General features: G+C 69.8%; 10 protein-coding genes. 5 read left to right on the top strand and 5 right to left on the bottom strand.

The features are described 5' to 3' along the window. Nucleotides 1-50 precede the first annotated feature (50 nt). The 3 genes from NFW30_RS19670 to NFW30_RS19660 all read right to left on the bottom strand — a co-directional run bounded on the left by NFW30_RS19670 (nucleotide 51) and on the right by NFW30_RS19660 (nucleotide 9,208). A complete protein-coding gene (locus NFW30_RS19670; protein ID WP_295349677.1) occupies nucleotides 51-2,552 on the bottom strand; it encodes a PAS domain S-box protein in 2,502 nt (833 codons plus the stop codon). 165 nt (nucleotides 2,553-2,717) lie between these two features. Continuing rightward, entirely contained in the window at nucleotides 2,718-7,952 is a 5,235-nt protein-coding gene (locus NFW30_RS19665; protein ID WP_295372554.1) for a PAS domain S-box protein, read from the bottom strand. A gap of 83 nt (nucleotides 7,953-8,035) precedes the next feature. Beyond that, nucleotides 8,036-9,208, bottom strand: a complete 1,173-nt coding sequence (locus NFW30_RS19660; RefSeq protein WP_295349679.1) for a two-component system response regulator — start codon at nucleotides 9,206-9,208, stop codon at nucleotides 8,036-8,038. Between the two features lie 496 nt (nucleotides 9,209-9,704). On the opposite strand from NFW30_RS19660, the gene NFW30_RS19655 reads away from it, so the two are divergent. Then, a complete protein-coding gene (locus NFW30_RS19655) occupies nucleotides 9,705-13,481 on the top strand; it encodes a PAS domain S-box protein (RefSeq protein WP_295349680.1) in 3,777 nt (1,258 codons plus the stop codon). A gap of 88 nt (nucleotides 13,482-13,569) precedes the next feature. Here NFW30_RS19655 and NFW30_RS19650 read toward each other — a convergent pair whose 3' ends face one another. Together NFW30_RS19650 and NFW30_RS19645 are read right to left on the bottom strand one after the other, a co-directional pair. Then, the gene (locus NFW30_RS19650; RefSeq protein WP_295349681.1) at nucleotides 13,570-14,553 is read right to left on the bottom strand and encodes an MDR family oxidoreductase; all 984 of its coding nucleotides are present in this window, start codon (nucleotides 14,551-14,553) and stop codon (nucleotides 13,570-13,572) included. An 85-nt stretch (nucleotides 14,554-14,638) separates the two neighbouring features. Beyond that, nucleotides 14,639-15,112 carry a hypothetical protein gene (locus NFW30_RS19645; RefSeq protein ID WP_295349683.1) on the bottom strand — a complete coding sequence of 158 codons (474 nt, stop codon included), beginning with the start codon at nucleotides 15,110-15,112 and terminating at the stop codon, nucleotides 14,639-14,641. Between the two features lie 417 nt (nucleotides 15,113-15,529). Here NFW30_RS19645 and NFW30_RS19640 point away from each other — a divergent pair, with 417 nt between their 5' ends. The 4 genes from NFW30_RS19640 (at nucleotide 15,530) to NFW30_RS19625 (ending at nucleotide 47,010) form a co-directional block, all read left to right on the top strand. Next, nucleotides 15,530-45,142, top strand: a complete 29,613-nt coding sequence (locus NFW30_RS19640) for an Ig-like domain-containing protein (RefSeq protein ID WP_295349684.1) — start codon at nucleotides 15,530-15,532, stop codon at nucleotides 45,140-45,142. An 18-nt stretch (nucleotides 45,143-45,160) separates the two neighbouring features. Further along, on the top strand, nucleotides 45,161-45,475 hold the full coding sequence (locus NFW30_RS20145) for a hypothetical protein (RefSeq protein WP_363322132.1): 315 nt from the start codon (nucleotides 45,161-45,163) through the stop codon (nucleotides 45,473-45,475). A gap of 159 nt (nucleotides 45,476-45,634) precedes the next feature. Beyond that, nucleotides 45,635-46,270, top strand: coding sequence for a hypothetical protein (locus tag NFW30_RS19630; RefSeq protein ID WP_295349685.1), 636 nt, complete (start codon nucleotides 45,635-45,637; stop codon nucleotides 46,268-46,270). Beyond that, the gene (locus NFW30_RS19625; protein ID WP_295349686.1) at nucleotides 46,270-47,010 is read left to right on the top strand and encodes an FkbM family methyltransferase; all 741 of its coding nucleotides are present in this window, start codon (nucleotides 46,270-46,272) and stop codon (nucleotides 47,008-47,010) included. Before NFW30_RS19630 ends, NFW30_RS19625 begins: the two co-directional genes overlap by 1 nt. Nucleotides 47,011-47,248 lie beyond the last annotated feature (238 nt).

Genomic DNA, 47,248 nt, shown 5'->3' with positions numbered 1-47,248 from the left:
TCCGACACTGGACTTCGGATGATCTGCAGACTTGCGGGTAAAGGGCAGGGCTAGGGCCCATCGGCGTCAACGCCCGGCTCGGCCGGAACCGCCGGGCAAGCGTCATCCAACTCCGGCGCGGGCCGGAGTACGCCGCCGGATGGCATCGTCGACGCCGCCGCGCCGACGGACAACCAGCGCAGCAGCGTCGCCTGCAGAACGACCGGATCGACCGGCTTGGCAATAAAGTCGTTCATGCCGGCATCCAGGCAGCGTCGACGGTCCTCGTCGAAAGCGTTGGCCGTCATCGCCACGATCGGGACCGTCTCCCGGCCCGGCATGGCGCGGATCGCCCGGGTTGCCGCCAGCCCATCCAGTACCGGCATCTGTACGTCCATCAGGATCAGGTCGTAGCTTCGGCTGCGCACCTTCGCCGCCGCTTCACTGCCATTCTCCGCCGTATCGACGGCGAAACCGACATCCTCGAGCTGCTCGAGAGCGACCTGCCGATTGATCGGGTGGTCCTCCACCAGGAGCAGCCGGGCACCCCTGCAGAGCCGGCGCAGAGCCCTGTCCGACTCGTCGGCGCCGACGGCGGGAGCGACCGGCGCGATGCCGTGGCCTCGCTGCAGGCGGGCGGTGAACCAGAAGGTGCTGCCCTCGCCGGGCGCACTCTCGACGCCGGCCTCGCCACCCATCAGCGCGGCCAGCCGCCGGGTGATCGCCAGTCCCAGACCGCTCCCGCCGTGGCGGCGGGTGGTCGTCGCATCTGCCTGCTCGAAGGCGTCGAAAATTCGCCCCTGGTCGGCGGGGGAGATGCCGATGCCGCTGTCGCGCACTTCGAAGCGGACGCGCAGCGAGTCGCCATCGTCCGCCAGCAGCTGCGCCGCCAGGATGATGCTGCCGCGCTCGGTGAACTTGACGGCATTGCCGGCATAGTTGAGCAGCGCCTGCCGCAGCCGGGTCGCGTCGCCTCGCAGCCACAGCGACCTGCCGGCGCAGTCGACCCCGGCGAGCACGCCTTTCGCCTGCGCGGCGTCGGCGATCAGCGAACGGACCTGATCCAGCAGCGCGGGCAGGGCAAAGTCGCTTTCCTCCAGCCGCAGCTTGCCGGCCTCGATCTTCGACAGGTCGAGGACGTCATTGATGACGCTCAACAGGTGGCGTCCGGCGGTGTCGATCTGTTTCAGCCAGCCGTCCTGCCTGGGCGTGACGCCGGAACGGCGCAGCAGATGGGTCAGGCCAAGGACCGCGTTCAGCGGCGTGCGGATCTCGTGACTCGTGTTGGCGAGGAAGACGCTCTTGGCGCGGTTCGCGGACTCGGCCCGCTCGCGGGCTTCGGCCAGCTGCCCGGTGCGCTCGGCGACCAGTTCCTCGAGATGGTGGCGATGCCGGTCGAGTTCCTCGCCGAGCCGCTTCCTTTCGGTGATGTCTTCCTTGACGGCGACGTAATGGGTGATGCGCCCGTCCGCCTGGCGAATCGGCGTGACGATGGCAAACTCGAAATACTCGCTGCCATCCTTGCGCCGGTTGTGGAATTCACCCCGCCAGAGATGGCCGCTGGTGAGCGCCTGCCACAACGCCGCATGCGTCGCAGCAGGCGTCTTGCCGCAGTTCAGGATGCGCGGGTTCTGGCCCAGGACCTCTGCGCGAGCATAGCCGGTGGTGCGCACGAACGCTTCATTGACGTATTCGATGCGCCCGTCGAGGTCGGTGATGACGATGCTCTCGGGACTCTGCTCCACCGCCAGCGACAGCGGCCGCAAACGCTTCTCGAAAGCCTTGCGCTGCGTGATGTCGAGCGCCGTGAAGGTGACGCCCTTGCCGTGGTCGCCCGGCTCGAAGGGACAGGACGACAGAAAGACGTCGATCATCGTGCCGTCCTTGCGTCGCCAGCGCGTTTCGACCATACCCAGACCGTGCTCGGCCATCTGGCGGTACTTTTCCTCGCCGACGTAGCGGAATTCCTCTTCCGTCGCGTACAGCAGGCGCGAGCCGAAGCCGATCAGCTCGTCGCGGCTGTAGCCGGTCATCTCGAGGATGCGCGGATTGACCTCGTGGAAGACGCGATCGACGACCACGCCGATGCCGATCGGCGCCGCCCGGATGATCGCGCGCAGTTGCGCCTCGCTCTCGTGCAGGACATCCTGCGCCCGCTTGCGCTCGCTCAGGTCGGTCACCACGACGCTGAACGTCGTCGTGGAACCGGCAGGCAAGGTCCCGAACGCCAGCCGCATCGGCAGCGTCCTGCCATCGCTGGCACGCCCGCTCAGCTCACCGCTGCTGCAGCCGCTGTGCGCCGCCTGCAGCAGGGCACGCAGCGCCGGGCGGGCCGGCGGGTCGACGAAAGTCTCGAGCGACGAGCCGGCGACGCTGTCCGCCGCCATCCGGAAGATCTCGGCGAAGCGCCGGTTGGCATACAGGATCGCCGCGTCCGCCGAGAGCACGGCCATCCCGTCGCTGATACGGTCGACCAGCAGGCGCCAGGTGTCCGGCGACGACAGGGCGGCCCGCGCGTCCGCCGACGCCACTTCGCGCGGAGCACCATCGCCACTGGCCGCCAGGCCGGTCATGCAAATTCTCCAGGTTGCGTCGCTGCAACGGCTCGCCCGCGAGCGAGGGACCGCCAGGGTTCAACGGATGCGGGGCGCTCCCCCTTCGCCTGTGCGACGCAAGGACCGCCGTCGCAGTGCTTTTCGGAGCCGGTCAATCATCACTCATTCGCGGGAAAAAATCCATCAGTTTGATCTGGTATTTCGGCTCGCTTCGCGCAGGATCGCCAGCGCCCGTTCGTAATCGAAGCGATCGATGTCTCGCCCCAGCTTCGTCGCCGCGTCAATGCCCAGGGCCGCCTGCAACAGTGGCGCAGTGCTGCGGAACGTGTCACCGGCACGCATGTCGTCGGCCGACAGCAGAGCTTCGAGTTCAGCCAGCGCCGAACGGGCACGCGGCCAGTCCTCATCGGCAGGGGGCACCTCCGCCGCGGCCGGCAGCGCGGCGCGCAAGGCAGCCGACAGCGCGCCCTGCGCCGCCTCGACCTCGGCCAGCCGCCGCCCGGTCTCTGCCGCCGACCGCTCCGTGCGCAGCGCCTCCTCCAGTTCCGCCGCCAGCGTCTGCACGTGGACGGCGCCCAGCGCACCAGCCGCACCGCGCAGCGAGTGCGCCAGGCGACGCGCCGCCACGAGATCGCCGGCGGCCAGGCAGCGCCGCAGTTCCCCGCCGTCCTCGGCGCCGGACTCGGCGAAGCGGCGCAGCAACCGCAGGTAGGTGTCCGAACGGCCACGGACGCGCTCGAGCCCCAGATGCGGATCGAAACCGGGAATCGCCGCCAGTCGCTGCGACAGGTCGGCCGCCACTTCGGCAGCCGGTTCGGCGTCGGCAGCGGCGTCCGGCACGCTGCGCTCACTCAACCAGCGGAGGATCGTCGCGAAAAGGACTTCCGGCTCCACCGGCTTGCCGACATGGTCATTCATGCCGGCATCCAGACAGCGCCGCCGGTCCTCCTCGAAGGCATTGGCGGTCATCGCCAGGATGGGAACGTGTTCGCGACCCGCCAGCGCGCGGATCGACCGGGTCGCCTGCAGTCCGTCCAGCACCGGCATCTGCACGTCCATCAGGATCAGATCGTAGGCCGTCCTGCGCGCCAGATCGACCGCCTCGGCGCCGTCGTGCGCGACGTCGACCAGCAGGCCGACTTCCTGCAGCAGGCCCAGCGTCACTTCCTGGTTGATCGGATTGTCCTCCGCCAGCAGCAGGCGAGCACCACGGTGCCGTTGCGCCAGCGCGTCCTCGGCGCTCTGCTCCGGAAGCGGATCCGCCGCTGGCGGGGGCATGCCGTGGCACTTGTCGAGAGGGACGACGAACCAGAACGTACTGCCCTGACCGGGCTGGCTGCGGACACCGAGGGTGCCGCCCATCAGTTGCACCAGCCGCCGGTTGATCGACAGGCCGAGACCGGTTCCACCGAACTGGCGGGTCGTCGAACTGTCGCCCTGCTCGAAGTCGCGGAACAACCGCTCCTGCTCCATTGGCTCGATACCGGGGCCGGTGTCCTCGACTTCGAAACGCACCTGCCAGCCGCTGGCAGTCTCCTCGAGGGCCTGCACCCGCAGCGTGATCGAGCCGCGGTCGGTGAACTTGACGGCGTTGCCGGCGAAGTTGATCAGGATCTGCCCCAGGCGCAGCGAGTCGCCGCGCAGCCTGCCCAGGAGCGGATCGACTTCGCTGACGAGCGCCAGTCCCTTGGCTCGCGCTCCGTTGCCGATCAGGACGAGGACCGGGGCCACGATCTCGTCGATCGCGAACTCGGACTGATCGAGTTCGAACTGCCCCGCTTCGATCTTCGACAGATCGAGCACGTCGTTGACCACCCCGAGCAGGTGATCGGCGGCGGCGCCGATCTTGTCCAGCTGCTGGCGCAGCTTCGGGTCGCTCGCCCGGCGCCGCGCCAGGTACGTCATGCCCAGAATGGCGTTGAGCGGCGTGCGAATCTCGTGGCTCATGTTGGCAAGAAACGTGCTCTTCGCCCGGCTGGCCGCTTCCGCGGCATTCTTGGCAACGGCCAGGGCCGCATCGGCGCGGCGACGCATGACGATGCGCCAGAGATCATCGCCGATCAGCTGCAGTTCGCGCTCGTCCGAACCGTCGTAATCAGTGGCCTTGTTGCCGACACCGAACAACACCCGCACCCGGTCATTCTCGATGATCGGCACGCCGAGGTGACGGATCAGGTGCGCATGGCCCGGCGGGTAACCCTGCCGCCCGAGCAGGCTCTGGTAGTCATTGTGTACCACGGCACGGCGCAGCCGGGCCGTGTCGGCCCAGACACCGGCCATCGAGATCGGGTAGTGGCTGTCGTAGGCGGCGGTGCAATGCTTCAGGGTCGCCGCCGACCAGGTGTAGAGCTGGATCGTCTCCTGATCCTCGTTGACCAGGTGCAGGTAGCCGATCTCGCTCTCGGTCAGGCGTACCGCTTCCTCGATGCCGCGCTGCAGGAGCTCGCGTTCGCTCAGCCGCTCGGCCTGCTGGCTCATGTCGAACATTGCCTTGAGCCGCAGGTCGCTGATCAGCAGTCGCCGGTTGGCGGCCTCGAGCCGCGCCGTCCGCTCCGCCACCAGTTCTTCCAGATGGTGGCGGTGCTGCTCGAGCTCGGCAGCGACCTGCCTGCGCTCGCTGATGTCCTGGAAGGTCCCGGTGAGAAAGGTTTCCCCGTGGTGCTCGGCGCGGCCGACGCAGCGCAGCTCGGCCCAGAAGCGGCGTCCCGACGCGGCGATCATTTCGCACTCCAGGCGGAAGGTCGTTCCACGGGCCCAGCTTTCCTGCAGGTGCTGGCGGACCGTGTCGCGGCATTCCGGCGCGTAATAGCGCAACCCCTCCTCCAGCGTCGCCGGTGGTTGACCCCGGGGATGCTCGACGAGCCAGAAGACCTCGTCCGTCCACAGCACCGTGTTCGTCAGCGGATTGGCCTTCCAGCCGCCGACGCGGGCAATGGCCTCGCTCTCGCGCAGGAACATCGTCGCATCCCGCAACGCCGTCTCGGCGCGCTTCTGCTCGCCGACGTCACGCCAGATGGCGAGGAAATAGTCGCGCCCGTGCAGACGAATCACCCGCACGCTGACCTGCACATCGAGAATGCGACCGTCCTTGCAGCGGTGGCGGGTGTCGAAACACGCGCTGCCGGCGGCGAGCACCTGCGCACACAGCGCCCGAATCTCCGCCTCGCCTCGATTCGCCTCGATCACCGCCAGCGGCATCCCGAGCAACTCCTCGCGGCTGTAGCCGAGCATCCGGCACGCCCCGCCGCCGACCTCGGCGAAGCAAAGCGTCTGCGCATCCACCAGATCGATCGCCTCGGCGGCCTCGTTGACGATCGTTCGATACAGCTCCTCCCGCTCGCGCAAGGACTCCTGCGTCGCCCGACTCTCGGTGATGTCGTGGGCAATGCCGAGGATGCCGATCAGGCGGCCGTCGCTGGCGTGCATCGGCGTCTTGATCGTCTCGAACAGCCCGCGACGACCGTCGGCGGCAAAGGTGAGCCATTCCTCGTTGACGCGCGGGCCGCCGGCGGTGACGGCCGCCCGGTCGTTCGCCCGGAAGAACTCGGCCAGTTCCCGAGCGACGAAATCGTCGTCGCTCCGGCCGACGATCTCCGCTTCACTGGCGGCGAACAGGCGCTCGAAGGCGGGGTTGCACGCCAGGTAGACGCCCTGCGGATCCTTCAGCCAGACCAGGTCGGGGATGGTCCGGATCAGCGTCCGCAGATGGGCCCGTTCGAGTTCCAGCGCGCGCTGCGCGCCGTTCCGCTCGGTGACGTCGCGGAAGCTCCAGAGGCGCGCCCGCTGCCCGTCGAGAGGGAAGGCGCGCGTGAAGCGTTCGAAGACCCGGCCATCCCTGAACTCGAGGATGTCCCAGCGACTTTCGTCGCTGCGGTAGAGTGTCTGCACGTCCTGCAGGAACGCCTCGGGCTGTGACAACTGGTCGAGCACGTGGCCGAGCAGCCGCTCGTCCTGCCCGGCAGCCATCAGTTCCTCCGGAACCCGCCACGTATCCTGGAAGCGGCGGTTGACGTTCAACACCGACCCGTCGTCAGCGACGACCAGGATGCCGTCGGCAGTCGAATCCAGGGTGGCGCGCAACAGGGCTTCGCTCCGCTGCAGCGCCTTCTGCTGCCGCAGCGATTCCGTGACATCACGCGCGACGCCGATCAGCGCCGGCCGACCGTTCCAGCGACCGGTGGCGACGCGGGTGTCGACCGCCACCAGGGTGCCGTCCGCCTTCCGCAACGGCAGTGAGCAATGCCCACCCGCGCCGGCGAAGATCCCGGCCACGACGCGCCGGCATTCGTCACGCGCTTCGGGAGGATGAACCGTCGACACCGGCTGGCCGAGCAGTGATTCACCATAGCCCAGCCCTTCGGCCACGGCCGCGTTGTAGAACAAGATGCGACCTTGCGCATCGAGCACGAACACGTGATCGGTGATGGCGCCGAACAACCCCTCCAAGTCGTGCCACTGGCTGGCGGCCTTCTCCTGGCTCTGGAGATTCTCGAGCGCCATGGTGAACTGCCGCGCCAGCGTCTCCAGCGCCGTCAGGGTCAACGGCCGCACCGCCCCCGTTTGCCTGCTCGCCAGGTTGAGGCAGGCAACCGGCTCGCCGCCGACGTGGATCGGCAGGACCAGCAGCGAGACGATGCCCTCCTCGATCAGCTCCGGTCTTGCAACCAGCGACGAATCGGTGCAGAAATCCTGCGGCGGTACGCAACTGCAGCGCAGACGGCCCTCGCGGATCACCTCTGCCTGCGGTGAATCGGCAGCCAGATGACGCACCTGGGCGAGGAAGGTTGCGGACAGTCCCCGCTCGACCAGCAGCCGATAGCCGCCGTCCGGCTCGCGCCAGTAAAGCCCGCCGCCGTCCAGCTCGGGCAGGCACAACGCGCTGTCCAGGATCTGCGGCAGCAACGTCGCACGATCCGGCCCCAGCGCGAGCGCTCCGGCAAAGTCGTGCTGTGTCTGCAGCAGCAACTCGGCATGCTTGCGCTCCGAGATGTCGATCATCGTGCCAGCGGTCAGCAGCGCCTGCCCCGCCGCGTCGCGCCGCAAGACGCGGCCGCGCGCGTTGAACCAGATCCATCGTCCGTCCGCCGTGCGCAGGCGATACTCCGCCTCGTACAACCGGGCGTCGTGTGCCAGCAGCGTCGCCTCGACCTGCGCCAGCACCGCTGGCCTGTCGTCCGGATGGATCAGGTCGAGCCACGCCTGCATGCCGGCTGGAACCATTTCGCGGCCATGGCCCATGAGCGAGCACAGGTGGGCATTCCAGACGCAGCGATCGGCAGCGTGGTCGTATTCCCAGACGCCGATGCCGGCGGCGTCGAGCACCCAGTCCAGCGACGACTGCAGTTCGGCTGGCGCGCCGCCGGACGCGGCCCGGCGCGCCGTGTACCCGGACAGCTCAGCGTCGAACGAGGGCGTCATCGGATGGCTCGCTGCCGGACCACGTGCGGATCACGCGGGCGCGACCGGCGGACGCTGTCGAGGCGCGGCGACGCGGCACCGACTCAGGCATCGGCCCGGCTTCTGACCCGGCCCTCGACCCGGTCCAGTTTCGCCAGCAGCGTCTTCTCGTCATCGCCATAGCGTTCGGCAACCGCCAGGAAGCTGTCGAATGAAGAGAGAAAGACCTCGACCACGTTCGGATCGAAATGTCGTCCACTCTCGGCAGCGATGATCTCGCGTGCCTGGTCGGGCGGCATTGCCGCCTTGTAGACGCGCCGCGTGATCAGCGCGTCGAAGACATCGGCCAGTGCCATCAGGCGAGCCGGGATCGGGATCGCGTTCCCGGCCAGTCCTTCCGGGTAACCGCTGCCATCCCAGCGCTCGTGGTGGTAATGGGCGATTTCCTTCGCCAGGGCGAGGAACTCGACCGGCTGTTCGGCGTCGCTCTCCGCATGCTCGATGGCCTCCCTGCCCATCCTGGCGTGCGTCTGCATGATCGCCCACTCGTCGGCATCCAGCTTGCCCGGCTTCAGCAGAATGTGGTCGGGGATGCCGACCTTGCCGATGTCGTGCAGCGGCGCCGACTTCGCCAGCAGTTGAATGTTGCGATCGCTCATGAACGCGGCGTAGCCCGGATGATCGCGCAACCCGATGGCCAGGATGCGCATGTATTCCTGCGTGCGGCGCAGGTGATTGCCGGTTTCCGGATCCCGCGTCTCGGCCAGTCGCGCGAGGGCATGGATCGTGATGTCCTGGACGACCTGGTTCTCGGCCATGCGCCGGGCGATTTCGGCCTCGAGGAACGTGTTCTGGTCGCGCAACCAGTCACGCGCCCGCTTCAGCTCGAGCTGGGTACGAACACGGGCCAGCACGATCAGCGGCCGCAGCGGCTTCGAGATGTAATCGACCGCCCCGATCTCCAGACCGTAATGCTCGTCGACGGCCGTATCCAGCGCCGTCACGAAGATGACCGGGATGTCGCTCGTTCGCGGATCCGCACGCAGGCTGGCCAGCACGGCATAGCCGTCCATGTCCGGCATCATCACGTCGAGCAGGATCAGGTCCGGCTTTGGCGCGGAAACCGCGATGCGCAGCGCGGCGCGGCCCGAATTGGCCACCCGCACCCGATAATCCGGTTGCAGCAGTTCGCCGAGAACCGCCAGGTTCTCCGGAGTGTCATCGACAACCAGGAGCGTCGCCTTCGCTTCGGTCGCCAACAAGCCATTCGAATTCACGCGTCACTCCCCGGTATCACCGCCCGCCCATCGCACCGTCGATGGGAAATGCAAGCGCAGCGGGCCGAGTTTAGGACGCCGGCCCGGGTGCGTCAACCACGAACGGAAGGTCCAGCGGCTCTGCCGGGGAACGGCAAAACGCTGACTTTTCAGGGGCCGCCAGGCCAGCCGCGAAGCGTCATCGACGAGCTGCTGGCGCATCGGCGGCCCGGTGCATCCGGGCCTCTGCCCCGTCCTGGCCGTCGACCGGTCCGCGGAGCCGTGCATGCGCTTCGTCGCCCCCGGTTCGCTGCCGGCGCCCGGCGGCAGGCTCGGCGCTGCGACGCCGGGCCGCTGCGACAGCCGCCGGATCCGTGCTTGGCCGGTCCCCTGGAGTCGTACTATCATTCGCTTCCTGGAACGGCGCTGCGGCGCCGCCCCGATGGAGATCCTTCGTGCAGCAAGTGCCTTTCGCCCCCCGCTTGCCGCGCGCCCACGCATTGCGCGGGCGGCCAGAGTGGCAGGGCCAGTCAGCGGTGCCTGCGTCGCCGGCATGCGCGCCCTGAACGGCATCCGGATGCCCGGCCTGGCAGCGATCCTGGCGACCTTGCTGATCGCGACCGGCGCCGTCCAGGCGGCTCCCGATCGCCAGGCCGTTCTCGTGCTGGGTTCGTACCACGCCGGCTTCGCGTGGACCGACGCCCAGGTCGAGGGGATCACGTCGGTACTCGAGGAGAGCCGCCTGCGGCCGGAGATCTTCCTGGAGCACCTGGATGTCCTGCGACTGCCTGCCCCCTACGACGAGCGCGGCTTCGCCGACCATCTGGCGCGCCGCTACCGCTCGCAGCGCTTCGACCTGATCATCGCCACCGATGACGCGGCCGTTTCCTTCCTCGCCCGGCATCAGCCCTCGCTCTTCGCCGCCACGCCGGTCGTCTTCAGTGATGCGGCGGCCTTCGATGCGACGGCCTTGCCGCCGGGGATGGCGATCACCGGGGTGATGGAACGGATCGACATCCCGTCGACGCTGCAGGTGGCTCGGCACCTGCGACCCAGGGCCGCGCAGGTCGTGGTGTACGCCAACCGTGCCGATACCGGTACGGGTTTCGACCATGCCCGCGACGTCCTCGGCACGCTGCAGACGAACATACCGATCCGCATCAGCTACGATCTGCAGCTCGAGGAGATCGTCGCCAGCGCCGCTGCGCTGTCGGCGGCGGACATCGTCTTCGTCCTCGCCTCCGCCCATGACGCCGCGGGCAAGCGACACGGTCCGACGGAAGTCATCGCACGCGTGAGCGCCGCCTCGCCGGCGCCGCTGTTCGACATCACGAGCCATCGCGTGCGCGCCGGCCTGACCCTCGGCGGCAAGGTCGAGGACGGCGGCGAAGTCGGTCGGCTCGCGGCACGGATGGCGGTACGCATCCTCGAGGGCGAGGACGCGCGCAGCATTCCGGTGCAACAGGCACCGCTGGCCTACGTCTTCAACCATGGCCAGATGCAGCGCCACGGCATCGAGGAGTCTGAACTTCCCGCCGGAAGCATCGTCGTCGGCAAACCGCCGACGCTCTACGAGCAGCATCGCGGCACCGTCCGGGTGACGGCGGGCGTAGTCCTCGCCTTGAGCCTGGCGGTTCTCCTGCTGGTCAACAACATCCGGCGGCGCCGGGGCGCCGAGAGATCCCTGCTCGCCTCCAGCACCCTGATCAACGCCATCAGCGAGACGCAGGCCCTGTACATCGCCGGCGCGGAACCCGGCGTGGTCTTCGAGCGCATGTTGTCCTCCCTGCTGGCAATGACCGAAAGCGAGTACGGCTTCATCGCCGAGATATGCCGCAACGAGGACGGGTCGCCCTTCCTGCGCCCGCAGGCGATCACCAACATCGCCTGCAACGACGAGACGCGGGCGCTGTACGCGACGCAGGCGCCACAGGGGCTGGAGTTCCGCAACCTGAAGACGCTCGTCGGCGCCGTCATGACGACCGCACGACCGGTGATCGCCAACGATCCCGACACCGATCGACGGCGACACGGCCGTCCGCCCGGCCATCCGCCACTGCACTCGTTCATGGGACTGCCCTTCTTCCGTGGCGACGAACTCGTGGGAATGGTCGCTGTCGCCAACCGCCCCGGCGGCTACGCCGAGCATCTGGCGAGCCAGCTCGCCCCCTTCCTCAACCACTGCGCGAGTCTCACCGAGGCCGTGCGCGAAAACAGGAGACGTCGCGACGCCGAAGCGGCACTGAGGAGCAACGAGGAACGACTGCGCCTCGCCCTGGTGGCGGGGAATCTCGGCTTCTACGACCTCGACCTCGGCACCGGCAAGGCGGTGCTCAGCGCCGAGTATGCGAGCATGCTGGGCTACGCCGACGGCGAACTGGAGCTGGATGCGACGACCTGGCTCGAGCGCGTGCACCCGGACGACCGCGACCTCGCCGGACGGACGTTGCAGGAGTGCATCGCCGGCACGCGCAGCGAATATCAGCTGGAGTACCGGCTGCAGACCAGGTCGGGTGAATGGCGGTGGATTCAATCGGTCGGCAGGGTGGTCGCCTGCGACGCGCAGGGGCGGCCGCTCAGGCTGCTCGGCACGCACGCCGACATCAGCCGCCGCAAGCAGTCGGAAGAGATGCTCGAGCTGACCAGCCTCTCGGTCGAGCACGCCTCCGACGCCATCTTCTGGCTGGACGGGGACGGCCGCTTCGTCCATGCCAACGAGCAGGCCTGCCGTTCGCTCGGCTACACGCGCGCAGAGCTGCTGCGGCTGCACCTGCGGGATGTCGATGCGGACCGCAGCGAAGCGGACTGGCACGAATCGGCGCCAGGCGCGGGAGTGGCGGCCTCGCTGCGCGCGAGCACGCGGCACCGGCGCAAGGACGGCAGCACCTTCCCGGTCGAAGTATCGTCGCGAACCATCGCCTTCGGCGGACGGGTCTACGGCTTCGCCTTCGTGCGCGACGTCTCCGCGCGCAGGCGTGCCGAAGAAGCGGTGCGCCAGAGCGAGCAACGCCTGCTGCAGGCGATCCGCGTCTCCGGGATCGGCATCTTCGACCACGATCACCGCGCCGGAACGATCTACTGGTCGCCCGAGTTGCGCGCCATGTTCGGCTGGGAAGCCGACGAGCCGCGCAGCGTCGATTCGTTCATCGAGGCCGTTCATCCCGACGACCGTGGGCCCGCCCTGGCGGCCATCCAGCGCGCCCACGACGCGAGCGGCGACGGTCAGTACGAAGCCGAGTACCGCATCGTTGGCCGCTCCGGCGTCGTCCGCTGGGTGCTGGCGATGGGGCAGACGTCGTTCGCCGGCGACGGTGAATCGCGTCAGCCCCTGCGCACGGTCGGCGCCGCCCTCGAGATCACCGCCCGCAAGCAGGCCGAGGAGGCGCTCCGGCGTGCGAACGAGGAACTCGACGAGCGCGTCCGGCTGCGGACCGAGGAACTCGCCTCCTCCAACGCTCAGCTGCGGGAAGCACTGGACACCTTGCGGCGTGCGCAGGACGAACTCATCCGCAGCGAGAAGCTGGCCTCGCTGGGCTCGCTGGTGGCCGGCGTGGCGCACGAGATGGGGACACCACTGGGCAACAGCCTGCTGGTGGCCACCACCCTGTCCGAGAAGACACGCCAGTTCTCGCAGGTGGCGGAGGGCGCCAGCCTGTCGCGCACGGCGCTGCGGGACTTCGTCGCGGTTGCCATGCAGGCCACCGGCCTGATCGAGCGCAGCCTCCTGCAGGCGAACGACCTGATCGGGCACTTCAAGCAGGTCGCCGTCGACCAGACCAGCGCGCAGCGCCGGCGCTTCGACCTCGCGACGACGGTCGCCGAGATCGTCGCCACCCTGCAACCGCAGTACAGGAAGACGCCGCATCGCCTGCGGGTCGACATCCCGGAAGGCATCGTCATGGACAGCTTTCCCGGCCCGCTGGGCCAGGTCATCACCAACCTGGCCACCAATGCGCTGCTGCATGGTTTCGCGCAGGCCGCCGCGGGCCTGCTCGAGATCGCGGTGAGCCAGCCGCGCGACGGACGCCTGACGATGACGGTCAGCGACAACGGTTGCGGCATTGCCGCCCAGCACCTGCCGCGCATCTTCGATCCGTTCTTCACGACCCGCCTCGGCCAGGGCGGCAGCGGCCTTGGCCTGCACATCGTCTACAGCATCGCCACCCGCGTGCTCGGTGGCCGCATCGAGGCGCGCAGCACACCCGGCACGGGAACCACCTTCGTCCTCGACCTGCCGCTGCAGGCCCCGGACGCGCAGCCCGCAGCAGCCACCTGGGGCGCCGTACCGCGTTGAGATGGCGCCCCCCGCGCGGCGCCCGCTGCCGGCACGCCGGCAGCCGCGGGGCGGCAGCAGCGCCGCCGCCGCTGCCCCGCCGACGGAACTAGCGATTCACATCGACCACCACCCGCCCGCGCACCTTGCCGGCGAGCAGCTCACCGGCGACCGCCACCGCCTCGCCGAGGCCGATCTCGCGCGTCATCGCCTCGAGCCGGCGGGGATCGAGGTCGCTCGCCAGGCGTTGCCAGGCCTCTTCGCGCACCGGCAGCGGCGCCATCACGCTGTCGATGCCGTAGAGCGTCACGCCGCGAAGGATGAACGGCGCCACCGTCGCCGGGAAATCCATCCCGCCGGCGAGGCCGCAGGCGGCGACCGCGCCGCGGTAGCGCGTCGTCGCGCAGGCGTTGGCGAGCGTGTGGCTGCCGACGGTATCGACCACCCCGGCCCAGCGTTCCTTGCCGATCGGCTTGCCGGGCGCCGACAGCTCGCCGCGATCGATCACCGCCGCCGCGCCGAGCGCGCGCAGGTGGTCGGCGTCGCCGAGGCGACCGGTCGACGCGACCACCTGGTGGCCAAGCCCGGCGAGCAGCGCGATCGCCACGCTGCCGACACCGCCGTTGGCGCCGGTCACCAGGATCTCGCCGTCGCCCGGCCGCAGCCCGTGCTTCTCGAGCGCCAGCACGCAGAGCATCGCCGTGTAGCCGGCGGTGCCGATCGCCATCGCCTGCCGCGGCGAGAACGCTACCGGCAGCGGCAGCAGCCACTCGCCGCGCAGCCGCGCCTGCTCCGCCAGGCCGCCGCAATGCGTCTCGCCGACGCCCCAGCCGTTGAGCAGCACCTGGTCGCCGACCCGCCAGCGCGGATGCGAACTCTCGCTGACGCTGCCGGCGAGATCGATACCCGGCACCATCGGGAAACGGCGGACGACCGGCGCCTTGCCGGTGATCGCCAGGCCATCCTTGTAGTTGAGCGTCGACCAGGCGACGCGCACCGTGACATCGCCGGCCGGCAGCACGGCGTCGTCGATCTCCTGCAGGCGCGCCCGGTAGCCCGCCTCGTCCCTGTTGATGAGGATTCCCCTGAACATGCTGACTCCTTCCCGTCTGAAAAGACCCTCTCGCCGGCGGCCGCCCGGCCCCGCCGCCGGCCCTGCCGGCCCTGTCGGCCGCGCGTCAGGCGCCGCCGGCCGCCGCCTCGTCCGGCTCGGGCGCGATCGCCTGCTGGTAGAGATCGACCACCCGCGCGGCGATCCGCTCCGGCCGGGCGTGCGCGCCCTGCGCCTCGAGTACCGCCTGCACGATGCCGGCGAGCACCGCCGCATCGATCGCACTGCCAGCGCCCGCCGCCGCGCCACGCGCGGCGTAGGCGCCCTGCCCCGCGTTGACCGCCGGCGCGCCACCGGCGAGCCAGCCGAGGCCGACGCCGGCCGCGGCGGCGATCGCCGCCGCCTTGTCGAGCGGCGGCATGCGGCCATGCTTGAGGTAGGTGCGCAGCACCGATTCGGAAAGGCCGCAGCGGCGGGCGAAAGCCGCCACCGGCTCGCTGCCGATCAGCAGGCGCAGGCGTGTCGGCAGCAGCGCGGCGGCGGCCGCCGCAGCAAGCTTCGGGTCGTCCGTCGCGCCCGTGAAGGGGTCGCCGTCAATCATCGTCGGGCAATAAAAAAATTCATTCGCAAGAAATATTGACAGCTCGTAACATCTTGTCGAGAATGCCGCCGACAGCATAGCAGGAAACAGCCAGCCTGCGCGGCTTGCAGCGGCACCCTTCGCCACCACTCGCCACCATTCACGCTTCGCGCCCTTTCGCCCTTTCGCCCTTTCGTCGCTTGCCTTTTCGCCGTTCGCCACCTGGCGCCACGCGGACGGCAGCGGTGGCGGGCAGCGGCAGCGAAGGAGGCAGCGATGCGGCAGGCAAGGCCGCTGCGACCCGCTGGCAGGAAGCGTTGCGATCAGGGGGAAGTCGCCATGCGCCGCTCTGCAAGACCGCACCAATCGGCGCTACACCCGCCGGGGCCGCCACTCAGGCCACTGCTCGAGGCCATCCGCCAGGCCTGGCGCAGATGCGTGGCGGAAGTCACCGCCCGCGACCGACCGCCCGCCGCGACTTGGCGCCCCGCGCCGGCAACACCTGCGTCGCGCCTGCATTGCGAAGCGCTCGAACCACGGCTGCTGCTTTCCGGCGATCTGCCCGTCGCAACCATTCCGGTCGCCGCCGCCGTGGCGAGCGCGCCGCTGGCGGCCGACGACACCCAGCCAGCGGCCGTTCGCGTCGTCATCGCCGCAGCGGCGGCCGGCCCCGGCAGCGGCCCGGCACCCAGCGGGGCCGCTGCAGCGGACCGGCTGCTCGACGCCGACTTCGACGCCGACGGCCGCGCCGACCTGCTGCAGATCAGCCGGCGCGCCGACGGCATGGCCATCGCCCGAGCGTGGCTCGCCGCCGGAGATGGTTTCAGCGGCGGCGAAGCGGTGGTGCTCGGCCCCTGGCTGGCCGACAGCCGTTTCCTCGTCGGCGACATCGATGGTGACGGTCGCAGCGACCTCGGCGAGATCCGCCAGGCCGCCGGCAGTCTGGCGGTCGCCCACACCTGGCTGATGCGCGACAGTGGCCTGCAGCCGGCCGGCCAGAGCGCCTTGCTGGCCTACCCCGCCGATACCCACTACACCCTCGGCGACAGCGATGGCGATGGCCTCGCCGACCTCGCCGTGCTCGAAGTCCGCGGCGACGGCCGCAACCGGTTCAACGTCTGGCGAAACGACGGCTCGACCTTCCAGCTTTGGGCTCTGCTGGATACCTGGCCGCAGAACCTGACCGACACACGGACGCTGACGGTCGATCTCGACGGCGATCGCCGCAGCGAACTGGTCGTCGTGCAACGCGATCCGGCGCAGGACGCGAGCAGCGACTCGAGCACCTGGCTGAGCGTCCGCGATGGCGGCAGCGGCGCTGTCGCCGGCCAAGCGCTCGGACGGTGGGCGCGGCACGTCGCGCTGCTCGCCAACAGCAGCGGTGCCGGCCGCGACGACCTCCTGCACATCGCGCACGACGATCAGGGCGAACTGCAGGTGACGCACTGGCGGGACAATGGCAGCCGTCTGACGGCGATGCGCACGAGCCCGCTCGGCAGCCCGCGGCCGGCGCAGCGCTTCCTCGCCGGCGACGTGGACGGCGACCTGCGCGGCGACATCGTCCAGATCTGGCAGCGCGGTGACGGGCAGACGATCGCCACGGCCTGGCGCGCCGTCGCCGCCGTCCGGGGAACCGATTACCGCGCACTTTCCGAGACCGCCCTCGGCCACGTCAGCGGTGAGGCCGACTGGCGACTGCACGATCATGACGGCGATGGCCGCGCCGACCTGCTCGCCAGTTGGCGCGACGCCAGCGGCGAGATGCAGGTCGAGCTCTGGCTGTCGGATGGCCGGTCTTTCGCCGCCGGGCAGGGCTGGCCGGGCGATCTCGCCTGGTTCGATGCCGACTTCGACGGCGACGGCCGACGCGACCTGCTGCAGATCAGCCATCGCGCCGATGGCCAGGCGGTCGCCCGCCAGTGGCTGGCCACCGCCACCGCCTTTGCCGCCGGGCCGGCGATCGAACTCGGGCCCTGGCACGCGGCGACACGCTACCTGAGCGGCGACCTCGACGCCGACGGTCGCAGCGATCTGACGCTGATCCGCCAGACCGCCGACGGCCAGGCGGTCGCCGAAACCTGGCTGACGATCGGCGACCGCCTGTCGTTCGCGGCACGCACAGCGCTCGGCACCCACTCGCCCGGCGGCGAGCATCGGCTGTTCGATGCCACCGGCGATGGCCTCGCCGACCTCGTGCTGGCCTGGCAGCCAGGCGAAAACGTCAGCACGCTGACGCTCTGGCAGGGCGATGGCCAGCGCTTCGCGCAGCACGGCGAGACCAACGGCTACGGTCTCAATCTACTGCAGGCGGAGCGCTTGTCGCTCGACATCGATGGCGACCGCCGTGGCGATTTCGTGGCCGTGCAACGCAACCCATGGCCCGGCGCCCAGTCGACCGCGCAGAGCACCTGGCTGGCGACCTGGCGCGCCCGCGATGACGGTTCGTGGGCAGTCGTCGAGCAGGGAATCGGCATCTGGGAACAGCACGTCGCGCTCCTCGCCGTCCACACGACGGGCGACGACCGCGAAGGTCTGCTGCGCCTCTGGCAGGATGACCAGGGGAACCTGCAGGCCACCGTCTGGCGGAGCAACGGCGCCCTCTTCGACGATGCCGGCAGCAGCCAGCTCGGAGCGCCGCGCCCGGCGCAGCGGTTCGACGCCGCCGACCTCGACGGCGATGGCGACAGCGACCTCGTCCAGATCTGGCGCGATCCGCAAGGTCGGAGCGTCGCCACCACCTGGCGGGCGGTGCAGCAGGGCGAAGGTTTCCGTTACGAGCGGCAGGGCGAGCTGGTGCTCGGCGCCCCGGGCGACGGCATCGACTGGCGCCTGCAGGACCATGACGGCGACGCACGAGCCGACCTGCTCGGCACCTGGCGACGGCCCGACGGCCAAGCCGAGATCGGCGTCTGGCATGCGGACAGCCTCGGCTTCGTCGGCGGCAACGGCTGGCTTGGCGATCTCCGCTGGCTTGCCGCCGATTTCGACGGCGACGGCCAGGATGACGGCTTCGAGGTCGGCCACCGCGGCGACGGCATGGCGGTCGGCAGGCTGTGGCTCGCCAGCGGCGGCGGCCTCGCGGCAGGGCAGACGATCGAGCTCGGCGCCTGGCGGGCCGACACGCGCTACCTGCCCGGCGACGTCGATGGTGACGGCTGGAGTGACCTCGGCGTCATCAGCCGGCAGCCCGGCGGCAACGTCGTCGCGAGCTTCTGGCTGAGCCGCGGCGACCACCTGGAGTGGTCGGCCGACAGCGTCCTCGACCGCTATCCGGCGGGCAGCGACCATTCGCTCGCCGACGCGGACGGCGATGGCCGTGCCGATCTCCTGGTGCACTGGCTGCCGGGCAACGGCACGACGCGTTTCACGCTCTGGCCGAGCGACGGCAGCGGCCTGCAGCGCGGCATCTCGCAGGATGCCGACTGGGCAGGCCTCGCGGGCTCGATCCGCCTGCCGCTCGAAATCAACGGCGACGGCCGCAGCGACCTCGTCATGCTGCGGTTGCACCCGCTGGCGGACCCGCTCGGCAGCGACTACGGCGCCTGGCTCAGCGCCTGGACGCCACGCGACGACGGCTCGTGGCAGGTCGCGCAGCAGGGAATCGGCATCTGGGCGCAGCAGGTCGCGCTGCTCGCTGGCAATGCCGACGGCGACGACCGCCAGGATCTGCTGCGCATCTGGCGGGATGAACAGGGCGAACAGCAGCTCAGCATCTGGCTCAGCCAGGGCGGCGACTTTGCCGCCGCCGACACCATCCCGCTCGGCGGTCCGCGGCAGGCGCAGCGCTTCCTGGCTGGCGACTTCGACGACGACGGTTGCGACGAGCTGCTGCAGATCTGGCGCGACAGCGCCGACCAGGCGGTCGCCACCACCTGGCACCGCGATGGCGCCGGCGGCTACTGGTCGACCGACAGCATCCTCGGCACCTGGAGCGACGACGCCCATCACCTGCCGCTGCGACGCGCGTTCGGCGCAACCGAACTGCTGCGCAGCACCGTCGCTGCGGGCGGCGTCGCGACGGTGGAAGTGTGGAGTTACGGCAACGGCTTCGTCCTCGGCAGTCGCGACAGCCAGCCGTCGACAGCCGGCAACCCAGCGCCACGGCACTTCGTCCAGTCCGCGCAGCAGACCGGCGACACGCCAGCCGCAACCCACTTCCGGCAGGCCCTCGTCGGCAGCGCCGCTGACACCAGCCAGCCGCGACCCGACCTCGTATCCAGCGACCTCGCCATCACCCCGGACGCCAACTGGGCGGCAGCGAGTGCGGTGACGGTCTCGTGGCGGACTTCCAACCCGGGGCAGGCCGCCGCCAGCGGCACCTGGCGCGAACTCGTCGAAGTGCGCAACGAGACGACCGGCGAGACCGTCCTGCGCCTGGAGATCGCCACCGGACCCGGCTTGGGCAGGAGCAGCCTCGACATCGGCGAGTCCGTCCGGCGCTCAGTCCTGCTGCCGTGGCCGGCGGGAAGTGCCGGCCACGGCGACATCAGCTTCCGCATCCTCGCCGATGCGCAGGGGACGATCGCCGAAGGCAACCCGCAGGGCAGCGCCGAAGACAACAACGAAGTCGTCCTGCGCATCGCCAACGGCCCCGACCTCAGCATCGCCAACCTGCGCGCGCAGCCCGCTCCCGCCGCCGCCGGCGAAGAGCTGACCGTCTTCTGGGACGATCGCAACGCCGGCGGCGTCGCCACGGCGAGCACCTGGAACGACCGCCTGCAGATCACGAACCTCGACAGCGGCGAATTGCTCGCCGATCTCCTGCTGCCCTTCGAACCCGCGCCAGCCGGCCACGATCCGCTCGCCGCCGGCGCGTCGCGGCAGCGCAGCCACACGCTGCGGCTGCCCGACGGCGCCCGCGGCAGTGGCCGGATCGAAATCCGCGTCGGCGTCGACGAGCAGCTCGACGGCCAGGGAACGGTGTTCGAGGCCAATCGCAGCGGCAATGCCGAGACCAACAACCGGGCGCAGCTCGTCATCGACTCGCTCCTCACACAGCAGCCCGACCTGTTGCCGCTCGGCCTCGATGTTCCCGCCACCGCCTGGAGCGGCGAGCCGCTCAGCGTCGGATGGCAGGTGCTCAACCAGGGGAACGCGGCCAGCGACCGCGGCGAGTGGAACGATCGCCTGCTCCTCTCGCTCGACCGTCTGCCGAGCGCCGACGACATCGTTCTCGCCGCCGCCGTCGCGCACTCGGGGATCCTCGCTGCCGGCGCGACCTACGACGCCCGCAGCACGCTGCAACTGCCGCGCGATCTGGCCGGCGAGTACTTCGTGCTGCTCCTGGTCAACGCCGACGCCGGCGTCGACGAGGCAACGGCGCGCGACCGCCGGCGCCTCGACAACAATCTCCTCGCCAGTCCCGACCGCCTGCGCGTCGACCTCAGGCCGACGCCCGACCTGGTCCCCGGCGACCTCGTCGCAGCGGCGACGCTGCGCCCCGGCGACGCCGCGACACTGCGCTACACGCTGCGCAACGTCGGCGCCGCCGCCAGCCCGGCCGGCTGGTGGGACCGCATCTACCTCGATCGCGGCGCCGCCGGCGGCCTGCTCGAGCTCGCCGCGGTACGCCACGATGCCAGCCTGGCGGTGCAGGAGAGCCTCACCCGTGACGTCCACCTCACGCTGCCCGGCTGGCTTGCCGACGGCGATTACCGCTGGCTGGTGCGCAGCGATGCCGACGGCACGGTCGATGAACGCAACGGCGAGGACAACAACGAGGCCGCCGTGCCACTGCGCGTGCAGCGTCCCGACCTGCACGTCGCCAGCCTGCAGGCGCCGCAGATCGCCCGCTCCGGCGACCGCATCCGCGTCGAATGGCGCGTCGAGAACCGAGGCGCGAGCGCCAGCGGCGACTGGCTCGACCGCGTCGAACTCGTGCAGGGGACGAGCCGGCGGGTCGTCGCCACGCAAGCGCATCAGCACGGGCTGGCGGCCGGCGCCGGCTATGACGCGAGCGCGGAGTTCGTCCTGCCGCTCGAGTCGAGCGGCGACTTCCAGATCGTCGTCAGCACCGACTCCGAGCAGCGGGTCGACGACCGCGATCGACAGGACAACCAGCAGGCACGGACGACCCGCGTCGACCAGTTGCCGTGGGCCGACCTGGCGGTCACCGCGCTCAGCGCACCGCAGCGGGTCATCGGCGACCCGGCGCGGTTCACCGTCGACTGGACGGTCGCCAACGTGGGGACCGGGCCCGGCGTCGGCAGCGCCTGGAGCGAACAGGTCGTCCTGTCGAGCGACGACCTGATCGGCAACGGCGACGATCGCGTCGTCGGCGAACACCGGCAGCAGGGGCTGCTCGCCGCCGGCGAGACGGCGAGCCGCTCGCTCGACATCGTCCTGCCCGCCGGCCTGTCCGGCCGCTACCGGCTGTTCGTCGTCGCCGACGCACGGCACGAGGTCTTCGAGAATTTCTCCGAGGCCGACAACGCGGCGCGACTGCCACAGCCGATCGACCTCATGCCGCGTCCCTACGCCGACCTGCAGGTCGTCTCGGTCGCAACGAGCGGCGCCGCGGCGAGCGGGCAGCCGCTGCGCGTCGAGTGGGAGGTGGCCAACCGCGGCATCGGTCCGACCGACACCGCCGACTGGCGCGACGAAATCTGGCTCAGCCGCAACGCCGACGGCAGCGACCGCGTCGCGAGCTTCGGCTGGGCGCAGCACATCGGCCAGCTCGCCGCTGGCGAGAGCTACCGCCGCAGCGTCGAACTGACGCTGCCCGACGGCATCGTTGGCGACCATTACCTCAACGTGCGCACCGGCGGACCGTTCGAGTTCATCTTCGGCGACAACAACCACGGCAACTCGCCGGCAGTCCCGGTGGCGCTCTCGAACACGGCCGATCTCGTCGTCGACCACATCGGCCTGCCGCAGTCGGCCGTCGAAGGTGACTGGATCGACGTTTCGTGGACCGTCTACAACCAGGGCGTGGCGGCCGCTGCCAGCGGCTGGCGCGATTCGCTGCGGCTCTTGCCGGCGGGCGGCGGCGCGCCGATCGAGCTCGGCAGCTTCGCCTTCGACCGCGGTCTGGCAGCCGGCGAGCGCTACACCCGCAACGAGCAGGTTCGCCTGCCGGCACGCATTGCAGGGCCGTATCGCCTGCAGGTGGTGAGCAACGCCGCACCCGACGCGCAGGGCCGCCAGCTCTACGAGCACGGCAGCGCCGCCGGCAACAACACCACGCTATCCGCCGGCCTGCTCGACATCAGCCTGCGCCAGCGACCGGACCTGCGGCTGACGCGGATCGAGGTTGCCGAGCACGTCCCCGCCGGCGGCACGACGGCCATCCGCTACACGACGGGCAACTTCGGCAGTGCCGCGACCAGCGGCCTGTGGATCGACAAGGCATACCTCTCGCTCGATGCCTTTCTCAGCAGCGACGACCTCCTCGTCGGCGAGATCGCCAGCCCGGGCGCGCTCGCGCCGGGCGAATTCCATAGCGCGACGACGGCGAACATCGACCTTCCGCTGCGCCTGCGCGGCGATGCCTTCCTGATCGTCGCCGCCGACGCCAATGGCCAGATCGACGAACATCCGAACGAAGCCAACAACGTCCTCGCCGTCCCGTTCACCATCGACCCGCTGCCCTTCGCCGATCTGGTCACCAGCGAAGTCGTCGCCCCCAGCCAGGCCGTGCACGGCGCCAGCATCGAGGTCCGCTACCGCGTTGCCAACCTCGGCAGCGCACGCACCCGCGGCGAAGCCGACGCGACCGAGAGCTGGACCGACAGCGTCTGGCTGGCACGCGATCAGCGCCGCCCGGGCGCCTTCAAGGGCGACATCCTGCTCGGCACCTTCGAGCACGTCGGCAAGCTCGATCCCGGCGAAGACTATCGCCGCAGCGTCCAGGTCCGCCTGCCGGACGGCCTGGCTTCGGGCCAGTACCATCTCAGCGTCTGGAGCGACACGTACGACCTGATCCTCGAGGACACGCTGGCGAGCCAGATCAACCCGCAAGACCCGCAGCAGATCGACGGCAACAACCATCGCGCGCGGGCGATCGGCATCCTTGGCGCGACACCGCCGGATCTCGTCCTCGCCGAAGTCGTGGCGCCGGACACGGCGACCGCCGGCGGCAGCTACGGCTACAGCTACCGCGTCGTCAACCGCGGCGAGCGCTTCACTGGCGACTGGGTCGATTCGGTCTACCTCGCCGACAACCCGGACTGGCAGCTCGCGCGCACCGTCTGGCACCTCGGCGACCACAGCGTCGACCGGACGCTCGCCGACGGCGACGGCTACACGGTCAGCCAGTCGCTGCTGCTGGCACCGTCGGTGAGCGGCCGCTTCCTCATCGTGCGCACCGACAGCGGCAACCGGATCGCCGAAGCCAACGAGCTGAACAACAGCGATGCCCACGCGTCGCTAGTCAGCAGCCACGCCGCCGACCTGCGCGTCACCGAAGTGCGCACCGAGTCCACGGCCTTCTCGGGCGAGGAGACGCGGATCAGCTGGACCGTCGGCAACTTCGGCGCCGACGTCTGGGCGGGCAGCCGCTCGTGGGTCGATGCCGTCTACCTCAGCCGCGACCCGGTCTTCGACGCAGACCGCGCGCTCCTCCTCGGCAGCTTCGTCCACGCCAACGGCGGCGGACTCGGGAGCGGCGGCAGCTACGGCAACTCGGCGACGGTCCGCCTGCCGGCGGGCAGCGATGGCCAGCACTATCTCTACGTCATCACCGACGCCAACACCGATGGTGCACCGGGAAACCCGCAGCGGGTGCGCAGCGAACTCAGCGGCGGCGACAACGGCAGCGCACGTGACCAGTATTTTCCGCGATCGGTCCATGAAGGAACGGCAAACGACAACAATCGCGGCAGCGCCGCGCTGACGATCCGCTATCGCGAGGCCGACCTGCAGGTCGATGGCGTCAGCCTCAGCGCGACGAGTGTCGTTGCCGGCAGCCAGCTGACGGTGAGCTGGCAGGTCAGCAACCGGGGCAGCCGCGAAACGCGAGCCAGTTCCTGGTTCGATGGCCTCTACCTGTCGCGCGACACCTCGCTCGACGACGGGGATTTCGCGCTGCTCGCCGGCGGAGCAGCGGGCGGGCTGGCGGCACAGCGCATCAGCATCGGCGCCGATGGACGAGCGGAGGTCCTCGGCCCGGGCGAATCCTACAGCGCCTCGGCAACCTTCGAGCTGCCCGATTCGCTCAGCGGCGACTTCCACCTCATCGTCCGCGCCGACACCGCGATCAACAGCGACGGCCGGCAGCGCAGCACGATCCGCGACGGGCTGCCCGGGCTCGCGGTCGTCGGCGACGCCGCCGGCCTGGTGCGCGAGTTCCGCGACGAGGGCAACAACCAGGCTGCGACCTCACTGTCGATCACACCGGGCGTGCCGCCCGACCTGCAGGTGGCCGAAGTCGCGGCGCCCGAGCGCGTGCTGGCCGGACAGAGCCTGGTCGTGGACTGGCGGGTTGCCAACCGTGGTGGCGACACGCCCGGCAGCCAGGGAACCTGGAACGACCTCGTCTACCTTTCCCGGGACCGCTTCCTCGACCTCGACCAGGATCACTACCTCGGCTACCGCCTCCACGACCAGGGGCTGGCGGCGGGAGACCACTACGCTGCGCGGCAGAGCTTCGCTGTCCCGGCCCATCTTGCCGGCGCATACTACGTCTTCGTCGTCAGCGATCCGGCACGCATCTGGGGCAGCGGCAACAGCGGCAGGCTGCGTGAGTCGGGCAACGAGGACAACAATGCCGGCGCCGCGCCGCAGCCGGTGCTCGTCGAGACGCCGCCCGCCGCAGACATCAGGGTGGGCAGCGTGCTGCTGCCGGCCAGAGCCGAAGTGGGCGAAGAGATTCGCATCGAGTATTCGGTGTTCAACGACTCGAGCAACCCGGCACGTGGCCAATGGACCGATGCCCTCTATCTCTCGGCCGACAGCGACTGGGATGTCGGTGACCTGCTGATCGGCAGGATCGCGCACAGTGGCGACCTTGCCGGCGGCGCCACCTATACGGCCACACTGGCGGCCAGCCTGCCGCCCGTGCGCGACGGCAACTGGCGGGTCATCGTCCGCACCGACCTGTACAACGAAGTCTTCGAGGGCAGCCGCAGCGCCGCCGCGAGCGGCCTCGCCCTGTCGCCAGGCGAAGCCAACAACCACGGCGCGTCGGGCAGTACGCTGCAGGTCAGCGTTCCCGAACTGCCGCTCGGCAGTGCGCTGGCGACGACCCTCGTTGCCGGCCGGCCGATCCTTTACCGGATCGCCGTCGCTCCCGGGGAAAGCCTGCGAGTCAGTCTCGACGCCGCGAGCGACCACGGCGACAACGAGCTGTACCTTCGCTTCGCCGACGCGCCCAGCGCCCATCAGTTCGATGCGGCGCACGGCAACCCGGTTGCCGCCGATCAGCAGGCGGTGGTCAGCACGACCCGTGCCGGCGACTACTACGTGCTGGCACGGGCGCGTCAGGCGGGCGCCGCCCAGGCGGTCAGCCTGCGCGCGGATCTGTTGCCGCTTTCGGTCACCGGCATCAGCCCGGACCACGGCGGCATCGGCAACGACGCACAACCCTGGATCACGATCGACATCAGCGGCTCGCATTTCGATCCTGCAGCACTGGTCCGGCTGTCGCGGCCCGGGGTTTTCGAAGCCGAGCCCGAGCGCTGGCAGGTCCTCGACAGCAGCCACATCCGGGCCATCTTCGACAGCCGCCGCCTGCCGCCCGGGCTTTACGACCTGAGCGTCATCAACCCCGACGGACAGCGCGTGACCGAGCCGCAATGCTATCTCGTCGAACCGGCAGCGGCGAGCGAAGTGACGATCGCCGTCGGCGGCCCGCGGAGCCTCGATCCCGGTGACGGTGCCACCTACAGCGTCTCGCTGCAGAGTCTGGGCAACCTCGATACGCCGTACGTCCGCTTCTCCGTCGGCGTCCCCGAAATGGGGTACAGCCCGGATTTGCTCGCTGCCCTGCCGCTGCCCTATCTCGTCTTCAGCAGTTCGCTCGCCGGCCGGCCCGACGGCCCGACGGCAGACGCCGCCGGCAACACGCTGAGCTTTGGTCCGACCCCGACGCAGGGTCTCGCCCGCAGTGACATCCCCTGGGTGCGCATCGAGGGCGTCAACAACAGCGACGGGCATGACATCGCCACCGGCTACGCACTCGACCTCGCGGGCGGCGGCTTCGCCGGCGCTGCCGTGCGGCTGCAAACCTATCCCGGCCTCAGGGAGTGGTTGTCGCGTGACTTCGACGGCCTGCGTGCGTGGCTGTACACGCTGCATCCGGAATGGCAGGCGCTCGGTCTCCTCGACGGCGGGGTTGCCGATCTCGACCGCATCGCCGCCGACCTCGGCCGCAGGTTCCTGTCGCGGGTCGAAGGCGAACATCTGACGTCTCTCGAAGCGCTGGCCATGCCCTTCCGCTTCGACCTCGTCGCCAGCGCCACGGCACTGGGCCGCGACGAATTCATCGCCGAGCAAACAGCGCACGCGCAGAGGCTGCGCGCGGCGATCCTTGCCGACCCGGACGCTCCCGCGAGCCTGTCGGTGATCGCAGCCGATGCCGACCAGTGGCAGGCGGCATGGCTCGCGGCGCTGGAGACTGCCGGCATCCTGCGGCCGGTCGGCGAGGCGGCACCGATCCGCACGCAGTCACAGGTGCTGAGCCTCAACGCGACCCTCGGCGCCGGCATTCTGCTCAGCCGGGGCGGTGATGCCTACCGGACGCAGGCCGACCTCGTCGCGTTCTTTGCCCAGGTGCAGGAGTGGTACGGCGACAGCGCTCGCCACATGGGCGATGCCAACGCCCGCAAGGCGCCGATCAGCTACTTCGAGACGCGGCAGAATCGCGACGGCAGCGTCTCGGTGCCGGTTCCGCAACTCGCCGACCGCGATCGCTTTGACCTTGGCGCGACGCGCGAGACGCACTTCCTCGACTTCAGCGTCTTCGTCGGCGGCCAGTCCGAACTCGAATACCTGCGCCACATCGGCGTTCTCGACGAAGACTTCCGGCCGCTCGCGGCGCAGGCGCTCGACTTCACCCGCTACCTGCCCGACTCGCCCGCCCAGCCCGCCGCTGCGTCCGCCCTGCTGCGCGTCGGTGGTCCACAGGCGCTGCGCGGCAGCGATGGCCGACAGCATGTCGCGGCAGGACTCGCCCTGCCCTACCGCATCGAGTTCACCAATCCCGTCGCTTCACCGGCGGGCGAGCTGCGCATCAGCAGCCAGATCGACGCCAGCCTCGATGCCGCCTCGTTCCGTCTTGGCGACCTGCGCATCGGCGACCTCGCAGTCCACCTGCCGGCCGACCGGGCAACGTTCCAGGGCGACTTCGACTTCAGCGGCAGCCGGGGATTCATCCTGCGCGTCAGTGCCGGAATCGATGGCGGAAGCCGCGTTGCCACCTGGCTTCTGCAGGCCATCGATCCGGCCACCGGCGAGGTCGTTCGCGACCGCAGCCGCGGCCTGCTGCCGGCAGTGGTCGCCACCACCGGCGCCGGCGTGACGCCGGACGGTTTCGTCGCCTATACCGTTCGTGCCGCCGACAACGCGGCGTCCGGCAGCGACATCCGCACCGCCGCCCGCCTGCTGGTCGACGCCTTGCCACCAATCGACAGCCAGGCGCACGCCATCCGGCTCGACAACGAGGCGCCGCGAACGCAGCTGACCGTCACCCCGACCGGCCCGCGGAGCGCTGCCGGCATCGCCAGCTTCGATCTGCGCTGGCAAAGCACGGACGAGCTTTCCGGAGTGCGCTCGGTGAGCCTCTACGTCGCTGAGGACGGCGGCCGTTTCCATCTCTGGCAGCGGCAGTTGCCGGCGGGGACCGAACAGGCGGCATTCGTCGGCGACGCGGGCAGGCATTACGAGTTCGTCGCAGTCGCCACCGACCACGCCGGCAACGCGGAGGCCGATTGGCTCGCGCAGACCAGACTGCCGGCAGATGGCGCTCGTCAGGAAATCGTCGCCGCCCTCGGCGCGAACGAGACCGTCGCGCCGACCCCGGCCACCCCGGTCGCCGCCGCGGACCGCAGCCAGCCGTCCAACGCGCTGTTCGCGGCCGCCGCCCGGCTGTTGCCGGGACAGGTCGCTGGCAGCCTGCGCAGTGACCTCGGCAGTGTCCTTGCTCCCTTCTCGCTGCGCAGCTTCGCCCATGGCTATGGCGCCAGCGCCGCCGGGATTGGCGCCCAGGCGCTGGTCGAGATGCCCGATGGCACGATCCTGGCGAGCGCCGGCGCGCTGCGCAACGAGATCCACCGCTTCGCCGCGGATGGCCTGCAGACCGCCGACCGGGCGGCAGCGCCGCTGTTCATCCTCGACGCTCCGGTCATCGACATGCAGGTGGACGCATTCGGCCAGCTCTGGGCGATGAGCGGCGACGAACTGCTTCGGCTCGACCCGGACAGCGGTCGCGTCGTGCAGCGCCTGCGAGCCCCGGGCGACCAGCCACTGACGCATGCGCTGGCGATCGACCCGGGCACCGGCGAGATCTATGCCTCATCGGGCGCAGGCATCCTGGTCTACGACCCGGCGGTCGGCGACCCGAACCAGGCCTGGAAGAGCTTCAGCCGGCAGCGCGTCGGTGACCTGGCGTTTGCTCCAGACGGACGGCTGTGGGCGGTCAAGCGCGCCGGCAACGAGTTCGCAAGCGCTGCTGCCCATGCCAGCAGCGAGATCATCAGTTTCCCGATGAGCGGCCGCGACGCCGGCCGCGGCGAAGTCGAATACCGCCTCGCCGGGATCATCGACAGCATTGCCTTTGCTGCACCCGGCAGCCATCTGGCTGGACTGCTGTTTGCCAGCAGCCAGCCGGGCCAGCAACCATCCGCCGACGGCGTCAGTGCGGCGCGCGAGGGCAGCGTCTGGATGATCGAACTCGCCGGCCGCAGCACCCTGCAACTGGCGAGCGGCGGCAGCCGCGGCGAGTCGATCGTCGCCACGCGCGACGGCCGCATCCTGGTTGCGCAGACGCGCAGCATCGACGAGATCGCCCTGCAACGGGTACCGACGGTGAGCGCGCTGACAGTCCCGGATGGCGCGCTCGTACCGCTGCCACTGAACCGGATCGGCGTCGTCTTCGATCAGGAGATGCAGATCGGCGAAGCCGGCGATGTCGCCAGCGTGCTGCACCGTGACAACTACCGCCTGCTGGCGCTGCAGTCCGGGACAGCCGGCGAGACCGCGCAGCACCCGGCGAGCGTCAGCTGGGATCCGGCGACCCGTACCGCCTGGCTCGACGTCAGCGGGCTGGCTGCCGGCGATTACCGCCTGCAGATCGCGCGCCGCATCGAGAGCCGTGCGCACATGCCGCTGGCGACCGACTTCGAGAGCCACTTCACGGCGCTCGAGGATCTCGGCCACCAGTTGCGCGTCGATTTCTCGAACACCCGCGCCAGCCGCGCGACCGGCGAACTCAGCTACGACCTCAGCGTGACGAACATCGGCAGCGACGAGGTCGTCGGCCCGCTGGCGCTGCTGCTCGATCCCGGACGTCATTTCGGCGCGACGGTCGCCGACGCCGTTGCCGGCGGCGGCGAGCAGGCCGATCTGTGGTTGATCGACCTCGGCGACGCACTGAACGATCTCGGCGGCAGGCTGGCTTCCGGGGCGACGATTGCCGGACTGACGGTCAGCATCGTACCCGCCAGCCGCTTCGCCGCCCATTCCGGAATCGAGCCGATCGTCAAGGCGAACCTCGGACACGGGGTCTACGCAGCGCCGCGCGACAACCGGCCGCCGCTGCTCCGCCTGGCCGCTGCTCCGGACGGCGACGAACTGCCGCCGGCCCGCGTCGGCGAAGCCTGGAGCGCGGCGATCGAAGCACTCGACAGCGATGGCTCGCGCCTCGACTGGCAACTGCTCGAAGCACCCGCCGGCCTCAGCCTGCAGGCAGCCCCTGCGACCAGCAGCGTGCCCGCCGGGACGAGTTCCGTCGCGACGCTCGCCTGGACGCCGCCTGCGGCCGCCGATGCCGACAGCACGCTCCTCGTCCGCGTCGAGGACAGCCGCGGCGGTTCCGCGCTGCGCCGCTTCCAGCTTCCCGTCAGCGGCGGCAACCACGCACCGCTGCTCGCGGTGCCCGACGACATCGTGATCCGGGAAGGCGAAGCGCTGGCGCTGCCGCTGCGCGCCGCCGATGCCGATGGCGACCACCTGACGCTGCTGCTCGATGCCCTGCCGCCGGGTGCGCGCTTCGATTCCGGCAGCGGACTGCTGCACTGGACGCCGGGCCATGACCAGGCCGGCCTCTGGCGCGACATCCGCTTCAGCGCGAGTGACGGCAAGCGGATCGCCAGCCGCAGCTTCAGCATCACCGTCGAGCAGGCGCATGCCGCACCGCAGTTCGAGCCGCAACCCGCGCACTTCCTGCGAGAGGGCGACCCGTGGACGTTGCAGCTCGCCGGCAGCGTCCCGGGCTCCACCGCCGGCGCCACACAACCGGGCGGCGAAACGCTGCAGCTCGAGTACGGTGCCGCCTGGCTGCCGGGCGGCGCGACCCTCAACCCGCAGACTGGCCGCGTCGCCTGGACACCGGGCTACAACCAGCATGGCCACTATCGCATCCCGCTGACGCTGACCGCCACCTGGACCACGGCCGACGGCGGCAGCGAGCAGACGCGCGCCGGCGCCGAGCTGATTCTCGACGTCGCCAACGCGAACGCAGCGCCGGTCCTGCCGCAGACCGCCAGCCTGCACGTCCGCGAAGGGCAGCCGCTGCGCTTCAGCATCTTCGCCTTCGACGCCGACAACCCGGACTTCCAGCCCGCGCTTCGCCAGCAGCCCGGCGCCGCCGCGATCGCCGGGGCGGGTGTCGCGCCGACGGTCGGCTACCGCGTCGGCGGCCTGCCCGCCGGCGCCCGCTTCGACGCCGAGACGCTCGAGATCGTCTGGACACCCGACTACGATCAGGCGGGAAGCTACACGATCGACGTCACCGCCAGTGACGACGGTGACGGCACCGGCATCCCGCTGGGCAGTACGCTGTCGCTGTCGATCGTCGTCGCCAACGCCAACCGCGCGCCGCTGATCGGCGACATCGCCGCCGCCAGCGTCGACCGCGGCGACACCATCGACATCCGGGTCACGGCATCCGATGCGGACGCGCGGCGAGACGGCTCGCCGATCCGCCTCGACTTCGCTGGCCTGCCGCGTTTCGCCCGCTTCATCGCCGATGCCGCGAGCCCACTGGGCGAGGCTTCCGGCTGGCTGCGCCTTGCCCCGGGCGAAGGCGATCGCGGCGACTACCTGTTTGCCGTCACTGCCAGCGACGATGGTGACGGTGACCCGCAGCAGATTCTCGCCAGCAGCCGCAGCTTTGTCGTCAGCGCCCGCAGTACGACCGAAGCGCCGCAGATCGACGGCCCGCGGCAGGTCGTCGCCATCGCCGGGCAGCCCTTCTCGCTGACGCTGCGCGCGCGCGACCTCGATCAGGATGCGCTGCAGTGGACTGCCGCCGGGCTGCCCGCCGGAGCCACTCTGACGCCCGGCCCGCGCTACGGCGAGGCCGTTCTGGCGTGGACGCCGGCCGCCGCCGACGGCGGCCTGCACGACATCGAACTGATCGTCAGCGACAGCGGCCTGCCACCGCCGGGCGGCGGCCAGCCACTGCCGCAGCAGCCGCAGCCGAACGTCAGCCGGCAGCCGCTGCGCATCGTCGTGCGCGACGACAACGCCGCCCCGCAAGTGGCGGCGATCCGCGTCGATGCCGCCGATGTCGCGGACACGGGCGGCACCCTGCATCTGACGGCGACCGAGGGCGTGCCACTGGCGATCGAGATCCGCGCCAGCGACGCCGACGCCGACCCGCTGCACTGGCAGTTCGACAGCCTGCCGCGCGGCATGACGGTGACGCCGGAGGACGGGCGCGTCGTTCTGGCGTGGACCCCCGACCTCTTCGCTGCCCAGGACGGAAACGGTGGCGCCGCCGGACTGTGGCGCCTTTCGCTTCGCGCCAGCGACGGCATGGCGCACTTCAGCCGCGACATCGAGCTGCAGGTGGGCAACCGCAACCAGCCGCCACGCATCGCGCCGCTGCCGCTGCAACTGGTCGGCGAGGGGGAGACGCTCAGTTTCAGCGTCGTCGCGAGCGATGCCGACGGCGACGCGGTCCGACTCGCGCTGCTGCGCGAGCCGACGACACCGGCCGGGGTGCATCTCGATCCCGCCAGCGGCCAGTTCAGCTGGCGGCCCGGGCACGAGGTCGTCGACAACGCGACCGCCGCCGACCGCAGCTTCGTGTTCACGTTCCGTGCCGACGACGGGCAGGCGAGCAGCAGCCAGTCGGTACGCGTGCTGGTCCTCGACGACAACCGGCGACCGCAGGTCGTCGCCCGCAACCACGCCGTCGTCGTCGGCGACACGCTGCGCATCCCGCTCGTCGCCGACGGCGCGGCCAGCCCGGGCGGCGCCGGCATCGTCGCCAGCGACCCGGACGGCGTGGCACAGACGCAGGCGCTGACCTTCCGCTTCGCCGGCCTGCCTGCCGGCGCAACCCATGACGAGCGCAGCCGCGAGCTGCTGTGGACGCCGGGCCCGGGCCAGGTCGGCGACCATCTGCTGACGCTCGAGGTCGCCGACGGCCAGCCCGGCGGCAGCGGACGCAGCCAGCAGGAGTTCGTCGTCCGCGTCGTGGCGAGTGCCGCGGCGAACGCACCCGCGATCCTCGTCTCGACCACGCCGGAGCGGGCGGCGAGACCGCAGCAGGCGGTGATCGGCAGCGCCCGCGCCGAGTTCTGGAGCGGCATCGCCGACCTGGCGGTCGAATGGCGCAGCGCTGCGGCCGAACCCTGGCAGGGCGTCGCGGTGGATGCGGCCGGCCGCTTCCGCTTCACGCCGGAGGCGCCCGGTCTGGTCGAGCTGCGCGTCACAGCCACCGACCGCGACGGCTTCGCCGCGCAGCGCGTGCACGCCCTGCCGGTGCTCGATGCCGCCGATTCCGCTGCCCCCCGCCTCGCCTGGAGCGGCGCTCTGCGCGGCGCGACGGGCAGCGCGCCGCCCGTGCGCGTCGCCGCGCCGCTACTGCTCGCCGCCGATCTGGCCGAGGCGCAGCTGATGGGCTGGGAACTGCTGCTGGCACCGGCTGGCAGCGACGAATGGTCGACGCTGGCCGCGCAAGAGAGCCGCGCCACGGCGATCGACCAGACGCTGCTCCTGGCGACGCTCGACCCGGCGCTGCTGGCAAACGGCGTCTGGCAGCTGCGCCTGGTCGCGCGCGATCTCGCCGGCCGCAGCAGCCGGATCGACGCCGCCGTGCTCATCGACACGCCGCTCAAGGCCCCGCCCGCCGCCATCGCCAGCGACGCCGTCTACCAGTTGGGCGGTCACGCGCTGGCGCTGGCGCGCGTGCTGCCGGCAGCGCCCTCGCCCGCCGCCGCGGCGATCGATCGCCGGCCGGGCGTCGCGAACGATTTCGGCAACTGGCAACTGCCGCTGCTGGCGCCGCTCCTGCGCAGCGACCAGCCGGCGACGCTGCCTTCGGGAGCGATCGCCCCCTGGCGCGACGGCGCCCGCGTATGGGTCGGCGTGCCGCGCGATCTGGCGGACGCGGCGGCCGGCGAGCTGGCGTTGCGCTTCAGCCTGGCCGCGGTCGGCGAGCGGCTCGCCGGCGACGCGGCGGCGCCGCTGGTCTGGCGCCCGGCGTTCAGCAGCGACCGCGGCTGGCAACTGCAGGCGCAGGCGTCGGACGCGGGCACCGATCCCGACAGCCTGATCCGCCTGGGCGATTCGCTCTACGACCAGGTCAGCGGCCTGCCCTGGGTGCCGCAGCGCTACACGCTCACCTCGCCCGGCGGCGATCGCTACCATCTCGATTCCGGCGGCCGCCTGCGGCAGGTCGAGTTCGCCGATGGCGCGCAATGGCTGCTCTCGGACGCCGGCGTCGCGGCGCTTGCGGCCGATGGCAGCCCGGCCGGACGGATCGAGTTGCTGCGCGACGCCGATGGGCGGATCGGCCGCGTCGGCGGTCGCATTGCCGGAGCCGCCGAGCCGGCCGGCACGGCCTACCTCTACGACCGTTCCGGCAACCTGCGCCTCGTCCGCGCGATCGGCAGCGGCAGCGGCACGGCCTACGTCCATGATGCAGGCGGGGCGCTGCTCGCCACCGCCCCGACGGCCGACCTGGGTACGCCGGTGACCTGGAACGGGCTGAGCAACGAGTGGCAGGGCGCGATCGACAACGGCGCGACATTGGCCTTCACCATCCGCGACAGCGAGATCGCTTCCGTCGCCCGTTCGCCGGCCGGGGGGGGACCGCTGCTCATCGCCGTCGACAGCACGGCGGCCGACGCCGGCGCGACGATCGAGTTCGTCGGCGGGCAGGTGCTCGGCAGCCGGGAGAACGGCGCGACGCGGACGACGCTGCTGCAAATCGGCGAGGGCGGTGCGAAGCTCCTGCGCCTGACGGGCAGCGGCGCCGCGCACGTCAGCCTGCGCGTCGCCGGCGACCTCAATGTCGACGGCCGCGTCGACGCCACCGATGCGCTGCTCTGGGAAGCCGCGCAGCGGGCCGGCCTGAACGCGAGCGACGTCGACGGCGACGGCAGCAGCGATGCGATCGATCGGCAGATCGTCTTCGCCAACAGCGGCTTCAGCGCCAACCGGGCGCCGGCGATCATCGGCCAGCCGCCGCTGCGGACGCACAGCGACCTGTCGATGACCATTGCCCTGCACGGCCTGGCGCGCGATGCCGAAGGCGACACGCCGTTCTGGCGCGTCGTGCAGGCGAGCAACGGCCAGGCGCGCCTGGCCGCCGATGGCCAGAGCCTGCTGTTCACGCCGCAGGCGGGTTTTACCGGCCAGGCGACGGTTCGCCTGCAGGCGGATGATGGCTACAACGCGGGCCAGCCGGTCGACCTGGCGATCGACGTCAGCGGCGCCCGCCTGCAGCAAATCCACCTTGCGCCGCTGGACCACCTCCTGACGGGTCAGACGCAGGCGATCAGCGCGACGCTCGACTTCGCCGACGAACTCGGCGTCGCATTGCACGATCCCGCCTATCTCGCCGTGCAGGCGGCGGAGCTCGCCGGCCTGGGCGACGACGGAGGCGCCCGCATCGTCGTCGACGACGGTCGCGACCGGGTTCGCGCGACCGGCGTCGGGCCGGCATTGCTCGTCGTCAGCCGCAGCGACGCGAGCGGGCAGGCGGTGCAGGCCGTCGCCGCGCTCAACGTTCTCGCCGCATCGGCGCTCACCGGAACCGGCGACGACGACGGCGCAACGGGCGATGCACTGCCGGCCGCCGACCCGGAGGTCTACCCGCGAACGCTGAGTCTCGTCCCCGGCGCGACACGGCAGTTCCGCGTGCAGCGCATCGACCCGGCGACCGGCGAGCGGGTCGATATCCACGCCGCCAGCCAGACCGGATTCCCCGGCTCGCCCGAACGGGTCGAGATCGATCGTGATCCCTGGACGCAGGAACCGCTGCGGGACCCCGCCACGGGCGAGGTGCTGATCGATCCGGCGACCGGCGACATCGTCCTCGACCCGGACAGCGGCGACATCCTGGTCTCGGTGATCCCGGCGATCGCCGAGGTGCGCAACGACACGCGTTACTTCTCGAGCGACGCGACGATCGCCAGCGTCGGTCCGGACGGCCTGGTCAGCGCCCACCGCGCCGGGCGGGTGACGCTTTCGGTCGTCCACCTAGCAAACGGGGTGGACGCCAGCGGCGCGGTCACGACGCGCGCGATCGGCCAGACCGACGTCGTGCTGCTGGTGCAGGCGCCGCAGGCCATCGACGACGATCCGGCGACGCCGATCCCGGCAGCGGGCATGATCCAGGCGGCGCAGGGCGGCATCGTGCAGACTGCCAGCGGCGAGCTGCTGCTGATCGGTGCCGGCGCGCTGAGCGAGGACACGCCGGTATCGATCAGCCGCATCGACCTCGCCCGCCTGGTGGCCGAAACCGGCCTCGCCGCCCCTGCGCCGGGACTGCTGCAGACACTGGCGGCCTTCCGCCTCGACCTCGGCGAGCGGCCGACGGCAGCGCCGGTGCAACTCTCGATCCCGCTGCAGGACACGAGCGGCGTGCGCGAGGGCGACGAGGTGCTCTTCCTGCGCCGCGGCCTGGCTCCGGGCAGCGACGGGCGTCTGCAGGATGCCTGGTGGATCCTGGACAACGGCTTCATCGCCGGCGATGCCGCAGCCGGTCTGGTCGCGCGGACGGCCAGTCCGCCCTACAGCGGCATCGCCGGCTCGGGCGACCTGATCTGCGTGCGGACCACCTTCGACCGGCAGAGCGGTGCGCCGACGCTGCAGGGCTTCGGCGCCGATGCGCTGGCGCTGCGCGTCGGCGATCTGGTTCTCGGCCTCGCCACCGAACTCGGCAACGGCAGCCTGAGCGGCCTCGCCGCCGCCGGCGATCTCCTCGCGGCGCTGGCGGGATCGGCCGACGTCCATGCGATCAGGCGGACGTACGGCGGCGTCTACCGGACCGTGCCGGTGCTCAAGGATCTGGCGGCGGGCATCCTGACCCTGCCCGGCGACGGCGGCAGCGGCAGCCTGCCGGCAGCCGGCGACAGCGAGACCGCGCCGCGCGTCGTGCGCGCCGCGATGCTCGCTTCCGGCCGGCTCGAGCTGACGCTCGCCGGGCTGCAGTCGCCGGCTGCCGCCACAGCGGCGCCGGCAACCGCGCTGCGCGTCTGGATCACGCCCGCAGCACCGGCCATCGACAGCGCCGGCAGCGCCAGCGTCGGTCCCTGGCGCGACGACCACGGCGTGCAGCGTGATCGGCTGCGCGTCTGGCAGCGGCTGGTCGACCTACATCCGCTGGCCGGCGACGCGTCCGAACTGACGCTCGATCTCGACCTGCCGCCGGGCATCGCCGCCGGGCTGCACGTCATCAGCATCCAGCGCATGCTGCAGACCATCGACCCGAACGACCCCGGCCAGACCCGCTGGGTCGCCGATGGCGAGGCAGCCACCCTGAGGCTGACGACGCCCACCGGTTTCAACCTCGTCGCCGGCGAAGACATGATCCGCGTCCTGCGCGGCGGGGTCGAGATCGCCGGGATCGCCTACCCCGACGCGGGCGGCGCAGCCACTGCGGCGACCGGCGGCAAGACCGACGCGATCGCCTTCAGCCTCGACAACCGGCTGGCTTTCGTGGCGCGCGGCCACGGGCAGATCGACGTCATCGACACGGCGACGATGACGCTCGCCGACACCTTGCGGGTCGGCAGCGCCAACATCAGCAGTCTCGCCGTCTCCGGACGGTGGCTGTACATCGCCGAAGGGGGCTCGCACGATCCCGCCGGCGGCCATCGCCTGCTGCGCGCGAACATCGACCCGGCCGACAGCCGCTTCCTGGCACTGCAGCAGATCGAGCTGCCACGGTCGGTCAGCGGTGCCAACGCCCTCTGGGGCTACGTCGACCTGGCGGTCAACCACGGCCTGCACAGCTATCTCGCGGTGACCGCAAGCCAGCAGGGCCTGGGCATCGGCAGCCCCCGCAGCGCCGCCGGCGGCGCGATCTTCATCGTCGATCTCGACGCGGCACGCGAGTCGGCCGGCCGCCTCGACGCGACGGTGAGCGGCGCCTGCACGCCGGTCAGCGTGCCCGACGGCGAGGGCAAGGCACCACAGTTCGTCGCCGCAGCGGGAATCAGCGACCAGACGCTGCGTTTCCTGCTGAGCGACGCGCAGGACGAGAACGCGGGACTCGCCACCGTCAGCGTCGCTCTCGGCAGCGACGGGCGGCTGCAGGGAGCGCCCGCTTTCAGGCGACTGCCGCTGCTCGGATCGTCGGCGGGCCACGACCGCAGCCAGGGCGAATACCAGTTGAACATCCAGCGCGCGCAGTCGCCGGTGCTCGTCGAGACGGGTGACGGCAGGGAGTACGCACTGGTCGCCGACTACTTCTTCGACTTCCTCGATCCGCTGCACCACGCCGGCGACGCCGCGAGCGGCGCCCGCCAGCTCGGTGGCAAGGTCGGCATCATCCGCGATCCGTTCGGTCAGCGACCCGAATACCTTGGCGCCACCTCGCCGCTCGCCGGCGCCAACATTTCCCGGCTCGCCGTCGGCGATGACGGCGGCACGCTCTGGGCCGACCTGCGTTACTGGCCGACACTCGATTCGTCGCCACCGCCCGCCGGCCTGCTGCGCTGGGATCTCGGCGAGCTGCTCGCCGCCGCCGAACGCAACTCGCTCGCTGCGCAGGCATCGCCGCGCCCGCTGCCTATCGACCGCGAACTCGTCGGCGGCACAATACAGCAGGTCGTGACCCCGCTGCGCCACGAACTCGGTGACGGCAGCCGGCTGACCTCGGGCTGGATTTTCGGCATGGCGGCGAGCCCGCTGCGCCATCCCGACTCGGTCCGCTTCACCGACCCGGTCGACGGCGGGCATTTCCTGAAGACCATCGAGGCGGACCGCAACCTCGAGGTTCCGAGCTTCAACTACGGCGACATCGCCCGCGTCGACCTGTTCAAGCTGATCCGCAGCCAGTATGCGGGGACGCTGGCGCAGGTGCCTGATGCCGACCTCAACATCAACTGGTCGAACATCGAGGTCAGCGGCGCGGCCACCCTGCTGCGCGACGGCAAGGGGCACCTCCTGACTGCCGAGCGCGAGGACGGCATGCAGTCGGTCGAGGCGGCGGGCCGGCGCAGCTACCATGGTCTGCAGACGGTCGGCGGCGACGCCGGCAAGCAGGTACTCGGCAGCAGCGGCATCGTCTTCCTCGTACCCGTTCTGGACGTCGAACGGCTGCGCAAGGGTGAGGCGCTGAAGCCCGGCGAGATCACGATCCACATCGCCGGCTTCGACCGCAGCCGGCCCGACGAGCGGCTCAGCCTGAAGCTGCGGGTCGTCGATTACGCCCGTGCCGCCGATACGACCTTTATTGGCGACCGGCCACTGAACAACCCGGGCTACCACGAGTTCGCGCTCGACGGATCGGTCGGCGGCGACCCGCGCAGCGACAACCGGCTGCTCGATGTCGCACGGGTCGAGCAGCGGCTGAAGTATCTCGGCTACGGTCTTTCGGCGATTCCGAAGAGCGGCGAAGTCCGGGTCAATGGCACGCTCGAAGCGGCCGAGCTGATCACGCTGCGACAGTTCGACCAGATCGTGCAGAACGCGGCAGACTACCAGGACAGCTCGAGCGAAACCGTCAAGGACAGGAAGGGCAAGAGCACGACCGTCGTCAAGCCGCTGCCCCCGATCACCCTGTCGGCCGCCAGCGTGAGCTGGCTCAACGCCTACAACGCCCCGCACTGGATGCAGTACCGCTTCGGCAACGGCAGCGCGCTGCCCGGCTGGAGCGACCGGACCGACCCGAAGAAGCCGGTTGAAGCGATGGGAACGAGTTGGGTCCATGACCTGATGGTGGCCAGCCAGGGCGCCAACAGGACATCCGACGGCAAGGCGCGACAACCGCTGTGGTTTGCCGGAACGAACCTGCTCGGCAACCGCCTGCACCTAGGGATCAACACCGCCTACATCTCGCTCGACAACCAGAAGGGCATCTACGGCGACGAGTGGCTCCTCGGCCTGAGCAGTCCGGACAGCGTCGACCTGCGCGACGTGACGGCGAGCAAGGAGAATGGGGCAACAGCACAGCAGAAACTCAAGTACCTGCTCGAGGAGATGGCGCGCCTGCGGCAGCAGCCCGGCAACGGAACGTGGGATGCCGAGAGGGCGCAGAAGCTCGCCGATCTGCTGCAGTACGTGAATCGCGTGCAAACGAACGGCCGATCATCGAACAACCAGGTCGACGCGCTCAAGGACTTCCTGGCCGTTTACACAGCGACCCAGAACGACACGGTGGCGGCGAATGGATCGCTCGACGAGCAGCTGTCGGCAATCAAATCAGGAGGATCCGATGACGCCAGGCGGGCGATCCAGCGGGCGCTTTTTGGCGGGGGGAGCCAAGCCTCGGGGCTGATCGCCACCGACAATCTCTTGCTGGGTGGTGTAGGGGACAAGGGTGCCGGATTCGGCTCGCAGTTGAGCGCCGAAAGCCTCGCCGCCATCATGGGGTCTACTGCGGATGGCGTCAGAGACTGGGTGGAACCACTGAACTCCGCGCTCGAGACATTCGATATCAATACGGCGAAGCGAGTCGCCGCGTTCCTGGTCAATGCACGATTCGAAGCGTTCTTTGACTCCGACCTGGTCGAGAATCGCAGCGATCAGTCGGCCGAGTTGGCCTACGGCAACAGGTACGGAAATGACACACCTGGTGATGGCGCTCGGTACAAGGGCCGAGGGATCATGCAGATCACCTTCAAGTGGGGCTACGAGGTCCTTGGCGAAGGCGGCTATCGCGGTTGGACCCACAAGGGTCCACGTCCCTATAGACCAGAGGCCAACAAGGTGCCGGGTCTGAACGACATTCTGGGCACGAGCCATGACTTCGTCCAGAATCCCGATGCCATGATCGCGAACAAGGGGATAGCCGCGCTGTCTGGCGCATGGTATTGGCGGTACGGGGCACAGCCGGTGGATGGCGATCTCAATCGAATCATTGATCGCTCGACCGAGCTCGATGCGACGAATTTTGAAGACGCGACGAAGGGAATAAAAGGTCACGGAAATTCGCCCGAACACCGAAGGAACCGCGACGCACGCCTGGTCTACTGGAACAGGGTAGGTTCGGAAACAATAAACAACCAGAATGCGTTCGGAAACGTAAAGCATGTGTTGGCTGAACTGGGGTTTTCACCCGATAGCCATCGCGACTACAACACCAAGTTCGGAGTGTCTCTGGCGAGTCAATCGCCGCTCGCCATAGAACGTGTCCGCCATCTTGAAGATCGCTCTTCCGGTGTCTTGGCCTCTGATGTGCTAGCCACGGAACACCTACGCCACGCTCTTTCGTTCGACCAAGGAGAGTCTGCCATGTTTGCTCTCGAACACCTTTTCCAGGACGCGCATCAGCCCGCGACGACAGCATTCCGCATGGCGGACGCGCAGCGCGCTCGGAAGACTACACAAGAGGTACCGAGAATGGGGATCTGTGTGATTTCGCCCACTCATGCGCAAATAAGGGAATTAGAGAGCCGGCATCCCATTAGCAGAGTTATCCGACCGAGAGCGGACGCTGAAGACCACTTCGCACCCAAAGACAACAAGTGGACAGGATTCGAACCTCAGTTCACCGAGGAGAATCGCCTGGCAAGCGTCAGTATCCTGGAAATGCCGAAGCACGGCCAGCTGGTTGCTTACCGCGGTGAGCTGGGGACCGATTTCGCCCCCGGCACTTCAGTCGAGTACATTCCAAATCCCGGCTTCACCGGCAAGGATAAATTGACGGTTCTGGTTACCAGCCAGAATGGCCCCTCGATCATCTTTTCCTATCATCTTCACGTGACGCCGGCGGCCGGCAGGTTTGATCTCTACGATGGTTCCGCTTACAAGAGATACTGCCCGCGCGGGCTTCTCATCTGGAAGATCTCCGAGAACCCTAGCCCAGATCCATCCGTCGGTGCATTTTCGCTCGAGCCGGCCGGCACATGGATCGCCATCGATGAAGACCTTGCCAGAGAGGTCTCGTTCGCCAGCCTGCCCGACTTCGCCCTCGGCCACACCACCGGCGCCGGTTCCGCCGCCGCGATCACCCTCGACACCGATGCCGCCGGCCACGGCTGGTTCGTGGACGACACGCCCTTGCTCAACGAAGAGTTCCTTCCGACGAGCCACCCGAACGAGTGGGTGGCACGGCCCGGGTCGGCCGCCGACGGCCGCATCGACCTGCTGACCGTCCTGCTGCACGAGCAGGGGCACGCCCTCGGCCTCGAGCACAGCACCGACCCGCACCACCTCATGGCGGCGACGCTGACCCCGGGGATTCGTCGGACGCTCTCCGCCGCCGACCAGTTGGCGCTGCTGCGACTCGCCGGTTACCTGCCGCCGCCAGACAGCCCGGGCGACGCGCATGCGGCCTTTTCCTGGGGCGTTCCCCTCCCCTTCAGCCGCGTCACCAGCCTCGCGCACGGCGCCAGCCCGGCTCTCGCCACCGCCGGTGAACCCGCGGCGACCCGCACGCAACTCCACATCGCCGCCAACCCGCGCCTCGAGAACCCGGCCTTCACCGACGGCAGCGGCTGGAGCACGCGCGGCGACGTCCGCTTCGCCGATGGCGCCGCCACCCTGATCGAATCGCCCGACGACCACACTCGCCTCAGCCAGGTCTTCGTCCTCGGCGACGACGACCACTTCCTCTCCTTCACGCTCGCCGACATCGCCATCGGCGACCAGCTTCGCGGCCCGGACGACGCCTTCGAGATGGCGCTGATCGACGCCACCACGGGCTTGCCCCTGCTGCTTGCCGGCGGCCTGACGCGCAGCGACGCCGCGCTCAACCGCCAGGCAGACGGCAGCGAGAGCTCGGCGAGCGAGATCGGCGTCACCCACAACGCCGACGGCAGCCGGCGCTACGTGGCCGACCTGCGCGGCATCGCCGCCGGCAGCGTCCTCAGTATCGCCTTCGACCTGATCGGCTTCGCCGCGACCGCCGGCGATGGCCCGGAGGCGCGCAACAGCCGCGTCACAATCCGCGACCTGCACCTCGGCGCCGCTCCACAGGTGCCCCGCGCGCAGGACGATGCCGCCACCACCGCCGAGGATGTGCCGCTGCGCATCGACGTGCTCGCCAACGACTCCGGCGTTGCCGGCGGCAGCGCCGTCGAAGTGCTGAGCGGGCCGGCAAGCGGCACCCTCGTCGTCGAGGGCGACGGCAGCCTGCTCTACCAGCCGGCGGCCGACTGGCATGGCGAAGACCGCTTCAGCTACCGGCTGCGCGGCGTGCCGGGCGTCGCGGCGCAGGCCGAGGTGCGGCTGACGGTGACGCCGGTCAACGACCCGCCGCGCGTGAACCCGCTTGCCGCCAGCCTGCCGGAGGACGGCACGATCCTGCTCGACCTGCTGGCGACGGCGGCCGATTCCGACGGCGATGCGCTGACGCTCAGCGTCGGCACGCCGCAGCACGGCAGCCTGACGCTGCTGGACGACGGCCGCTACGCCTATCGCCCGGCAGCCGACTACCACGGCGACGACTCCTTCACGATCCGCGCCAGCGACGGCGCCAGTTCGGTGGACGGCAGCGTCCGCTTGACGATCACGCCGGTCAACGACGCACCGCTGGCGCGCGACCATGTCTCCGAACTCGGCGAGGACGGATGGCTGGCGCTCGACCTCCCGGCGCTGGGCAGCGATGCCGACGGCGATCCGCTGACGCTGGCCTTCACCGGTCAGCCGGCGCACGGGACCTTGAGCCGCGACGCGCAGGGACGTCTGGTCTACACACCGGTGGCCGACTGGGGCGGTCACGAGCGCTTCACCTATACGCTCGGCGACGGATCTGCCGAATCGCAGCCGGCGACCATCCTCCTCGCCGTCACGCCACTCGGCGATGCGCCGGAGTTGGCGCTCGGCGGAGTTCCCGGCGGGCAGCGCGAGCTGTTCCGCACCAGTTGGGAGCGTGTCGCCAACCCGGATAGCGGCGCGACGCTGCTGTACGAGACGACCCTGGAAGACTGGCGGTCGACCGGTCAGGCGGTCGATCGCGCGCAGCCCGGCCAGGGCTTCCGGATCTGGAGCAGCGGCGATCATACCGGCGGCATCGCCGGCAGCAATCCGGCCCTGCGCGCCGCTGCCGGCAACGGCAACAACTGGCTCGAACTCGGCGGCGGCAATGGCGATGACCGGCACGCCATCGCCATCGAGCGCGCGATCGAGACCCTCGCCGGCGCGCGCTACACCCTCGTGCTCGACATCGCCGGGCTGCCGGGGCTCAGTGCCGACCAGAGCCGCATCACGCTCAGCGTCGATGGCCGCGAGATCGGCCAGGCGGCTGCAGCCAGCCCGGCCGGAGCGCTGGCCTGGCAATCGCGGCGCTTCGACTTCGTCGGCAGCGGCGGCCGGCAGCTGCTCCGCATCAGCCACAGTGCAGGCAACGTCGCCGGCAAGGCTGGCGCGACGATGGTCGACGACATCGTCCTCGGCGAATCGGCGCCGCTTGCCAGCGGCCGCGCCGGCACGGCGATCGCCCTGCCGGTGTTGGGCGCTGCCCTCGCCGACCGCGACGGCTCGGAAACGCTGCGCCTGACGATCGGCGGCCTTCCGCCCGGCGCGACGCTCAGCGACGGCGCGCGCCAGTTCAGCGCCACCGCCAGCAATCGCGTGCTGGACCTCGCTGGCTGGAACCTCGCCCGGCTGTCGCTGCAGCCGCCGCGTGAATTCAGCGGAACGCTGCGCCTCGACCTCGTCGCCACCGCCGAGGAGCAGAGCAATCGCAGCGAGGCAACGCGCCGCGCACAGATCGAGCTGCTGGTCGAAGCGGCCCACACCGCGCCGGTCGCCCGCGACGCCAGCTTCGCGGTCGCCCCCGGCAGCCGTGTCCGCATCGACCTGCGCCAGCTGATCGGTGACGGTGACGGCGACGCACTCAGGTTGCGCGTCACCGATCCGGCTCACGGTGAGTTGATCGACGACGGCGGCGGTTCGTGGACCTACCTCGCCGGCACCCGCTTCAGCGGCAGCGACAGCTTCCGCTATACGGTGTCCGATGGCCACGCCGAGACGTCGGCGACGGTCCGGCTGACGCTGGCGGAAGAGGCCGTGCCGCCCGGACGAGCCAGCCAGGCCGCTGGCGGAGCACCCGACCCAGCCTCGCTGCCGGCAGCCGGTGGCGCGGCCCCAGCTCTTGCCTGCAGCGCCGGCCACTGGCCTGGCGGCAGCGGCAGCGCGACCGGCAACGCCGCTGCGCCCACCGGCGAGCCAGCCGACCACGCCCATGGCAGTTCGCTGCACGCCTGGCCGGCAACCGCTTGGCCGAGCCTCGGTGCGGCTCGACAAGCTGCCGCAACGGCACCCGGTGCGGCGGCGCGCGCTGCGGCACGACTGCTGGCCGCGGCGCCAGCCACGCCGCGTGCGGCGCTCCATGGTGCCAGGCACGACGCTTCGCACCCAGCGAACCCGACGAAGGCGGCGACCCCTCCGGCAACGCCGGCAATCGACTGGAGCGCCTCGCCACACCTCCCCTTCGCTGCAGCACGACGCACCCCGGCACCCTGGCTACCGGCGTTTCTCGGCACCACGCCGGGCAGCGCCACGATCCCCGACCTCACCGCGCTGAAGATCCGGATCGATGCCTGAGGATTGCGGCGAGGTCGGATGCTCGAGCCGGAAAACCGCTGCCTCTGGACGATCGAGGGTCCATGCTCGCCTTCCTCGTCGTCCGGTCGCATCGCCGCACGGCGCAGAACGCGCTCAACCCTGGCGCGCGCCGCTGTGATCGCGCAACCAGCGCGCGAACGTCGCTTCGTCGATCCCACCGGCCGCAACGGCAAGCATGGTCAGCGTCGCATCGGCCGGGTGCGCGACCAGACGCCAGCCATTGAATGCCGGAAACAGGCCAAGCGCCAGGAAAGCCACCCGTTTGTTGCCATCGACGAAGGGGCCGTTTTTTTCGCCAGACCGACGCCATGAGCCGCCGCCAGATCGGCCACGTTTGCTTGCCCATGGACAGCCAGGTTCAGTGGCCGCGCGAGTCGGAGTGGACGACACGGCCTGGACGACACGGCCTGGAGTCCGGCAAGGTTGCATCCCGGGCGACCCAGTTACACGAATTGACGAGGGCAGGAACGGATGAGATACTTCCAGATGTGGCATTGGAATTCCTATCCTTACTCTGACGAGGTTCTGTCCGAGCCGCTGCGACGGCGCATTCAAACTTTGAAGGATGCGGGATTCGTGGTCGGCGGGAAGGGGCCCGATGTCTTAGGTATCAGGCGAGATTGGTTCCTGCTCGGCCAGCGGATTCACTGTTTCTACCCCTCTCGCTGCCCAGACTGGCCGGTGCGTCTGTTTCGGCGATCCAAGGCCGGCTATGAGACAGGAGCGATCATTCACGAAGCGGTGACTGGTTATGCCACCACCAGCCCGATTGAAGAACCGATCCTGCACTACGCCTGTGACAGCCTTGACCAGATGTATGCAAAGGTCAATCGCTACACAACCTTGCTCGCGGAGGAGATGCGGCGTAAGGGTCTGCAAGGGCAAGCTTGGCGCACAACACTTCTGCCTTGGATGTTGTGGGTCAAGTTCTATCTTTTCAGGGGTGGGTGGAAGGATGGGCGCTTGGGCCTGATTCACGGGCGGTACGTACGCGACGTGGTCTGGCAGAAGTACGCGAAGCTCGAACTTGACACCCCGTTGAGCCAGGGTCAAGCAAGAGAGTCAGCATGCGCCGCTGAGGCGATCTCTAAGGATAAGGAAGAGTGATGAGCGGCAGAGACGTTCTCAAGCAAGGCATTCAGAAGCTGGCGCGATTCGAGCCGATTCACCAGCAAGCTGCTGCGTTTGGCACGGTAGCCCACGTCATGCGGAGGCGCCAGCTGTTTACGTCACTGCGGATTGACCTAGTGCTGGACGTAGGAGCAAACGTTGGTCAGTACGGGCGGGAGCTTCGGTCTAACTACTCCGGCCAAATCATTTCTTTTGAGCCAGTGTCCAATGTCTATCAGGAGTTGCGTCGAGGCATTGGCAACGACAGGGGCTGGTCTGCGCACAACATGGCGCTGGGGCGTGAGAACACGACCCTCGAAATCAATGTCTCAAGCTCAACCGTATTCAGTTCCTTTCTCAAGTCCAGCGAATTCAGTCAACGCACATTTGGGCAGTCGGCGATGCCGACAAAGAAAGAGCGCGTGGCAGTCAAGCGACTGGAGGAGCTTTTGCCGGAACTGGTCCCGGATTACCGCAATCGCCGGATTTTCCTGAAGATGGACACCCAAGGATTTGACCTTGAGGTGTTCATGGGGCTTGGCGAATTGAAGCGATATGTGCACGCTCTTCAGAGCGAAGTCTCGGTCATCCCCATTTACGATGGTATGCCGCACTGGACCGAAGGCGTCAGCGAGTACGAACGCCATGGATTCGCGATAGCGGGCCTTTTCCCGGTGAATATGGATGGCAACAGAGTCATCGAGTTTGATTGCTTGATGGTCAACGCGAGTGCCTGATGTGCCCGTTACGATGCGAGGCGCGCATTGCGAAGCTCGCTCCAGGACCGCTCGTCGACCGCACGTTTGCCCAGATCAGAGAACTGCGCCTTGACCGCCTGCATTTGCCAGGTTGCCAGGTCTGCCCGGTCGCTCCCATCCATTGGTTGAAAGCCTGCAATCCTTCCCGGCGGTACGTCTAGTGGCAGCACTTCTCATTTCAAATCCGCGCAAGGCGGTGGTTGGCTGAGGTTGGCGC

The organism is Accumulibacter sp. (assembly GCF_023806635.1).
Lineage (GTDB): Bacteria > Pseudomonadota > Gammaproteobacteria > Burkholderiales > Rhodocyclaceae > Accumulibacter.
This window is presented reverse-complemented; position numbering and strand designations above follow the sequence as displayed.

Bases quoted from the DNA above. Each gene is read 5' to 3' on its own strand.
- NFW30_RS19670 (WP_295349677.1), bottom strand. From the start codon at position 2,552: ATGACCGGCCTGGCGGCCAGTGGCGATGGTGCTCCGCGCGAAGTGGCG.
- NFW30_RS19665 (WP_295372554.1), bottom strand. From the start codon at position 7,952: ATGACGCCCTCGTTCGACGCTGAGCTGTCCGGGTACACGGCGCGCCGG.
- NFW30_RS20145 (WP_363322132.1), top strand. From the start codon at position 45,161: ATGCTCGAGCCGGAAAACCGCTGCCTCTGGACGATCGAGGGTCCATGC.
- NFW30_RS19630 (WP_295349685.1), top strand. From the start codon at position 45,635: ATGAGATACTTCCAGATGTGGCATTGGAATTCCTATCCTTACTCTGAC.
- NFW30_RS19645 (WP_295349683.1), bottom strand. From the start codon at position 15,112: ATGATTGACGGCGACCCCTTCACGGGCGCGACGGACGACCCGAAGCTT.
- NFW30_RS19650 (WP_295349681.1), bottom strand. From the start codon at position 14,553: ATGTTCAGGGGAATCCTCATCAACAGGGACGAGGCGGGCTACCGGGCG.
- NFW30_RS19625 (WP_295349686.1), top strand. From the start codon at position 46,270: ATGAGCGGCAGAGACGTTCTCAAGCAAGGCATTCAGAAGCTGGCGCGA.